At 64.2% G+C, this 56486-nt stretch carries 57 protein-coding genes (1 of these 57 cut by a window edge); 25 read left to right on the top strand and 32 right to left on the bottom strand.

The window, feature by feature from the left end; genetic code table 11:
* A protein-coding gene (locus tag KUL25_RS03935) for a dipeptide/oligopeptide/nickel ABC transporter permease/ATP-binding protein (protein ID WP_257891741.1) crosses the window boundary here: on the top strand, nt 1-123 show its 3' portion. Its footprint begins 1698 nt before the window's first position; the window shows 123 of its 1821 coding nt (coding positions 1699-1821); its start codon lies beyond the left edge, outside the window; it ends in the stop codon at nt 121-123.
* The gene (locus KUL25_RS03930) at nt 120-1076 is read left to right on the top strand and encodes an ABC transporter ATP-binding protein (RefSeq protein WP_257891740.1); all 957 of its coding nucleotides are present in this window, start codon (nt 120-122) and stop codon (nt 1074-1076) included. The genes KUL25_RS03935 and KUL25_RS03930 overlap by 4 nt, the downstream gene beginning before the upstream one ends.
* Before the next feature lie 21 nt (nt 1077-1097).
* Here the strand turns inward: KUL25_RS03930 and KUL25_RS03925 are convergent, their stop codons facing one another.
* Entirely contained in the window at nt 1098-1778 is a 681-nt protein-coding gene (locus KUL25_RS03925) for a DUF1045 domain-containing protein (protein ID WP_257891739.1), read from the bottom strand.
* A gap of 34 nt (nt 1779-1812) precedes the next feature.
* Here KUL25_RS03925 and KUL25_RS03920 point away from each other — a divergent pair, with 34 nt between their 5' ends.
* Both KUL25_RS03920 and KUL25_RS03915 read left to right on the top strand, forming a co-directional pair.
* On the top strand, nt 1813-2958 hold the full coding sequence (locus tag KUL25_RS03920; protein ID WP_257894814.1) for an alpha-D-ribose 1-methylphosphonate 5-triphosphate diphosphatase: 1146 nt from the start codon (nt 1813-1815) through the stop codon (nt 2956-2958).
* Nucleotides 2959-3082: 124 nt separating this feature from the next.
* Entirely contained in the window at nt 3083-3676 is a 594-nt protein-coding gene (locus tag KUL25_RS03915) for an SAM-dependent methyltransferase (protein ID WP_257891738.1), read from the top strand.
* Nucleotides 3677-3756: 80 nt separating this feature from the next.
* Here KUL25_RS03915 and hutC read toward each other — a convergent pair whose 3' ends face one another.
* Nucleotides 3757-4458, bottom strand: a complete 702-nt coding sequence (gene hutC, locus KUL25_RS03910; protein ID WP_257891737.1) for a histidine utilization transcriptional repressor HutC — start codon at nt 4456-4458, stop codon at nt 3757-3759.
* The gene (locus tag KUL25_RS03905; RefSeq protein ID WP_257891736.1) at nt 4455-5822 is read right to left on the bottom strand and encodes a formimidoylglutamate deiminase; all 1368 of its coding nucleotides are present in this window, start codon (nt 5820-5822) and stop codon (nt 4455-4457) included. Before KUL25_RS03905 ends, hutC begins: the two co-directional genes overlap by 4 nt.
* 113 nt (nt 5823-5935) lie before the next feature.
* On the opposite strand from KUL25_RS03905, the gene hutI reads away from it, so the two are divergent.
* From hutI to KUL25_RS03865, 8 genes are all read left to right on the top strand, one after another.
* A complete protein-coding gene (gene hutI, locus KUL25_RS03900; RefSeq protein WP_427854476.1) occupies nt 5936-7096 on the top strand; it encodes an imidazolonepropionase in 1161 nt (386 codons plus the stop codon).
* The gene (gene hutH / locus KUL25_RS03895) at nt 7093-8619 is read left to right on the top strand and encodes a histidine ammonia-lyase (RefSeq protein WP_257891734.1); all 1527 of its coding nucleotides are present in this window, start codon (nt 7093-7095) and stop codon (nt 8617-8619) included. Before hutI ends, hutH begins: the two co-directional genes overlap by 4 nt.
* A 2-nt stretch (nt 8620-8621) precedes the next feature.
* Nucleotides 8622-9404, top strand: a complete 783-nt coding sequence (gene hutG, locus KUL25_RS03890; RefSeq protein WP_257894813.1) for an N-formylglutamate deformylase — start codon at nt 8622-8624, stop codon at nt 9402-9404.
* Nucleotides 9401-11074, top strand: a complete 1674-nt coding sequence (hutU, locus tag KUL25_RS03885; RefSeq protein ID WP_257891733.1) for a urocanate hydratase — start codon at nt 9401-9403, stop codon at nt 11072-11074. Before hutG ends, hutU begins: the two co-directional genes overlap by 4 nt.
* A 1-nt stretch (nt 11075) precedes the next feature.
* Entirely contained in the window at nt 11076-11756 is a 681-nt protein-coding gene (locus KUL25_RS03880) for a flavin reductase family protein (protein WP_257891732.1), read from the top strand.
* Nucleotides 11757-11758: 2 nt separating this feature from the next.
* Nucleotides 11759-12844, top strand: a complete 1086-nt coding sequence (locus tag KUL25_RS03875; RefSeq protein ID WP_257891731.1) for a TRAP transporter substrate-binding protein — start codon at nt 11759-11761, stop codon at nt 12842-12844.
* A 63-nt stretch (nt 12845-12907) separates the two neighbouring features.
* Nucleotides 12908-13405 (top strand): TRAP transporter small permease subunit, encoded by a 498-nt coding sequence (locus KUL25_RS03870; RefSeq protein WP_257891730.1) that lies wholly within the window; start codon nt 12908-12910, stop codon nt 13403-13405.
* The gene (locus tag KUL25_RS03865; RefSeq protein WP_257891729.1) at nt 13402-14952 is read left to right on the top strand and encodes a TRAP transporter large permease; all 1551 of its coding nucleotides are present in this window, start codon (nt 13402-13404) and stop codon (nt 14950-14952) included. Before KUL25_RS03870 ends, KUL25_RS03865 begins: the two co-directional genes overlap by 4 nt.
* A 24-nt stretch (nt 14953-14976) precedes the next feature.
* On the opposite strand, the gene KUL25_RS03860 is transcribed toward KUL25_RS03865, so the two are convergent.
* Nucleotides 14977-15723, bottom strand: a complete 747-nt coding sequence (locus tag KUL25_RS03860; RefSeq protein WP_257891728.1) for an IclR family transcriptional regulator — start codon at nt 15721-15723, stop codon at nt 14977-14979.
* A gap of 112 nt (nt 15724-15835) precedes the next feature.
* On the opposite strand from KUL25_RS03860, the gene KUL25_RS03855 reads away from it, so the two are divergent.
* Genes KUL25_RS03855 through KUL25_RS03835 form a run of 5 tightly spaced genes read left to right on the top strand, consistent with a single transcriptional unit; the run spans nt 15836 to nt 19441 of the window.
* Nucleotides 15836-16792 carry a cupin domain-containing protein gene (locus KUL25_RS03855; protein ID WP_257891727.1) on the top strand — a complete coding sequence of 319 codons (957 nt, stop codon included), beginning with the start codon at nt 15836-15838 and terminating at the stop codon, nt 16790-16792.
* 5 nt (nt 16793-16797) lie between these two features.
* Complete coding sequence (locus KUL25_RS03850; protein ID WP_257891726.1) at nt 16798-17115, top strand: recombinase-like helix-turn-helix domain-containing protein; 318 nt, start codon at nt 16798-16800, stop codon at nt 17113-17115.
* Between the two features lie 12 nt (nt 17116-17127).
* Nucleotides 17128-18183 carry an aromatic ring-hydroxylating oxygenase subunit alpha gene (locus tag KUL25_RS03845; protein ID WP_257891725.1) on the top strand — a complete coding sequence of 352 codons (1056 nt, stop codon included), beginning with the start codon at nt 17128-17130 and terminating at the stop codon, nt 18181-18183.
* On the top strand, nt 18180-18920 hold the full coding sequence (locus KUL25_RS03840; protein WP_257891724.1) for an SDR family oxidoreductase: 741 nt from the start codon (nt 18180-18182) through the stop codon (nt 18918-18920). Before KUL25_RS03845 ends, KUL25_RS03840 begins: the two co-directional genes overlap by 4 nt.
* Nucleotides 18917-19441, top strand: a complete 525-nt coding sequence (locus KUL25_RS03835) for a pentapeptide repeat-containing protein (RefSeq protein WP_257891723.1) — start codon at nt 18917-18919, stop codon at nt 19439-19441. The genes KUL25_RS03840 and KUL25_RS03835 overlap by 4 nt, the downstream gene beginning before the upstream one ends.
* On the opposite strand, the gene KUL25_RS03830 is transcribed toward KUL25_RS03835, so the two are convergent.
* The 6 genes from KUL25_RS03830 to KUL25_RS03805 form a co-directional block, all read right to left on the bottom strand.
* Nucleotides 19435-20616, bottom strand: coding sequence for an FAD-dependent oxidoreductase (locus KUL25_RS03830; protein WP_257891722.1), 1182 nt, complete (start codon nt 20614-20616; stop codon nt 19435-19437). The two genes, KUL25_RS03835 and KUL25_RS03830, sit on opposite strands and share 7 nt — an antisense overlap.
* A gap of 1 nt (nt 20617) precedes the next feature.
* The gene (locus tag KUL25_RS03825; RefSeq protein ID WP_257891721.1) at nt 20618-22177 is read right to left on the bottom strand and encodes a sulfatase family protein; all 1560 of its coding nucleotides are present in this window, start codon (nt 22175-22177) and stop codon (nt 20618-20620) included.
* Nucleotides 22174-23490: a TRAP transporter large permease gene (locus KUL25_RS03820; protein WP_257891720.1), complete on the bottom strand. Its 1317-nt coding sequence runs from the start codon at nt 23488-23490 to the stop codon at nt 22174-22176. The genes KUL25_RS03825 and KUL25_RS03820 overlap by 4 nt, the downstream gene beginning before the upstream one ends.
* 3 nt (nt 23491-23493) lie before the next feature.
* Complete coding sequence (locus KUL25_RS03815; protein ID WP_257891719.1) at nt 23494-23994, bottom strand: TRAP transporter small permease; 501 nt, start codon at nt 23992-23994, stop codon at nt 23494-23496.
* A 75-nt stretch (nt 23995-24069) separates the two neighbouring features.
* A complete protein-coding gene (dctP, locus tag KUL25_RS03810) occupies nt 24070-25047 on the bottom strand; it encodes a TRAP transporter substrate-binding protein DctP (protein ID WP_068362069.1) in 978 nt (325 codons plus the stop codon).
* On the bottom strand, nt 25031-26194 hold the full coding sequence (locus KUL25_RS03805) for an FAD-dependent monooxygenase (protein WP_257891718.1): 1164 nt from the start codon (nt 26192-26194) through the stop codon (nt 25031-25033). The genes dctP and KUL25_RS03805 overlap by 17 nt, the downstream gene beginning before the upstream one ends.
* 147 nt (nt 26195-26341) lie before the next feature.
* Here KUL25_RS03805 and KUL25_RS03800 point away from each other — a divergent pair, with 147 nt between their 5' ends.
* Entirely contained in the window at nt 26342-27124 is a 783-nt protein-coding gene (locus tag KUL25_RS03800) for an IclR family transcriptional regulator (RefSeq protein WP_257891717.1), read from the top strand.
* On the opposite strand, the gene KUL25_RS03795 is transcribed toward KUL25_RS03800, so the two are convergent.
* From KUL25_RS03795 to KUL25_RS03765, 7 genes are all read right to left on the bottom strand, one after another.
* Nucleotides 27121-28599: an aldehyde dehydrogenase gene (locus KUL25_RS03795; protein WP_257891716.1), complete on the bottom strand. Its 1479-nt coding sequence runs from the start codon at nt 28597-28599 to the stop codon at nt 27121-27123. The genes KUL25_RS03800 and KUL25_RS03795 overlap by 4 nt on opposite strands.
* A gap of 8 nt (nt 28600-28607) precedes the next feature.
* On the bottom strand, nt 28608-29417 hold the full coding sequence (locus KUL25_RS03790; RefSeq protein ID WP_257891715.1) for an aspartate dehydrogenase: 810 nt from the start codon (nt 29415-29417) through the stop codon (nt 28608-28610).
* The gene (locus KUL25_RS03785) at nt 29414-31075 is read right to left on the bottom strand and encodes a thiamine pyrophosphate-binding protein (RefSeq protein WP_257891714.1); all 1662 of its coding nucleotides are present in this window, start codon (nt 31073-31075) and stop codon (nt 29414-29416) included. Before KUL25_RS03785 ends, KUL25_RS03790 begins: the two co-directional genes overlap by 4 nt.
* Before the next feature lie 36 nt (nt 31076-31111).
* Nucleotides 31112-31903, bottom strand: a complete 792-nt coding sequence (locus tag KUL25_RS03780; protein ID WP_257891713.1) for an SDR family oxidoreductase — start codon at nt 31901-31903, stop codon at nt 31112-31114.
* Nucleotides 31904-31906: 3 nt separating this feature from the next.
* The gene (locus KUL25_RS03775; RefSeq protein WP_257891712.1) at nt 31907-32815 is read right to left on the bottom strand and encodes a VOC family protein; all 909 of its coding nucleotides are present in this window, start codon (nt 32813-32815) and stop codon (nt 31907-31909) included.
* Between the two features lies 1 nt (nt 32816).
* The gene (locus tag KUL25_RS03770) at nt 32817-33656 is read right to left on the bottom strand and encodes an alpha/beta fold hydrolase (protein ID WP_257891711.1); all 840 of its coding nucleotides are present in this window, start codon (nt 33654-33656) and stop codon (nt 32817-32819) included.
* 126 nt (nt 33657-33782) lie between these two features.
* Nucleotides 33783-34994, bottom strand: coding sequence for a LysR family transcriptional regulator (locus KUL25_RS03765; protein ID WP_257891710.1), 1212 nt, complete (start codon nt 34992-34994; stop codon nt 33783-33785).
* 143 nt (nt 34995-35137) lie between these two features.
* Here KUL25_RS03765 and KUL25_RS03760 point away from each other — a divergent pair, with 143 nt between their 5' ends.
* The 6 genes from KUL25_RS03760 to KUL25_RS03735 are packed head-to-tail and all read left to right on the top strand — an operon-like array spanning nt 35138 to nt 39455.
* Complete coding sequence (locus tag KUL25_RS03760) at nt 35138-35869, top strand: PIG-L deacetylase family protein (protein WP_257891709.1); 732 nt, start codon at nt 35138-35140, stop codon at nt 35867-35869.
* Nucleotides 35866-36540, top strand: a complete 675-nt coding sequence (locus KUL25_RS03755; RefSeq protein ID WP_257891708.1) for a 4-carboxy-4-hydroxy-2-oxoadipate aldolase/oxaloacetate decarboxylase — start codon at nt 35866-35868, stop codon at nt 36538-36540. Before KUL25_RS03760 ends, KUL25_RS03755 begins: the two co-directional genes overlap by 4 nt.
* Nucleotides 36533-37576, top strand: coding sequence for a 4-oxalomesaconate tautomerase (locus KUL25_RS03750; protein WP_257891707.1), 1044 nt, complete (start codon nt 36533-36535; stop codon nt 37574-37576). Before KUL25_RS03755 ends, KUL25_RS03750 begins: the two co-directional genes overlap by 8 nt.
* 12 nt (nt 37577-37588) lie before the next feature.
* Nucleotides 37589-37870 carry a hypothetical protein gene (locus KUL25_RS03745; RefSeq protein WP_257891706.1) on the top strand — a complete coding sequence of 94 codons (282 nt, stop codon included), beginning with the start codon at nt 37589-37591 and terminating at the stop codon, nt 37868-37870.
* A gap of 59 nt (nt 37871-37929) precedes the next feature.
* Complete coding sequence (locus tag KUL25_RS03740) at nt 37930-38577, top strand: dienelactone hydrolase family protein (RefSeq protein WP_257891705.1); 648 nt, start codon at nt 37930-37932, stop codon at nt 38575-38577.
* Entirely contained in the window at nt 38571-39455 is an 885-nt protein-coding gene (locus KUL25_RS03735; protein ID WP_257891704.1) for an NAD(P)-dependent oxidoreductase, read from the top strand. The genes KUL25_RS03740 and KUL25_RS03735 overlap by 7 nt, the downstream gene beginning before the upstream one ends.
* A 40-nt stretch (nt 39456-39495) precedes the next feature.
* On the opposite strand, the gene cueR is transcribed toward KUL25_RS03735, so the two are convergent.
* The 9 genes from cueR to KUL25_RS03690 form a co-directional block, all read right to left on the bottom strand.
* Nucleotides 39496-39882, bottom strand: a complete 387-nt coding sequence (cueR, locus tag KUL25_RS03730; RefSeq protein WP_068362180.1) for a Cu(I)-responsive transcriptional regulator — start codon at nt 39880-39882, stop codon at nt 39496-39498.
* 16 nt (nt 39883-39898) lie between these two features.
* A complete protein-coding gene (locus KUL25_RS03725; protein ID WP_257891703.1) occupies nt 39899-42121 on the bottom strand; it encodes a heavy metal translocating P-type ATPase in 2223 nt (740 codons plus the stop codon).
* A 196-nt stretch (nt 42122-42317) separates the two neighbouring features.
* On the bottom strand, nt 42318-43493 hold the full coding sequence (kynU, locus tag KUL25_RS03720; RefSeq protein ID WP_257891702.1) for a kynureninase: 1176 nt from the start codon (nt 43491-43493) through the stop codon (nt 42318-42320).
* 8 nt (nt 43494-43501) lie between these two features.
* Nucleotides 43502-44323: a tryptophan 2,3-dioxygenase gene (locus tag KUL25_RS03715; protein ID WP_257891701.1), complete on the bottom strand. Its 822-nt coding sequence runs from the start codon at nt 44321-44323 to the stop codon at nt 43502-43504.
* Between the two features lie 53 nt (nt 44324-44376).
* Entirely contained in the window at nt 44377-45303 is a 927-nt protein-coding gene (locus KUL25_RS03710; protein ID WP_257891700.1) for a metal ABC transporter permease, read from the bottom strand.
* Between the two features lies 1 nt (nt 45304).
* Entirely contained in the window at nt 45305-46504 is a 1200-nt protein-coding gene (locus KUL25_RS03705) for a metal ABC transporter permease (RefSeq protein ID WP_257891699.1), read from the bottom strand.
* Entirely contained in the window at nt 46504-47316 is an 813-nt protein-coding gene (locus tag KUL25_RS03700) for a metal ABC transporter ATP-binding protein (RefSeq protein ID WP_257891698.1), read from the bottom strand. The genes KUL25_RS03705 and KUL25_RS03700 overlap by 1 nt, the downstream gene beginning before the upstream one ends.
* Nucleotides 47313-48251: a metal ABC transporter solute-binding protein, Zn/Mn family gene (locus KUL25_RS03695; protein WP_257891697.1), complete on the bottom strand. Its 939-nt coding sequence runs from the start codon at nt 48249-48251 to the stop codon at nt 47313-47315. The genes KUL25_RS03700 and KUL25_RS03695 overlap by 4 nt, the downstream gene beginning before the upstream one ends.
* A gap of 100 nt (nt 48252-48351) precedes the next feature.
* Nucleotides 48352-49689: a serine hydroxymethyltransferase gene (locus KUL25_RS03690; RefSeq protein ID WP_257891696.1), complete on the bottom strand. Its 1338-nt coding sequence runs from the start codon at nt 49687-49689 to the stop codon at nt 48352-48354.
* A 125-nt stretch (nt 49690-49814) separates the two neighbouring features.
* Here KUL25_RS03690 and KUL25_RS03685 point away from each other — a divergent pair, with 125 nt between their 5' ends.
* A complete protein-coding gene (locus tag KUL25_RS03685; protein ID WP_257891695.1) occupies nt 49815-50669 on the top strand; it encodes a LysR family transcriptional regulator in 855 nt (284 codons plus the stop codon).
* Here the strand turns inward: KUL25_RS03685 and ugpC are convergent.
* The 6 genes from ugpC to KUL25_RS03655 all read right to left on the bottom strand — a co-directional run bounded on the left by ugpC (nt 50666) and on the right by KUL25_RS03655 (nt 56460).
* Nucleotides 50666-51715, bottom strand: coding sequence for a sn-glycerol-3-phosphate ABC transporter ATP-binding protein UgpC (ugpC, locus tag KUL25_RS03680; RefSeq protein ID WP_257891694.1), 1050 nt, complete (start codon nt 51713-51715; stop codon nt 50666-50668). The genes KUL25_RS03685 and ugpC overlap by 4 nt on opposite strands.
* Nucleotides 51716-51732: 17 nt before the next feature.
* Nucleotides 51733-52638 (bottom strand): ABC transporter permease subunit, encoded by a 906-nt coding sequence (locus tag KUL25_RS03675; RefSeq protein ID WP_257891693.1) that lies wholly within the window; start codon nt 52636-52638, stop codon nt 51733-51735.
* Between the two features lie 12 nt (nt 52639-52650).
* Nucleotides 52651-53532, bottom strand: a complete 882-nt coding sequence (locus tag KUL25_RS03670; RefSeq protein WP_257891692.1) for an ABC transporter permease subunit — start codon at nt 53530-53532, stop codon at nt 52651-52653.
* 95 nt (nt 53533-53627) lie between these two features.
* Nucleotides 53628-54929, bottom strand: coding sequence for an extracellular solute-binding protein (locus KUL25_RS03665; protein WP_257891691.1), 1302 nt, complete (start codon nt 54927-54929; stop codon nt 53628-53630).
* Nucleotides 54930-55227: 298 nt separating this feature from the next.
* Nucleotides 55228-55599 carry a methylglyoxal synthase gene (locus tag KUL25_RS03660; protein WP_257891690.1) on the bottom strand — a complete coding sequence of 124 codons (372 nt, stop codon included), beginning with the start codon at nt 55597-55599 and terminating at the stop codon, nt 55228-55230.
* Between the two features lie 69 nt (nt 55600-55668).
* The gene (locus tag KUL25_RS03655) at nt 55669-56460 is read right to left on the bottom strand and encodes a DeoR/GlpR family DNA-binding transcription regulator (protein ID WP_257891689.1); all 792 of its coding nucleotides are present in this window, start codon (nt 56458-56460) and stop codon (nt 55669-55671) included.
* Nucleotides 56461-56486: the final 26 nt, after the last annotated feature.

Here is a 56486-nt window from a genome sequence, read left to right as displayed (position 1 = left end):
TTTGCCGACCGCTGTGACAGGGTGCAGTCCGATTGCCGCTTGGGCGCGCTACCCCTGCGCCCGACGGCTGACCGGGCCGTGCGATGCCTGCACCCCGTCGGCCAAACGGATGCCGCGCAATGACCCCTGCCCTGCGCCTGTCAGACCTGTCCAAGACCTTCCCCCTTGGTCGCACCCTCTTTGGCCCCGAGAGGCCCGGCGTGCGCGCCGTCCATCCCATCACGCTTGCGGTGCCGCAGGGCGAGACCCTTGGTATCGTCGGTGAGTCCGGGTGCGGGAAATCCACCCTCGCGCGGATGCTGGTGGGCCTGCTGGAGCCAACGACTGGCACCATCGAGATCGAGGGCACCGCGCTGGACAACGCCGATCCTGCCATCTTCGGAAAGCGCATTCAGTACGTGTTTCAGGACCCGATCAGCTCGCTCAACCCGCGCAAGACGATCCGCCAGATCATCGAAGCACCGCTGAAGCTGCTCCACGGCATGGACAAGGCGGCCCGCACCGCGCGCATCGCCGAGATCTTTGCCACGGTCAGCCTGCGCGAAGACTTCCTTGACCGCTACCCGCACGAGTTTTCCGGCGGACAGGCGCAGCGCATCGGCATCGCCCGCGCGCTGGCCGCCGAAGCGCGCATCCTGATTTTGGATGAGCCGGTGTCGGCGCTGGATGTGTCCGTTCAGGCGCAGGTGCTGAACCTTCTGGCGGACCTCAAGGGGCGGCTTGGGCTGACGTATCTGTTCATCAGTCACGATTTGGCAGTGGTGGAGGCCGTGTCCGACCGGGTCGCGGTGCTGTATTTCGGGTCATTGGTGGAACTGGGCCGGGCCGAGGATGTATTCCGCGCCCCGCGCCATCCCTACACCAAACTGCTGGCCGACAGCGCGCCCGTGGTGGGCCGGGTCCTTTCCGCGCCCGAGGGGCACGAAACGGAACTGCCCGATCCCCTGAACCCGCCCAAGGGCTGCGCCTTCCGCGCCCGGTGCCCGTTCGCCAGCAATATCTGCGCCACGGAAGTGCCAGAGCTGACCGACCGTGACGGCAAACATCCCGTCGCCTGCCACCACCCCACCGACTAAGCCGCCCGTGCCTGCGGCGCTCTATCCCGAAAGGCCGTAACGCTGGATAAGGTGAAAGCGGCCGTCCGCCGCTTCACCCATCAGGGCGAGCGTGTCGATGACGAAGGGGCGCGGCAGGACCGGCGCGAAATGCCTGGACAAGGCATCGCGCACCGCATCGGCATGCGGCGTGCGGCCTGTCAGGGTCATGTGGAAGCGGAATTCCTCCATCACGAAAGGATAGCCCCAGCGCTGCAACAGCGCCTCTTGCCGATCGCTCAACCCTGCTTTTCTGCGCCGCGTCAGCTCTGCCTCCGAGGCGCGCGCGCGGAAAGGATCCAGCACGCTGACCACCTGTGCGGCCAGATCAGCCAGCGCAGCCGCACGCACCGCAGGCGTGAAAGCCACGAACCCGCCAAGCCGGTGAACCTGCATTTCCGGCACCGTGACGGGCGCGCGCGCGGCGCAGAACGCGCCAACGGCCCGGCCCAGATCGGCGGCCTTGCGTCCCTCCGCCAGACGGAAAGGCGCCTTGAGGGTGCCGTGGAAGCCATATTTGCGCGGTGTAGCTGTCAGCGCCTCAATCGGCGCGGGGATGTCTTCGATCACTGGATGCGGCACGCAACGGCCCGCGACGCTGTCCCATCCAAGCCACGCGGACGCCAAATCGAAGAATGCGCCTTCCGGCACCACGAAAATCCCGTATCGTCTGAAGTCATCCATGCGTGAGGGTCCAATGCCTGAAAATAACACTGTCATGTCGGACCCGCTGGTCCTTGCCAATGCCCGCCTGATCTTTCCCGACGGTGAGGCGCGCGGGCGTGTGACGGTCATCGACGGGAAGATCGTCGAAATTGCACAGGATGCCAACGTACCCCCCGGCGCGGTGGATTGCGAAGGCGATGTCCTTGCGCCCGGATTGATCGAATTGCACACCGACAACCTAGAGCGGCACATCCGCCCGCGCCCCGCCGTGCACTGGCCCCATGATGCGGCCATCGTTGGCCATGATGCCGAGCTGGCGTCCTGCGGCATCACCTCGGTTTTCGACGCGATCCGGGTAGGCTCCATCGAGGGGACAGGCGGCACGGGCTGGTCGCGCTATGCGCGCGATCTGGCGGACGAATTGCTGGCCCTTCGCGCCAGCGGCGCCTTGAAGATCAGCCACCACCTTCACCTGCGGGCCGAGGTCTGTTCGCATTCGCTATTGGATGAACTGGCCGAGTTCGGGCCAAGGGATCGCGTTGGGATCGTCAGCTTGATGGATCACACGCCGGGCCAGCGGCAGTTCGCGGACATCGGCCAGTACGAGACCTACATGAAAGGCAAACACGGCCTGTCCCATGACAGCTTCGAAGCCCATGTCGCCACGCGGCAGGCGTTGGGCGAGAAAGTCCGTGATACCCACGAGGCCGCCGCCGTTGCCGCCGCCGGGCGGCTTGGCGCCGTGCTGGCCAGCCATGATGACACATTGGTCGACCACGTCGAACGGTCGGCAGGCTATGGCATTGCCTTGGCGGAATTTCCCACGACGAAGGCAGCCGCGCAGGCCTGCCGCGCGAACGGGATCGCGGTGATGATGGGCGCGCCCAACCTTGTACGTGGCGGGTCGCACTCGGGCAATGTGGCCGCTACCGACCTGGCAGAGGCCGGTCTGCTGGACATTCTGTCGTCCGATTACGTGCCCTCGGCGCTGCTTTATTCCGCCGTACTGTTGGGGCAACTTTGGGCCGACCTGCCGCGTGCGATGGCCACTGTCACCGCCATGCCCGCGCGGGCGGCGGGACTGACGGACCGGGGCGAGATCGCGCTGGGGCACCGTGCCGATCTGATCCGCTTCCGCACTCAAGGCAACGTGCCCGTCCTCCATGGCGTTTGGTCTGCTGGCCACCGAGTGGCTTGAGGGGTCTGCACCGGCTGGCGGTTGATCGCGACAGCAGCTAGGGTCCGTTCCGGGACGTGCGTGACCCGGGCCGACCGGCTTTGCCGCGCCCTCCCTAAACCCTTGCTACATCGAGGCGAAGACCATGTGGGACAAACGTTACGAAGCACAGGACTATGTCTTCGGTACTGAACCGAGCCAATTTCTGAAGCAACACGCAGCCCTGCTTGAGGCGGGAAGCACGGGTTTGGCGGTCGCCGATGGCGAGGGGCGCAATTCGGTTTTCATGGCCGAATGCGGCCTTGAGGTCACGGCGATGGACAGCTCGGCCGTGGGTCAGGACAAGGCCCGGCGGCTTGCCGAGGCGCGGGGCGTCAGCGTGGATTTCCAGTTGGCCGATCTGGCCACATGGGACTGGTCGCCGGCGCAGTACGATGTCGTGGCCGCCATCTTCATCCAGTTCGCAGACCCTGCGTTTCGCGACGCGATCTTTGACGGGATCGAAAGGACCTTGAAGCCGGGGGGACTGCTGTTGTTGCATGGTTACAGCCCGCGTCAACTGGCCCATGGAACCGGGGGGCCGGGGGTTGCGGAGAACCTTTATGAGCCTGACATGCTGGCCGCCCGCTTCTCGGACTGGGAGGTGCTGAGGCTTGCCGAATACGAGGAGACGCTGGACGAGGGCACCGGGCATTCCGGCAAGTCCGCCCTTGTCGATCTGATCGCCCGGCGTCCCTAGGCGTAGCGGGCCGACGTCGTCCCTGTGCCGATCAAGGGCGTCATTGTATCGCCCGACGCGCAGCAGGGCGATCGCCCGCGTCAGTTCTGGGCAGTAAGCTGATACCCGGGAGCTGCCGCCGATTGAACGGTGGTGATCGGGTCGGGTCCGTTCCAGGTCGTGCGTTCGATCACCAGCAGCGCGCTGCCGGGGTTGGTGGCCAAATGCTCGGCACTCTCGCCCTCTGCATTGACGGCATAGAAGCGCACATCCACGCGGCTGTAGGGCTTGTTGCGGACCAGCCACTCGTTGGCGCTTTGGGCCGTGAGATCGACGGCCAGAATCTCCGGGTTGGAGGTTGTGTCCACCCAACGATCCTCGAAGATATAGGGCCGGTTGTCGGCAAGGTGCAGGGCCTTGACGTGCAGCATCGTGACCGCGTGCCGCAGCCCGAAGCGCGCCATGATCGGCGGCGGCGTGGCGTCGATTTCGCGGCTGATCAGTTGGTAGTCGTACTTGGCGCCGCGCGCTTCGACCTCAAGCCGGGTGATCGGAATATCGAAGGTGGCGCGGGTGACCGGATTTGCCCTGACCTGCGTGCCGCCCTTGCGTTTGCGCTCCACCAGCCCGACCTGTGACAGCTCTTGCATGGCACGGTGCACCGTCGCGCGCGCGCAGCCAAGTTCCGCGGCGATATCCTCGTCGCGCGGCAGCTTGTCGCCCGGCGCATAGGTACGGTCGAGGATGCGCGCGCGCATCTTGTCCCGCACATCGGTCCACGAAAGGCGCGTTTGTCCGTTCAAATGTTGGTCTCCAATTGCTGCATCGTGGCCTTGAAGGTGCCAATGATGGCGTCACGCCGAATATGACGCCCCTCCCTTACCACATGGCGTCCGGCGCTCCAGACGTCCCGGATGCACGCCTGTCCCCCGCCCCCGAAAACGAGGCTGTCGAGGGTCGCATCGCCGCTGCGGTTGCAAAGCCACTGGTTGTCGTCGTCCAGACCGATCAGATCCGCCCAGGCTCCCGCCTCGATCCGCCCGCCGTCGCGCCCGCCCGCTTGCGCGCCGCCCCGGGTGACGGCGTCAAACAGTACCCGCCCGGTCGAGCGGTCTTGCGTGGCCAAAGCCGCCCGCGACAGATCGCGCAGGCGTTGCGAATACTCCAGCGTCTTGAGCTCTTCGAACAGGGAAATATGCACGTTGGAGTCTGAGCCAAAGCCAATCGTCCCACCATGGCCGAGATAGTCAGTACCGTTGAAAATGCCATCGCCCAGGTTCGATTCCGTCAGCGGGCACAGCCCTGCGACAGCGCCTGTTGCGGCAAGCGCCTGGGTTTCGGCCTGCGTCATCTGGGTGCAATGGATCAGGCACCAACGCGCGTCCACGGCGTGGTTGGCCAAGAGCCATTCTGTGGGCCGCGCGCCCAGGTGGCTTTGCACCTCTTCGACCTCTGCCACCTGTTCGGCCAGATGCATGTGGATCGGCCCCAACGTCGCCTGTGCTAAGACCGCGTCCAGCCCCGCCGGGTTCACCGCCCGCAACGAATGCGGCGCAAGGCCCGTGGCGTAGTCAGCCGCGCCAGCGGCCATGCCAGCGGCAACATCGCTATGCAGGCGCAGGAATTGGTCAGGATCGTTGCCGAAGCGCTGTTGTCCGCCGTTCAGCGGGCGCAGGTCACAGCCGCCGAATTGGTAGTGGACTGGCAGAAGCGTCAACCCGATGCCCGCCTGCCCCGCCGCCGCGATGATCCTCTCTGACATCTCGGCAAGGGTGCCGTAGGGCGCGCCGTTCACATCATGGTGCAGGTAATGGAACTCGGCCACGGCGCCGTAGCCCGCCTCCAGCATCTCCATGAACACCAGCGCGGCAATCGCCTCCACGTGGTCGGGCGTCAGTTGGTCGAGGAACTTGTACATCAGCCGCCGCCAACTCCAGAAGCTGTCGCGCGGATCGGGGCCACGCGCTTCCGTCAACCCCGCCATGGCGCGCTGAAACGCATGACTGTGCAGGTTCAATGGCGCAGGCAACAGGAGCGGCACAACATGGTTCGGCGTCTGGTGTTGCGGCCCAACGCCAACGATTCGACCTGACGCGTCAATCGCAACCTCCAGATCGCTTTGCCACCCCGTTGGGGTAAGCGCCTGTTTAGCATGAATGATCTGCACCAGAACAACTCCGTTGACTTTAATAAGTATCTACATATTAATTTTATGTAGGCTTTTTGCAAGGAACCTCGATGTCGCTGCCCCAACTCTTAACCGACGTCCACGTTGCGACGATGGCCGGGGGTCCTGATGCCTACGGGCTGACGCCCGATGCGGCGATTGCCATCGCGGATGGCCTGATCGAATGGGTTGGCCCGGCGTCCGATCTGCCGGCGCAATACGGTGGATGTGACCGCCAACCCTACGGCGGCCGCCTCGTCACCCCGGCCCTGATCGATTGCCACACCCACATTGTCCACGGCGGCAACCGCGCCCGCGAGTTCGAGATGCGCCTGAACGGCGCCAGCTACGAGGAAGTCGCCCGCGCAGGCGGCGGGATCGTCTCGACCGTGGCCGCCACACGCGCAGCCAGCGAGGCCGAGTTACTGGCCAGCGCCCTGCCCCGCGTCGATGCCCTGATCGCGCAAGGGGTGGGGGTGATCGAGGTGAAATCGGGCTACGGGTTGGATCTTGAGACGGAACTCAAGATGCTGCGCACCGCCCGTGCTCTTGGCCGCGCGCGCCCGGTGCACATCGTCACGAGTTTCCTCGGCGCCCATGCGGTGCCAAACGGGATGGACGCCGACAGCTATATTGACACGATCTGCCTGCCGACGTTGGAGGCCGCCCATGCCGAGGGGCTCGTCGATGCGGTCGACGGGTTCTGCGAAGGGATCGCCTTCGACACGGCGCAGATCGCCCGCGTCTTCGACCGGGCCCACGCACTTGGGCTGCCGGTCAAACTCCATGCGGAACAGTTGAGCCACATCGGTGGCACCGCGTTGGCGGCACGCTACGGCGCACTTTCGGCGGATCACGTGGAATACGCGACCGAGGCTGACGCCGCAGCCCTTGCGGCTGCTGGCACCGTCGCGGTGCTTCTGCCCGGCGCGTTCTACACGATCCATGAGACCCAAGCCCCGCCCGTGCAGGCCTTCCGCGACCACGGCGTGCCGATGGCGGTTGGCACCGACTGGAACCCGGGCTCTTCCCCCTTGGGCTCGCTTCTGCTGGCGATGAACATGGCTTGCACACTGTTCCGCCTGACCCCGGCAGAGGCGCTTGCGGGCACCACACGCAACGCTGCGCGCGCCCTTGGGCTGACCGATTGCGGCGTGATTGCCCCGGGCATGCGCGCCGATATGGCGATCTGGAACGTGAGCGACCCGGCCGAGCTGTCCTATGGCATCGCCGTCAACCCGTTGCATTCCCGTATCCTCAAAGGAACCCCATGACCCAGACCCTGCGCCCCGGCACCACCACGCTGGCCGAGTTGGAAACCCTCTGGCGCACGGACGGTCCCGTGCGACTCGACCCTGCGGCACGGGGGGGCGTCGACGCTTCGGCCGCGCATATCACCAAGGCGTCGCAGGGCGCGGACCCCGTTTACGGCGTGAACACCGGCTTCGGCAAACTCGCCTCTGTCCGCATCGCGCCGCAGGACACCGAGACGCTTCAGCGCAACCTGATCCTGTCCCATTGCTGCGGCGTGGGTGAACCACTGGAGCCCGCCACGGTACGTCTGATGATGGTGCTGAAGCTGCTGTCATTGGGGCGCGGCGCGTCCGGCGTGCGCTGGGAGATTTGCGCACTGATTGAGGCGATGGTGACGCGCGAGGTGCTTCCGGTGATCCCGGTGCAGGGCTCTGTCGGGGCGTCGGGCGATCTGGCGCCCCTGGCCCATATGGCCGCCGTGATGATCGGCGAAGGGGAAGCCACCGTTGACGGCGCGCTCATGTCGGGCGGCACGGCGCTGGAACAGGCGGGCCTCACGCCCGTCGTGCTTGGCCCCAAGGAAGGCCTTGCCCTGATCAACGGCACGCAATTTTCCACCGCCTGCGCGTTGGAGGGGTTGTTCGAGGGCTGGCGCGCCGCACGCGCGGCTGTCGTCACCTCTGCCCTGTCTACCGACGCGATAATGGGCTCAACCGCGCCGCTGAACCCCGCCATCCACGCCTTGCGCGGGCACCGGGGCCAGATCGAGGTCGCCTCACAAATGTCGCGTCTGCTGGCAGGCAGCGTGATCCGCGAAAGCCACCGTGACGGCGACACCCGCGTGCAGGACCCCTACTGCATCCGCTGTCAGCCCCAGGTCACAGGTGCCGCCGTGGATCTTCTGCGCTATGCCGGAACGACGCTGGAGATCGAGGCCAACGCCGTCACCGACAACCCGCTGGTCATCCCCGAGACGGGGGAAATCCTGTCGGGCGGCAATTTCCATGCCGAACCCGTCGCCTTCGCCGCCGACCAGATCGCGCTGGCCCTCGCCGAGATCGGGGCCATTGCGCAACGCCGCGTGGCGCTGATGGTAGATCCCACACTGTCCTTTGATCTGCCGCCCTTCCTGACGCCGGATCCGGGCCTGAACTCGGGGCTCATGATCGCAGAAGTAACCACCGCTGCGCTGATGAGTGAAAACAAGCATCTGGCCAATCCCTGTTCGACCGACAGCACGCCGACCTCGGCCAATCAAGAGGATCACGTCTCCATGGCCGCCCACGGCGCGCGGCGTCTGCGACGGATGACAGCGAACCTGTCGGTCATCTTGGGGGTAGAGGCGATGTGCGCCGCCCAGGGCATCGAACAGCGCGCGCCGCTGGTCACCTCTGCCCCCCTCCAAGCCGCTATGGCCGACCTGCGCAAAGTCGTGGCTACCTTGCAGCAGGACCGTAGCCTCGCGCCCGACATCCGGGCAGCGGCAGCCTGCGTTACCAACGACAGCCTGGCCCTAAGCGCGGGACTGGAGATGACCCTATGAGTATTATCGAGGTCACCCATGGCGACAGCCCATTGGTCTTGGGCTTGCCCCATACCGGCACGGAAATCCCTGACAATTGCCGCGCGCGCCTGAACGAGACCGGCCGCGCCATGGCAGACACCGATTGGCACATTCACGACCTTTACTTAGGCCTTGTCGAAGACGTCAGCACCGTGCGCACCACCGTTCATCGCTACGTGATCGACGTCAATCGCGCGCCCTCGGGCGAAAGCCTCTATCCCGGCCAGAATACCACCGGGCTGTGCCCCCTGACGGATTTCGACGGGCGGGCCATCTACCGCAACGGCCAGGAGCCGGATGCCACCGAGGTCGCGCGCCGCAGTGCCACCTACCATGCGCCGTATCACGCGGCGCTGGCGGCGGAGCTTGCCCGTGTCAAAGCCCGCCATGGCTTTGCGATCCTGTATGATTGCCACTCGATCCGGGGGCACATTCCCTATCTCTTCGACGGCATTCTGCCGGACTTCAACATCGGCACCAACTCTGGCGCCTCCTGCGCGCCCGAGATCACGGAGGCTGTTCAAGCAATCTGCGAAAGCGCAGACGGCTACACAAGCGTGCTCAACGGGCGCTTCAAGGGCGGCTGGACCACCCGCCACTATGGCCAGCCCGTCCAAGGCATCCACGCCATCCAGATGGAGTTGGCCCAATCCACCTACATGATCGAGCGTGCGCCCTGGACCTATGTCAGCGAGATCGCTGAGCGGACCCGCGGGCCTCTTGCATCCATCCTCGACACCCTGTCCGCCTGGAGGCCCCAATGACCGACCCCCGCAAGAACACGCGCGACATCTATCCGCCGACCGGAACGGAGCGGACGGCCAAGAGCTGGCAGACCGAAGCGGCGATGCGGATGTTGATGAACAACCTGCACCCCGACGTGGCCGAGAACCCGCACGAATTGGTTGTCTATGGCGGCATCGGGCGCGCGGCGCGCACTTGGGCCGATTTCGACAGCATTGTCGCCAGCCTCAAGGATCTGGAGGACGACGAGACGCTGGTCGTGCAATCCGGCAAGCCCATCGCCATCGTGCGCACCCACGCGGACGCGCCGCGCGTGCTGATCGCGAATTCCAATCTGGTGCCCCATTGGGCGACCTGGGATCATTTCAACGAATTGGATAAGAAGGGCCTCGCGATGTACGGCCAGATGACCGCCGGGTCGTGGATCTACATCGGCACCCAGGGCATCGTGCAGGGCACGTTCGAGACCTTCGCCGAAGCGGGCCGCCAGCACTATGGCGGCGATCTGACGGGCAAGTGGATCCTGACGGGCGGGCTTGGCGGCATGGGCGGCGCGCAGCCGCTGGCCGCCGTCATGGCAGGGGCGTGTTGCCTGGCAGTCGAGTGCAACCCCGACAGCATCGATTTCCGCCTGCGTACCCGTTACCTGGACGAACGCGCCGAGACGCTGGACGAAGCGTTGGAGATGATCGACCGCTGGACCAAGGCCGGAGAGGCCAAATCCGTGGGACTTCTGGGCAATGCGGCGGATGTGTTCCCCGAACTCTACAAACGCGGCATCCGACCCGACATGGTCACTGATCAGACCAGCGCCCATGATCCGCTGCACGGCTATCTGCCCCAGGGCTGGACCCTCGCGGAGTGGAAAGACAAGCAGGAGAGCAACCCGAAAGCGGTCGAAAGGGCGGCGCGCGCGTCGATGAAGGTTCATGTGGCGGCCATGGTCGACTTCTGGAACGCGGGCGTGCCGACGCTGGATTACGGCAACAACATCAGACAGGTAGCACTGGAGGAAGGTTTGGAGAACGCCTTCGCCTTCCCCGGTTTCGTGCCTGCCTATATCCGTCCGTTGTTCTGCCGGGGCGTAGGCCCGTTCCGCTGGGTCGCTCTATCCGGCGACCCGGAGGATATCTACAAGACCGACGCCAAGATGAAGGAGTTGTTTCCCGACAACACGCATCTGCACACCTGGCTCGACATGGCGCGCGACCGGATCGCGTTCCAGGGCCTGCCGGCGCGGATCTGCTGGATCGGATTGGGCGATCGTCACCGCGCGGGACTTGCGTTCAACGAGATGGTGGCCAGCGGTGAGTTGAAAGCCCCTGTGGTGATCGGGCGCGACCATCTGGATTCAGGCTCCGTCGCCTCGCCCAACCGCGAGACGGAGGCGATGAAGGACGGCTCGGACGCGGTATCCGACTGGCCGCTGCTGAACGCGCTGGTCAACACCGCCAGCGGGGCCACCTGGGTCAGCCTCCACCACGGCGGCGGCGTCGGCATGGGCTTCAGCCAGCATGCGGGCGTGGTGATCTGCGCCGATGGCACGCCCGAGGCCGCCCGGCGGCTGGAGCGGGTGCTGTGGAACGACCCCGCAAGCGGCGTCTGGCGCCACGCCGACGCGGGCTACGAGGACGCCGTCGCCTGCGCGCGCGAAAACGGCCTGCGCCTGCCGCGCATCCTGGGGAACTGAGGTGCACTACGATCCCAATTCCGAGGCCTGCCCCCTCCCGTTCTCGCCGTTCAAGAGCTGCACGGTGCCGCGCCCGATCGGCTGGCTGTCCACCATCAGTGCTGACGGCGTGCACAACCTCGCGCCTTACAGCCAATGGCAGAACCTGACCTTCGACCCGCCCATGGTGATGTTCGCCGCCAACCAACTGGCGGACGGGCGACGCAAGGACACGGTCATCAACGCCGAGCAGACGGGCTGGTTCGTCTGGAACATGGCCACCTATGACCTGCGCGAGGCGGTCAATACCTCGGCCATGGAACTGCCGCCCGGCGAGGATGAGTTCGAGCGCGCGGGCGTCACCAAAGCCGCTTGCGTCGACGCCCCCGGCGCGCGGGTGGCGGAAAGCCCCTGCCATTTCGAATGCAAGTACCTGTCCACCCACCGCCTGCCCGGCAACAGCCCCGTTGGCAGCATCGATGTGGTCTACGGACAGGTCATGCGCATCCATGTGGCGGATGACGTCCTGCTGCCCAGCGGCAAGATCGATATCGCGAAGATCCAGCCTATCGCCCGCATGGGCTACTACGATTACGCCCGCATCAGCGAGGTGTTCGAAATGCGCATCCCAAGCGCAAGCGGGGCCGCGGAAGACGGCCTTGAAGGCAAACCAACCCTCCCCAAGACCAACAAGGAGAAGTAGACATGGACAGACGGAAATTCATCGCCGCAGGCGGCGTCGGCGTTGCGGCGACCGCGCTTGCGGCACCCGCAATTGCGCAAGATGTGCGCAATTGGAAACTGGTCTCGGCGTGGCCGCGCAACCTGCCCGGGCCCGGTGTCGCCGCCCAAACGCTGGCCGACCGGATCACCACGCTGTCGGGTGGGCGGATCAATGTCACGCTCTATCCCGCCGGTGAAATCGTGCCCGGAAATGGCGTGTTTGACGCCGTCTCCGAGGGCACGGCGGAACTCTACCACGCGGTTCCCGCCTACTGGGGCTCGAAATCCCGCGGCATTCTGCTGTTCGGCTCGCAACCCTTCGGCCTGCGCGCGGATGAACAATACGGCTGGATGTATCACGGTGGCGGACAGGCGCTTTACGATGAGATGTACGGCCGTTTCGGCATCAAGCCGTTCCTGTGCGGCAACTCCGGCCCGCAATGGGCAGGCTGGTTCAAGAACGAGATCAACTCGGTCGAAGACCTGCGCGGATTGCGCTTCCGCACCACTGGCATCGCCTCGCAAATGGCGGCGCGCCTTGGCATGGCCGCCGAGGCGATGAGCGGCCCCGCGATGTTCCAGGCCCTGCAAACCGGCGCGCTGGATGCGGGCGAGTTCATTGGGCCGTGGACCGACTCTGCGCTTGGCTACTATCAGGTCGCGCCCTACTACTACTGGCCCGGCGTGGGCGAGCCGTCCTCGGCCGAGGAATGCGGCATCAATGCCGAGGTCTACGCAGAGCTGCCCGATGACCTCAAAGAAGTTGTCACCCAAGCCTGCCAAGGCCTCTATAACCCGGTGTGGACGGAATACATGACCAACCATGCGCGGTCGCTGCAAACGCTGGTGTCCGAGCATGACGTGCAGGTCCGTCGCCTGCCCGACGACGTGATCGCCGCCATGGGCGTTGCGGCGCAAGAGGTCATGGAAGACTACCTTGCAGATGATGACGAGTTGGTCGTGCGCATCACCGAAAGCTTCATCGCCTACCGCGATCTGGTGGGGGGCTACATGTCCTATGCTGACAACGGCCAGATGAACGCCCGCGCGGGTGTCTTCGGGTACTGAGACCACAGCGGTGCGCGGCACAGATCGCCGCGCACCGCGCCTTTCTTGGGATTGGGGACGGGGATGCTTGCACTCGCCAACGGGATCGACCGGATCAACCGCGCCATAGCTGCTGGGGTCAAATGGCTCGCGCTGATCATGGTAATGGTGCAGTTCTGCATCGTCATCGGGCGCTACGTCTTTGGCTACAATTCCATCGCGGCGCAGGAAAGCGTGCTTTACATGCATGCGACCCTGTTCATGCTGGGGGCGGGCTACACGCTGCTGGTCGACAAGCACGTGCGGGTGGATGTGTTCTATGCCAGGGCCAGCCCGGCCGTGCGCCGCCGGATCGATATCTTCGGCCACCTTTTCCTGCTGTTTCCCTCGATGATCGCCCTGCTCTACTGGTCCTGGCCGTCGGTCAGAAACTCTTGGCGGATCCTGGAGGGTGCGATTTCCGTCGGCGGGATCGAGGCGGTTTTCCTGCTGAAAAGCCTGATCCCCGCCTTCTGCGTCCTGATCCTTCTGCAATCGGCGGCGCTTCTGGTGCGCCTGTTGCACGCAAAGAGCGCGCCATGACGCAATATCTTGACCTGATCATGTTCGCCGCCCTGATGATCGCGGTCCTCTCGGGCTTTCCGGTTTCCTTTTCCATCGCCGGTGTGGCGGTGGCCTTCGCCTATCTGGGCTGGACGCTGGGGGTGATGGATGTCTCGCTACTTGGGGCGCTGGGGCAACGGGCCTACGGGTTGATCGGCAACCAGGTCCTGATCGCCATCCCCGTTTTCGTGCTGATGGGCGCGATCCTGGAAAAGAGCAAGATCGCTGAAGAGCTGCTGGATACCATGGGCCGCAGCTTTGGCCAATTGCGCGGCGGCTTGGGTATTTCGGTGGTGCTGGTGGGCGCGCTTCTGGCGGCCTCGACCGGGATTGTCGGGGCGACGGTCGTGGCGATGGGGATGATCGCACTGCCCACGATGTTGCGCGCGGGTTACAACCCCTCGGTCGCGTCCGGCATCGTGTGCACCTCGGGCACGCTGGGGCAGATCATCCCGCCCTCCACCTTGCTGATCATCCTGGCAGACGTGATGTCCAATGCCTTCCAGCAGGCCCAGTACGAACAGGGCCGCTTCTCGGTCGAAGCGCTGTCGGTGGGCCAGTTCTTCGCCGCCGCGATGGTCCCCGGCCTGCTGCTGGTGACGCTATACCTCTTGTATATCCTGATCCGGGGCACCTTGCGGCCCGGCGACATGCCCCCCGCCCAGATCGGGCTTGCGCGGCCCGACACCCGCGAGGTCATGGCCGCCATCTTGCCGCCGGTCCTGCTGATCTTCGCCGTTCTCGGCGCGATCCTTGGCGGCGTTGCCACCCCGACAGAGGCGGCTTCCGTGGGTGCCATCGGCGCGCTCTTGATGGCCGGGCGCCGGATCGGGATCAATCCCAAGCTGATCGTGCTGGGGGCCGCCGCGCTGATCTTGCTTGGTATCCTGGCGGGCAGCTACCCCGTGCGGCTGCAACGCAACGACATCGGGCCATTCGAATGGAGCGTCGGTGCGTTCTACGGCTTGTTGGCGCTTGTCGGCCTTGGCGCGGTCTTTCTGGCCCTGCGCGCGACGATCCGCGAGCGGATCATCCATGACGCGCTGACCTCCACCCTGACCATGACGGCGATGATCTTCGCCACCATCCTTGCGGCGGGCTTCTTCTCACTCGTGTTCATCGGCCTTGGCGGGGAAGAGCGTGTCGCCCGCCTGCTGGAAAGCATGCCGGGCGGGCCCACCGGCGCGTTGGTCTTCGTGATGCTGATCGTCTTCGTCCTTGGCTTCTTCCTCGATTTCATCGAGATCTCGGTGATCGTCCTGCCGCTTGTGGCCCCGACCCTGATCATCATGGGCCACGATCCGATCTGGTTGGGCGTGCTTCTGGCAATCAACCTGCAAACCAGCTTTTTGACCCCGCCGTTCGGCTTTTCGCTGTTCTACCTGCGCGCCGCCGCGCCGCCAGAGATCACGACGGGGCATATCTACCAAGGCGTCGTGCCCTTCATCGGTTTGCAAGCGGTGGGCATCTTCCTGATCTGGGCCTTGCCCTTCCTTGCCACCTGGCTGCCCGGCGTGCTTTTCTGAGGCGCACGGCGGTGACGGGGCACGCTAGGCCTCCGGGGCCTTCCAGCCCATCGCCCGGCTGATCATCTGCGCCGTCGCCAAGACCTCTCGTTCGACGGCGGCAGGGACATAGTCGGTCTGTTTCGTGGCACTGATCGCGGCCACGATATCGCCGGACATGTCGAAGATCGGGGCGGCGACACTGCACAATCCACTCTCGAAGCTGCCGTTGTGAATGACCGTGGGGCGGACGCGGTCCTCTTGCCATGCCGCCAGCGCCTTCTCGATCGCCGATTTGGGCTGGCCCGCCAGCAAGCGGCGGATCTCGGGCTCGGTCTTCTGGGTCAGTAGCACCCGACCCATGGCCGTAAGCGTGGCCGGCAAGCGGCTGCCCACATGCACAAGCGAGGATAGCCCGTCGGACGCCGGCAGACGAATCAAATAGAGGATATGCCGACCGTCCAAAACACCCAGATGGCCAGACCAATCCTGCCCGTCGCGCAACGCCTCAAGCGGTTTCTGCGCCACTTCCAGCAACTCGCGGCTGGCCAGGTAGCCGTAGCTGACGCGCAGAACTGCCGGGCCGAGGCGAAAGTGATTGCCGTCGCGCACCGGCAACAGAAACCCCTCCTCTACCAGAGTATGCACTGTGCGAAACACGGCAGAGCGCGTGATTCCAAGGGTTTGCGCCAGTTGCGCCATCGTCTGCTCGGGCCGCTGCGGGGTGAAGGCCTGCAACAGCGTCAACCCGCGCACCAGCGCGGGGACGGAATAGGGGTCTTTGTCGCTCATGGTGCCTCCGGGTGCGTTTCACGGGTAAAACGCAATCTTCCCAACGAAACCCCTTGCCCTAGTCTGGGGTCAAGCAAAAACCTTCACGCAAATCGATACCGGGAGCCTCGCCATGAACATCGCCGCCAATCCTCAAGCCAGCCTTGCAGACCAGATGAAGGCCCACACCGGGCGCTTCGTCGACAAGACCTTCGATTGGAAAGCGTTTCCATCCAACGTGGGCTTCGAGGAACTTTCCCGCGCTCAGATGCGCTATATCGGTGCCGGCGGCTCACCCAAGGTGGGTGATCCCTCGACCCTGAAGGCCGACAACTTCACCCTCAGCCTGATCTACAAGGAACCGGGCCATTACGCCGCCTGCCACAGCCACGAGATCGAAGAGAGTTTCCTGATCATCTCGGGCGCGCTGATCGTCGGCTGGGAAAAGCACGGTGAGGTGGTGGAGGTGAACCTTGGCCCAAAGGACATGATCCTGAACGCCCGCGAAATCGGCCACGGCTTCCGCGTCGACGGGGTCGAGCCGGTGATAATGTCGATCTCGGTCGATGTGGGCAAACCGTTGCCCCCCGTCTACCACTACCACCCCAAGGAGCATCCGGCCGAACTCGCCCGTACCTTCGGAGCGGAGCCCGGCAACACCATGCCGTTTGATCGCAATGGCGAGCATGAAATCCAGAAGCTGATGGCCGATTACGTCGTGCGCAACACCGAGTTGCCGACGATCTGGGAAGACGCAGGCTTCACACGCAAGGTCTACGTCGGCGACGCGCCGGGCGCGGTGAAACACGACAGCACCCGCAAGGAGATGTGGGGCCTGCCCATGGGCGCGAAATTGGCGCCGTTCACCCGCACGGTCGAGGATGCGTATCTGTGCCTAGAAGGCAGCATCGAGGTCGTCTGGGTCGCCGAGGATGGCACGGAATCCAGCGTGGAACTTGGCCCCCGTGATCTGATCAAGACGCCCGCCGGTCAGGCCCACTACCTGCGCAACCCCGGCGTCGGCCCCGCGACCGTCTGGACCGTCATTGGCACCTCCGGCGACGACGGCGCCGTTTACAAGAAAGGGTGATCGTGATGAGCAACGCCACACGCCCCGATGCGTTCAAGGAAATGATGGCCGCCGCCCGCGCGGCGGGCCGTCCGGAACTGGCCCATCAGGGCCGGGGTCGTCCGCTGAGCCCGGCAGAGGATGCCTTTGCCGACGCGCTGATGGAGATATACGGTGAGGGAACTGTCGGAGAGGCGGCCTTGGCCGACGCTTTGGCCGCACGGGGCATCATCCGGCCGTCCAGCGGCACAGTCGACTGGACGGCTGACACGCTGGCCGCAGAGCTACAGGCGATCAACGCCGATCTGGACGCGGCCTATCTTGAAAACGGCTTCGGGGCCTGAGGGGAGGACACCATGGCAATATCAGCAGAAATGAGGGCCCGGATCGAGGCCCGCGTGAACGAGGGCGTCCGGGATCAGTGGTATCCCGTCGCCAAATCGGTCGAAGTCCGCAACGACCGCCCCTTCGGCGTCGTGGCGCTTGGCCAGAAGCTGGTCATGTGGCGCACGTCCGACGGTAGCATCAAGTGTATCGAGGATTTTTGTCCCCACCGTGGCGCGCCGCTTAGCTACGGCGAGATCCATGGCGAGAATATCGGCTGTCGCTACCACGGCGTTGTCGTGGACGGCACCGGCACCGTGCAACAGGTCCCCGCCATGCCCGATTGCCCAATGGAAGGCCGAAAGGCCCTGCGCTCGTATCACGTTGCCGAGCACAGCGATGCGGTCTTCGTCTTCATGTCCTCTGACGAGGCGACAGAGCCGCCGGAACTACCCCTCTCGCCCGAATTGACGGACCCCGACTGGGCCGGGTTCCTGTGCACCGCCGTGTGGGACGTGAACTACCGCTACGCGCTCGATAACCTCGCCGATCCGATGCATGGCTGCTACCTGCACGCCGAAAGCTTCACGCTGGCCTTCGGATCGAAACAAGACCTGCTGGAGTTGGACAACCGCGACGATGGCTTCCGCGTGGCCCGCGTGGGCCAGACGGGCGAAAACTTCGACTGGGTGGAATTTGAAACACCCGAAGGCGGCATGTATTGCCACCTCGACATCCCCTACCCTGCTTCTGCCGGACCCGGCGGCAATATGCGGATCGTGGGCTACGTGCTGCCCATGGGCCCGCAACGCTGCAAGGTGTTTTTCTGGCGGATGCGCAAGGTGCAGGGGTTCGAGCGCGACAGTTGGCGGTTCCTGTTCCGCGCCCGGCTGGAGGAACGGCACTGGAACGTGCTGGAGCAGGACCGTGTCATGCTGGAAGGCATGGATGACGATGCCCGAAAGCGCGAGATGCTCTATCAGCATGACATCGGTTTGGCGCATTTGCGCCGGGCACTGAACCGCATGGCCCGCGCGCAAATCGAGGCCGAAGACGCGGCGTCAGCCGACGGCGTGGCCGCTCAATGAGCTCTGCCAACGGGCTTGAGGGGCGTCACCTCCTGCTGACCGGGGCCGCGCGCGGCCTCGGCGCGGTCATCGCGCGGCATCTGGCAGAAGCGGGCGCGCAGCTGACTCTTGCGGATATTCTGGAGGAGGAAGGCCGCGCGGTAGCCGCTGATCTGGGTGCGGCCTTTCACGCCCTCGACCTGCGCGACCCCGACAGCGTCGCCGCCCTTGGGACGGCGCTGGACGGCCCCCTGCACGGGCTCTTCAACAACGGCGCGATTGCCACGGGCATTGGTGGCATCGGCTTTGAAGACGTCGATATCGAGACCTGGGACCGGGTGATCGAAGTCAACGTGCGCGGCACCTGGCTGATGACCCGAGCTTGTGCCCCAGCCCTGCGCGCGTCCGGCTCGGGGCGGATCGTCAACGTGGCCTCCGACACCGCCCTTTGGGGCGCCCCCAATTTGATGAGTTACGTGGCCTCGAAGGGCGCCGTGATGTCGATGACGCGGTCATTGGCCCGCGAATTGGGGCCGGACGGCATCGGCGTGACCGCCATCGCGCCGGGCATCCTGACGACTGAAAGCACGGAATACGTCCCACAAGCGCGCCACGACCAATATGGCACGGGCCGTGCCGTGCCCGGCCCGCAGCCGCCCGAGGATGTGGCCGGAACCGTGGCCTTCCTGCTCAGCGAGCCCGCGTTGACGCTGACGGGTCAGGTCCTGCCGGTCAACCGGGGCTTCGTGTTCACGTGACCGACGCGGAACTTCTCACCGAGCTACAGCGCCCCTGGCGGCATGGAGAGCACATTGACGCGCGGGGGATCGTATTGAACGATCCGCTGGTGCTTGACGGGTTGGAGGTGCGCGGGTTCGATCTGTCAGGCGCTGTGCTGAACGGCGGGTTAAGCGCACGCGGCACGCGGTTTCGCGGGCTGGCGTGGCTGCGACAGGCAACGGTCCGCGGCGCGTGTGACTTCAGCGGCGCGCGTTTCCGCACGGACCTGCGCGCTGACGGGTTGGTCGCGGGCGATGTCCTTCTGGACGGATGCGAGTTGCAGGGCGTTTTGTCCCTTGCAGAGGCAAAGCTTGGATCCTTGTCACTGAGGCATGCCTTGATGATGGCGAACGTAACGCTGGAGGGCGCAAGGATCGACGGGCGGGTCGATGTGTCGGATACCGAATTCCTGGGCGGGTTCTGGACCGCCGGTGCCAGGATCGGGGCACTGAACCACCTGGAGGCCGAGATATCGGGGCGCCTGCGCCTGCCTCACTGACGGAAATGCGCCGCCTCTGACAAGGCCTTGAGCCTGCCATAGAACCCGTCGACCTTCTCTTGCGCGGTCGCGCGCATCTCGGCGTGGCGCGCCGACGCATCGCCGGTCGCCTCTTGCGCCCCGGCCTCGCCAACGGCACGGGAGACATCCTGCACGAAGGCGCAGACGGGCAAGCGCGCCTGCCCGAAGGATGTCAGCGCTTCTTCCAGCGTCTCATGGGCTGCCAAGGCCTCAGCCAGAACCACCGCGTCCTGCATCGCCATCGCGCCGCCCTGTCCCATGAACGGGGTGGAGGCATGGGCCGCGTCGCCGATCAACTGCACCCGCCCCCGGTGCCATGGCAACGGCAGGACGACCTCTTCCACCGCCGTGTAGAGCACTTCGGTTTGCGCACTCAATTCCGCCAAAAACGGCGCGGCAGGGCCCGCAAATTCCGCGAAGCGTCCGGCCATGATCCGGGGCCAATCGGCGGGGGCGTAGTAGCTGTCCTTGGGCTCGGCCACGGTGCCGAACGTATAGAGGAGATCGTCACTGATCGGCATGATCCCGAAACGCTTGGCGGGACCCATCATCATGATCTTGTCGCGCAACGCGTCAGGTCGCCGATGCACCGCTCGCCACACGCCGACCCCGGTGTAGCGCGGCGCCACGTCAATGCCGATCATCGCGCGGGTGGCGGACCGCAGGCCGTCGGCGGCCACCACCAGATCGGCCTGCACCGTCGTTCCATCCGACAATGTTACAGTGATACCGTCCGCCGTTTCGTCCAGCGCCGCGACCGTCGTCCCCAACTGCACGGGCACCCCAAGCGCAGTGACGCGCGCCGCCATCACGCGGTGCATCTCGGCCCGCTTGATCCCGAGGATCGCGGGGATGCGGCCTTCATCGGCAGTGGGATAGATCGTCTCGACAATCGGCTGGCCCGTGTGGTCGTAGTAGGCGTTGCGGCCCTCGGGCACGGCGAATCCCGCCGCAAGCATATCTTCCAGAATCCCAAGTTTCTTGAGGCTTTCCAACCCATTGGCGTAAACAAAAATGCCTGAGCTTTGGAACCGCCACGCGTCCTGCTTCTCGACCACCCGAACCCGGTGGCCCTTCTGCGTCAACGCAATTGCGGCGCAGCAGCCTGCGATACCAGCACCGATGATCAGGATATCCAAAGAGTTTTGCATCATGTCAGGCCTGATGTGTGGAAAGGAGAGAGGTATCGCGCAGGGCGATCATCCGCAGGGCGAGGTGCTGCATCATGTAGGCCTTGCGCGGGGCCGCAGTGGGATCGGCCCAGAGGTTCGTCACCTCGTGCGGATCGGCTTCCAAGTCGTACAACTCGCCCAGGTCGGAGCCTTCGAAAACGCTCAACCGCCAGCGCTCATGCACCAGCGTACGGCTGGCAGTGCAACCGTCGTCACTGGCGAAGGCCAGGCCCGCGTCCTCGATCAAAACGGGCAGATCGGCGGCATCTTCGGCCAGCAGATCGCGGCCTTGCATGCCAATGGGACACTTGATCCCCGCCGCTTGCAGCAGCGTCGGCGCGAAGTCGATGGCGCTGCCTTGCAGCCCGGACACCCCAGCCGTGCGCCGGGGATCGGACCAGATCAGCGGTACGCGGATCAGCCCATGCGTGTGCAGCCCGTGTTTCAGGATCGTGCCATGGTCGCCCATGTAGTCGCCGTGATCGGACATGAAGACGACGATGGTGTTGCCCGCCTTCCCGGTTTCCTCCAGCGCGGCCAATATTCGCCCGACCCAATCATCAACCATGGTGATCGCGCCGTAATTCAGCGCGATCATCTGGCGCGTGGCCTCGGCGTCGCTGTGGAACGGCCAATAGGCGTCGGGCTTTTCTCCGCCGATCTCATAGACACGCTGGATGTGGCGCGGCAGGTCTTTGCGCGCCGACGTCGGCTGATCAAAGCTTTCAGGCAGCGGGATATCCGCCGGGTCATACATGTCGAAGTAGCGCCCGGGCGGCGTGAACGGGTGATGCGGGTCAGGAAAAGAGGCCACCAGCAGGAACGGGTCATCGCTGGGGTCTTGCAGAAAGGCGCAGGCCTCCTGGCCGACGTAGGTCGTCGGGTAGAGGTCTTCGGGCACCGCGGTGCGCCAGATTTGTGGGGCATCCAGATCATTGCCAAGGGACGCGGCGCGGCCCCGCGGATCGGGGGCACCGTCCAAACGGTCCCGCAACCACGCCGAATAATGCCCCTCCACCTGATCGCCATGGCCGATGCAGAGGCGCAAGTGATCGAACCCGTAGTAGGGGCGTGGGACGGCGTGATCGGGGTCTTCGATCCAGTTCTTGCGGATCTCATGGGCGTAGTCGGGCCCACGCCGTTGGCTTCTGCGCGACAGATCGAAGGGGGCCGGCGGTTTCGCGCCCTGCCCCGTTGCCTCTGGTTGCCGCGCGGGCACCGGAGAGACGTTTTGAAAATGCGCCTTGCCCGTCAACCCGGTGCGATAGCCTGACGCGCGCAGCACATCGGCATAGGTCGTGCAATCCAATCCAAGGGGAATACCGTTCTGACGGCACCCGTTGACCGAGGTCACCTGCCCCGTCGCCAGCGCGGCGCGGTTGGGTTGGCAGATGGGGTTGGCGACGTAAAACCTGTCGAACCGCGTGCCGCGTGCGGCCAGCCCATCGATATGGGGCGTTCGAACGATCCCGTTGCCATAGCACCCCAAATGATCGGCGCGTTGCTGATCGGTCATGATGACAAGGAAGTTCGGGCGGGTCATCGGAACATCAGATCGACGGGGAAAGTTACCAGTTCGGGAATGAAGAAGATGAGCAAAATGGCGACGAGATCGAGGATAATGAACGGGATGGCGGATCGGTAGATATCGCCCATCGTCGTGCCTCGGGGCGCCACCGCCTTCATCACGAACAGCGCCGCCCCGAACGGTGGCGAGGTCGCCCCGGTTTCGATCGCGACAAGAAACAGCGCGGCGAACCAGATCAGGTCCATGTTGAACTGCTGCACCACCGGCACGAAGATCGGCAGGGTGATCAGCATGATCGGCAGCGGCCCCATGAACATCCCCATGAACGCCACCAGCATGATCATCATGAAGACAATCGCCTCGTTCGAGATATCGAGGTCAAGGACCGCATCGACCATCCCGTAGGTAGCCCCCGTATAGGCCAACAACTGCGAGAACGTGACCGCACCGGACACGATCAGCAGCACCATGACCGAGATGTTGGCGCTGGAAAACATCGTGTCGCCAAAGACCTTTGGCGTCAGGCGGCGACGCACGGCGGCAAGTGCCAGTGTGGCGAAAGCGCCTGTCGCGGCGGCCTCGCTGGGGGTAGCGATGCCCAGGAAGATCACGCCCACCACCGAAAAGACGATGACCGACAGCGGCACGATGTTCAGGCCCGTGGCCCGCAGTTTTTCTCCCATGCTTACCTTGGGCACATCAAAGGACGGGGCCAGGTGCGGTTGCAGGTGGCAGCGGCCAAGGATGTAGACGACGTAAAGAAGCGCCATCAACAGGCCCGGCACGATGATCCCGATCAGGATGCGCCCGATGGAGATGTCGCCGATCACCCCCAGAACCACCGCCAGCGACGAGGGTGGGATCATGATCGCCAGCCCCGAAGACCCCAGGATCGGCCCCAGCGACATGGATTTGGCGTAGCCGCGCTTCTCCATCTCGGGCGTGAGGCTTGATCCCAGAAGCGCGATCGACCCCATGGAATTGCCTGTCAACGTGGAGAACAACACGCCCCCGCCCACGGCCATCAGGGCCAGCCGCCCGCGCAGTTTCCCGAACCATTTGTCCAACGTGTCCATCAGATCGATTGCGATGCCGGATCGGAACATCGCCTCGCCCATGATCATGAAAAGCGCGATGGGGATCAGGGTAAAACTGGTGATCGAACCCACGGTGTTGAGGACCAGTTGCTCGATCCCGGAAAAGCCGCCCATCAGGATATAGGCACCCACCAGATTGACCGTCAGGAACGAAAACGCGACCGGCAGGCCCATCATCATCAGGATGAACAACGGGACCAGGATGATGGTGAGTGTATAATACCATTCCATCGCTCAGAGCCTCTCGCCACGAAAGGATCGAACGATCTGGTCGAAGAACTGCACAGCCATCAGGCCCATGCCAAGGGGTAAGGCCGCCGTGATCCACCAGCTTTGCGGACGCATCACCGTCACCTGCCGCACGCCAAGTTCGAATTGTTCAATCACCACACTGACGCCCACAACGGCCAGCACAGCGCAAAGCGCGAAACCGATACTTGCGTTCAAGATTTGAAGCAATAGGCGCGGGCCGCCCGTCAACTTGTCGTAGATCAGGTCCAGCACCACGTGCATGTTCTTTTCAAGCAGGTAAGGCGCGCCAAGGAAGGTGATGAACAAAAGCGAATATTCGCTGACCTCGATCACCCAAAGTTGCGACGCAAAGCCAAAGGCACGCAGGGTCACCTCTAGACAGATGATCACCGCGATCATGAACAAAAGCGCAGCACCGATGATGGCAAGCATCAGGTTCAAGCCGCTGATGACACGCCTTATCTGGGTTAGGATCTGATCCACCTGCTGCCTTCCGCTCTTGCCCGGGGGCGAAGCCGGGACACGCCCGCCTTCGCCGATTTTTCTTTTGCCTTCAGGTTACTGACGGTCGAGCATTTCGCGCAGCTCAGCGGCGACTTCTTCGCCCGCGTTCTCGGCCGTCATGGCCCAAGCGGCGTCCATGGCCATCGTCTCGTAGCGCGCGGCCTCTTCCTCGGGCAGCACAAGGAAGCCGAAACCGGCGGCCTCCTGCGCGGCGCGCTCGGTGGCGATGTCTTCTTCCCAGATGTTGTCCATCCGCGGTGCAAAATCTTCGCGCAGGAAGGTCACGAACCGCTCTTGCAGGTCGGGCGACATCTCGTTGAACAGATCCATGTTCATCAGCACCGGGAAGCCGGCACGGTAGACGCCGGGCTGAATGACGGTGGAGACCAGCCCCTCGAATTGAGCCGCCTGCCCCAGCGGACCTTGCATGAACCCATCGATGGTGCCGCGCTCCAGCGCGGTGTAGATCTCTTGCATCGGCAGCACGATCGGCTCTGCGCCGAGGGCCTGGACCAGCGGCAGAAGCGTCGGGAACACGCGGATGCGCTGGCCTTCAAGGTCAGCCAGGCTGGTGACTTCTTCGCCCATGTAGATCTGGAAGTTTAGCTGCGTGGCGGGAATTTCACCAATGAATGCAAGGTCTTGCTCGGCGTGTAGTTCGGTCATCCGCTCGTGATAATCGGTCGCGGCGATGTCTTCGTAGTTCATGAACGACAGGTTCATGGTGCCGGACGTCGGCACAAGGCCCTGATAGTAGCTGGGGCTGGTGTAGGTCATCCCCATGGCACCGTTGCGCACGCCTTCGGCCTGACCAAAGGGCGGCATGACCTCGGGGCCCCCGCGCCAGGTAATCTCGATCTCGCCCTCGAACATCTCGTTCACTTCCTCGACGAACTGGGCGAAGGGCTGGGTGATGTAGACGGCGCGCGGCGCCAGCGTCACGGCGTTGATCTCGACCGGATCGGCGAGTGCTGGGGCAGCGGCGGCGGCAACGCCGGCCGCAAGCAAGGCGGTGCTAAACACGTGTTTCATGGGAACTCCCGTTAGGTGTGATGTCATGGAGCGGCGTGGTCCAGGCGTTATAGCCATAGACCCAATCCGCATTGCCGGCCTTCTTGAGCCAGTCGTTGGCAAGCGAGCTTTCCTGGACCCGCGCAGTGCGGGGCTTGCGTTCCATCTCATACCGCTGGAGAGCGGTGGTGATGTCGTTGGGGCCTTCTGACAGGGACCGTGCCAGAACGACCCCGTCCTCAATGGCCATGCAGGCGCCTTGGGCCATGAAAGGCACCATGGGATGGGCGGCATCGCCCAGAAGCGTGGCGCGGCCCTTGGCCCATTGCGGCATAGGATCACGCACATGCAGGGCGGACCGCGTGACCTCGTCCAGCGCGTCCAGCAACTTGCGGGCATCGCCGTGGAAGTTGGCATAGGCGTCGCGCAGGTCATCGACGTTGCCGGGCAACGTCCAGCCTTCCTCGGACCAATCGTCCTGCGGCAGGGTCGCAAAGACGAAAATCTCTTTGCCCTGCGTCAACGGGAAGGTCACGATCTGTTTCTCGGACACCTCGCCCCACCATTTGGTGAAGGCGTCCGTATCGGGGATCCCGGCGGCCTTCTCGCGCGCGAACGTGCCGCGATAGGACACCATGCCCGTGTAGCGCGGATGATCCTCGCCCCAAAGCGCTTCTCGCACGACGGAATGGATGCCGTCGGCGCCGACCACCAGGTCGAAGGTTGAACTTGTGCCATCCGCAAAGCCCAAGGTCGCCTGCCCCTCACCCGCTTCAAGCGATGTTGCCGCCATGCCAAGGCGCAACGTGCCTTCGGACACTTGCGCGCGCAGCGCGTCCAACAGATCGGCCCGGTGAATGGTCAGTTGCGGGGCGCCGTACTTCTCTTCCGCCGCAGTGCTCATCGGCAAGCGGGACGTCTCTTCACCGCTGATCCCGTCGCGGCTGATGCGGAATGTCGGGCGGGCGGCACTTTGACGGAGGTAGTCGCCAACGCCCAATTGATCGAGGGCGAAGACGGCGTTCGGCGTCAGGTTAATGTCCGCGCCGACCCGGTTGATCGAGCGCGCCTTTTCGAAAACCTGAACCCTGTGACCCGCACGTTGCAGTGCAATGGCCGCACAAAGCCCGCCGATCCCGCCGCCGCATATGCCGATTGAAAATGCCACTGATAACCTCTCCGGGCTTGCCAAGTGTTCTATTTTGAACTACTTGTTCAAAGATAGGTGAAGACCGCCGGTTCGGTCAATAGTTTTCCGCCACATCAGCCGGGCGCGACTCGATGGACGCCCCCCGGAACGACAGGACTGATCCCAATGGTCGACACGCCATCCCAAGCCAGCTATTCCGTCCCCCCGGTCGAGCGCGCGCTGAAGCTTTTGCACTATATTGGCGAGGGCGAGAGGGCGCGGAACCTGTCCATCGTGGCGCGCGATCTGGGGATCAACCGCACCACCCTGATCCGACTGATCCACACCCTTCTGGACCACCGCATGATCGAAGAATTGCCGGACGGCGCCGGGTATCGCCTGGGGGCCGGGCTGGTCAGCCTTGGGGCATTGGCGATTCAGGGTCGCGATATCGTGCAGCTGTGCCAGCCAATTCTGCGTGAATTGTGTCTTCAAACCGGGATGTCCGCGCATCTGGGCGTCCTGGACGGGCGCGAGATCATTTACCTGGGGCGCGAGGCGCCGAACTCCCATCTGGTCAGCAACGTGCGCACCGGATCGCGCCTGTTGGCCCATGCCTCCTCCATCGGACGCGCGATCCTTGCGGAATACTCCGAGACGCAGTTGCGCCAGATCTTTGAAGGCGATCGGCCCGCACAGGCCACCGACAAGACCCCCCAAACGATCGACGCGATCCTTGCTCAGGCGCGCCACGACAAGGCCGAAGGGTTCGCCTGGAGCCAGGGGAATTTCGAGGCGGGCATCGGATCGTGTGCCGCGGCGGTCTTTGACCACACGGGTCACGTGGTGGGCGGCATCAACGTCTCGGGCCCCGAGGCGCGGTTCTCGGGCCGTGATCCGGCCCTGATCGAGGCGGTCACCTCTGCGGCGCAAGAAGCCTCTGCCGCGCTGGGGTATTCGGCGCGCTAAGGCCATCTGGCCCAGGGGTGCGGATTGCCCGACATGTCTTCGTAGATCGACTTTTGCCGCTGATAGGCGCGCAGTCCCGCGCGCCCTTTCTCTCGGCCCATGCCACTGTCGCCGTCGCCACCGAAGGGCGTCGAGATAGAGAATTGCTTGTAGGTGTTGATCCAGACCGTGCCCGCCTGAATGGCCCGCGCGATACGCTGGCAGCGGCGATGGTCCGTCGACCAAATGCCACAGGCCAGGCCATAATCGTTGTCATTGCCCTGGGCGATGACATCGGCCTCGTCCTCGAAAGGGATCACGACCAGAACGGGGCCAAAAATCTCTTCACGGCAGGTCTGTGCCGTGTTGGCGAGGCCTGCGATGATGGTCGGCATGTAATAGGCGCCCGCTTGCAGGGCCGGGTCTTTGGGCCGTGTCCCGCCGCACAAGATCGTTCCGCCCTCGTCGCGCGCCGTCGCAACGTAGCTCTCCACGCTGTCGCGGTGATCGAGATGAACCAACGAAGAGACCTGCGTCGTGGCCTCGAACGGATGGCCGACGCTCAGTGCCTCCGTGGCCGTCACCAGCCGCTCAACAAAGGCGTCGTAGATGCTGCGCTGCACGAACAGTCGCGAGCCCGCGATGCAGCTTTGGCCGGACGACGAGAAGATGCCGAACAAGATCCCCGCAATCGCCAGATCCACATCGCAATCGTCGAACACGATGGTAGGAGATTTGCCGCCCAACTCCAGCGAGACCGGCATCAGCTTTTCCGCCGCCGCATGGGCCAGCTTGCGGCCCGTCGACGTGCCGCCGGTGAAAGAGACCTTGGCGATATCGCGGTGCTCGACCAGCAGATTGCCAACCTCACGCCCGGAGCCGGGCAGGACCGATAACAGGCCCTGCGGCAGCCCCGCCTCTTCCGCGATGCGCGCCAACTCAAGGCTGACCAGTGGCGACCAACTGGCCGGCTTCAACAAGACCGCATTGCCCGCCGCCAGCGCCGGCGCGACCTTTTGGGCGTCCGAGGCGATGGGCGAATTCCACGGCGTGATCGCCGCGACCAGCCCCAACGGCTCGTGGATTGACGCCGTGGTGTAATCGCCGCGCGGCACTGTCAGCAGGTCGTCCGACGTCTCGGCCACAGCGGCGAAATAGCGGAAGGTGGCCGCAGCGGATGTCGCCAAGGCCCGCGTCTCCGCCAGTGACTTGGAGGTATCGCGGCTTTGCACCCAGCCAATACGCTCGATATTGGAGGCGAGGCCCTCCGAGATGCGGTAAAGGACCGTCGCGCGCTCGTGTGGCTTCAGCGCGCCCCAGGCAGGTTGCGCGTCCCGTGCCCGGGCGATGGCCTGCTCGACGTCGTCCGCTGACGCACCGGAAATCGTGGTGTTCACGCTGCCGTCAGCAGCGAAATGGGACGTGATCGGCGCGCCACGGCCCTTCTGCCAAATACCGCCCACAAAGATCTGATCGTCGCGAAATGTCTGCTCCATGGGGGTCCTCAGATGGCAATTGCGGCGCGGCGGTTCAGGACGGCGCGCGCGATGCTGTATACGGTGGATCGGGAGGTCTTGGGGTTGAGCGGTGACGGCTTTCCAACCAACCTCATAGAAAAATCAAGCGCTTGCGAGGTGACGTTAAAGCTGTGAACATTCTCGGTCGCGCCCGGATCGGCCACGAGGTGGACTGTCGTGGCATCCATCCCAAGCCCCGCCAGCGCCAGCGTCGCAGCGACATTGGCATTCTTGGGATAGCGTTGCGCGGCCTCCCGCGCGGTGCCCTCGAAAAACGTGAACGGAGTGGTCAGCCCGGACAGGTCACAGGCCTCTTCGGCTGGCGTGCCAGCCCACGCGCCGGGCGGCTTTGTTCCGGTATAGCGCACATCGATCAGCCCCGAGAGGCGCGCCGCCCCCAGCGCATCGATCCCGCCAATAGCGCCCGAGGGGACCACGCATTGCGCGCCCGAGCGCCGCGCGGCTTCCTCCAATGAGGCCGCCAAATCAGCATCCGCCAGCGCCCCCACAGAGGCCACGATCAGATCCGTGCCGCTGGCCAAAACACTGGCCCCGAAGGACGCCACCGCGCCATGCCCGGCACATTCGACCACCACGTCGGGGCGCGTCGTCAACAAGGCCGCGATCTCGGATGTCACGCAAGCACGTGTCCCCAAGTCCGACTGCACCTCCACCTCGCGGCCCGGACGCACCAGAACGGTGATCTGTTCGGGCGCGGTGTCTTGCGCACGCAGGATATCGATCAGATCGCGCGCAATCGCGCCGAACCCGATGATCGCCACATGGCCCAGGCTCATGTCTTGCCACCCGCTGCCCCTGCGGGCGGTCCTGCAAAGGATTCCGCGAAGGGGCCGATGGCGACCATGTCGACCTCCACGACGACCGGGCCACTTTGGCCGAGGGTCGCGTCCACGGCCTGCGGAAACTCCTCGATCTGGCTGACACGAACGTGGGGCATGTCGATGGATTGGCACAAAAGCGCAAAATCCGGCGTCTTCAGTTTGGAGTAGTGCCGCCGCCCGTCGTATTGGGCGTCCTGGATGTTTTCGATCACGCCGTAGGCCGCGTCGTTCATCAGCACGAAGGTGATCGGCAGCGCCGCGTCCACTGCCGTAATCAGTTCGGCAATACCAAGCTGCGCGCCGCCGTCGCCCACCAGCGCGATGGTCCGCGCCTCGCATCCCGCCGCAGCACCAACGGCCATTGCAATCCCCTGCCCGATCCCGCCGCCAAGGGCATGGACGCCCAGATGCGGCGCGGCGACTTGCACATAGCGGTTCCCGAATGTGGAATTGGAGATCGTCACGTCGCGCACCCAAGGGTGCTCGCCCTGCGGCACGACAGACAGTAGATGATCCGCGACCACCTGATAGGGCCCGAGCCGGCTACGCAGCGCGCCCTCGGACTTCGCGCGGGCCACGGCGATGTCGTAGTGCAGTTGCGGGTCGGTCGAAAGCGTCTCGGGCAAACGGTCCAGCAACGCCCGCAACGTTCCTGCGGCATCGCCGTGGATGAAGCCATCGACCGGGTAGTTCCGCCCGCCTTGGGTGGGCTCCATGTCGATCTGAAACAGGGGGCGCGGCAGCGGCATCTTGTTGTTGCGCGTCTCATTGCCCCGCAGGCGAGAGCCGACGACGATCATCAGATCGCAGCTTTGATAGATCGCTTCTGCCTCGGGCGTCATGTTGAAGGCCCCCAGCGTGCCCTTGTGGCTTTCGGGAACCACCGCACGCCCTTGGGTGGAACTGACCGCGCCGAAACCGCGTTCGACCAGTTCCAGAGCCTCGATCCCGGCCCCGCGGGCACCACCCCCAAGCCAGATCATCGGCCGTTTCGCGGCTTTCACCCGTTCGGCCAAGGCATCCAGCGCAGCCAATTCCACCGGAGGCAAGGCGGGCTTTGGCGGCGTCAAGGGCAGGCCTGGCACCGCCGGAATACGCTGAACATCAACGGGGATCTCAAGGCTGACCGGTCCCGTGGGCGGGGTCATCGCCGCGCGGATCGCGGCGGACAGTGTGCCCAGAACGCCCATCTCGTCCCAGATGCGGAACACGGCCTTGGAGACGCCGCGCAACATCTCGGGTTGTTTGGGGACGTCATGGATGGCGGCTCGGTCCCGGTCCATGTAGGGGCGGTCGATCTGCGTGGTCAGGTGCAACACCCGACTGCCCGCCGTCAGCGCCTCGGCCTGGGCGCCCGCCGCATTGCCCGCAGCGGTTCCGGTAGACGTCAGCGCCACGCCCAACTGGCCAGACACGCGGCTGAACGCGTCCGCCATATTCATCGCCCCGGCCTCTCCGCGCGCCGGGATGAAGCGAATGCGCCCCTGTTCAGCCACCGCATCGAGGATTGGCATGTTGTGGATCGAGATCACGCCGAACATGGTGGTGACGCCCGCATCTGCAAGCGCTTCGGCAATCTGGTGGCCAACAGTCTGAGGGGCGGTTTGGGACATGATTTGGTCTTTCGTCAGTGTGTACGGAAGCGGGGGTCACGCAAAGCGCGACACGCCGCCCGAGATTTCAAGCTTGGCGCCGGTGATGTAGCTGGCGGCGGGAGAGGCGAGGAAAGCGATGGCGCGGGCGGGTTCTTGCGGCTTGCCAAGGCGGCCCATGGGGATCTTCTTGGTCTTGGCGAGGGCTTTGAACCAATCTTCGCGCGATTGACCCTGATCCTCGCGCGCCTCAAAGCGGCGCTGCCATTGGGCGCTGTCCACAAGGCCCAGAAGGATGGAGTTGACGCGGATGTCGGGGGCCAGTTCGGTGGCCAGCGACTTCAGCAGGTTCTGCACGCCCGCCCGTGCGGCGGAGGTGCAGACCATATGCGGCTCGGGCTGGAGGGCGAGCAGGGAATTCACGGCCACGATGGCGCCTTGGTCACTGTCGCGCAGCATCGCCTCGAACGCGCGGATCGGGTGCAGCTGGCTGAAGAACTTCAATTCCAACTCGTCGCGCCAATCGCTGTCGCTGGTGTCGGCGAAGGTGGAAACACGTCCCTGCCCCGCGTTGGTCACAAGCGCGTCGCAGCCGCCGAAGCTCTGCGCGACCTCTGCCGCAAATGCCGCGACCGCCCCCGCGTCCAGCACCGAGAACGCCCGGCCAAGCAATCGATCCGCCCCGAATTCAGCAGACAGCTCAGCGACCACAGCGTCCAATCGCTCTGCCCCACGGGCGCAAAACGCCACCTTTGCGCCGTCCTCCAGGAAGATGCGCACGGCCGCCAACCCGATTCCCGACGTGCCGCCGGTCACCACGACCACGCGGTCTTGCAGCTCAAGATCCATGTCCTAGCCCTCCTTGGGAAAACCGGGATCAGGCCGCCCGGCCATGACCGCGCGCTGCGCAGGCGTCGGCGGGCCCGCCGTCATCCATTGGTCCATCGCCTCGGGGTCAGAGCGGGACCAGACCTTCGGCTCATGGGTTGCCTCGTCAATCTGCTGCACCTCAGACGTGAACTCGATCACGAAACCGGACGGTGAGACAAAATAGGCGAATGGATTGTTCCCCGGCCCATGCCGCCCCGGCCCCCAGCTAGGCACCTGCCCCTTCTGCTTCATCCGGCCAATGCCGCGCATGAAACTGTCGATGCCGGGCATCTCGAACGCCACATGGTTGATGGAGGGATATTGCGCGCGCACCAACGCAATCGCGTGGTGATCGCTGCCGATGCGCAGGAAAACCATCTGGTCGGCAGAGTAATCGCTGGTGCGAAACCCCAACATTTCCTCGTACCACGTCTTCATGCCGTCCATATCCGGCGTGTTCAGCACCACGTGGCTGATCTTGCGCGGATAGGCGTGGACGTCATCGGCTTTGCGCAGCGCCACGTCAGCGGTGATGCGCAGGCGGCGTGCGTCGGGGTCGACGACCTCGAATCCATAGCCGCCGAACGGGCCGTCGAATTCAGCCGGCGCACCGCGCAGATCCGCCCCCTTGGCTTCAAGCTGCCGGTACAGCGTATCGACGCCCGCCCTGTCGGGCATCCCGAAATGGATATACTCAATGCCATAGGTGGCGTCGTCCTTGAGACCATAGATGAAAGGCTGGTCGCCCGTCCCACGCAGATAGGTGATCCCCTCGTCTTCCTGGGCCACGTGCAGCCCCCATTGGTCGGTATAGAACGGCGTCGTCGCGGTAATGCCTGGCGCGCGCATCACGATACCGCGCAAGTGGTTCAATCGAAGGTCTTCGGTCATTTCAAACTCCCTCAGAGGTGCGGGCGTTGGCCGCTGCCATATGTGTCAGAAGGGCGGTACAGAACGCGCCCGGCTGTTGCAGGTAGACGGCGTGGCCCGCCTGGTCGATTTCGGTAATGGTCGGCTTTTCGGTGTGGACGGTTTCCCAGGCCTCGGCGGCGGCAAGGGTCTGCGCCATGGGTGTTACCCGGTCCTGCGCGCCGATGATGAAGCCCGGGCGCAGGGACACGTGGGACAAATCGCCGGGCAGATCGCCCGAGGCAAGCATCCGCACGGCCTGGGTATAACCCTTCGGGTTCACCTGCCCCATCGCGGCCTCTACCTGCGCGACGAGGTCGGGATGCGCCTCTGGGTCATGGATCAGATTGGCCGCGCGGGCCGTTGCGAAAGCCGCAGGGCCCAGACGGGTCAGATCGTCCAGCCGCGCACCCACTTTTTCGGGAAGAATCCCGCCGCGCGGCACACGATAGCCGGTTGCAGACGCCGCCAGCGTGAGGCTGTGCAGCCGATCCGGGAAGCGGCGCGCGAAGGCGCTCGCAATCAAGGTGCCAAGGGAATGACCCACAAGATGCACCGTCCCATGCCCCATCGCGTCCAGAACCGCCGCCAGTTTGGTGGCGTAATCCTCGGGCAGCGGCCAATCCTCGACCAAGGACGCGGACGCGCCATAGCCGGGCGCGTTCCACGCCAGAAAGTTCAGATCAGCGGGCAAAATGTCGAAGAGCGGTACGAAAGAGGCGGCATGGGACCCGATGCCATGCAAGAACACCACGACGGGCCCCGGCCCGGGGCGCGAAATATAGGAGATACCTTCCGCCGATCCGAGCATCGGCTCAGTCATCGCGGCAGGACCCTGTTTGCAGAGAAGAAGACTGGCCCATTGAGAATGCCTCTATCCGTGAGATCAAGACTATAGTTCATTATTGAACGCCTTGTTCAAAAAGAGTGCCGCCTATACGCCCGCATGTCAAGGCTCAGACCTGAGGCTCTGGCCTTGGTCTTGGCCCAAAGCGCGGGCATTTGCGCGGATCATCTCAAGCATCAGGCTTTGCGCCCTCGTCGGGACCCATTCCACCCGGTACGTCAGCCCGATCTTTCGCCCGGTCCACGAGACATCCGTTTCAAGCCGCACCAAGGCCCCGTTGGAAACCTCGGCCTCTGCTTGAAGGCCCGAGATACAGCCCAACATATCGCTTCGGTTCAAAAGCTCTCGCATCAGCAGGATCGAGCCGCATTCCAGAATGCTATCCGGCGGCGAAAGATCGGCCCCTGCGAAAATTGCATCGAACTGATCACGCGACGGGGTGCCACGCCGCGGCACGACCCACGACGCATCCGTCAAATCTTCCAGCGACGCCACGCCTTTGCCCGCCAGACCATGCCCCGGACGACAAACCACAGACAGATGATCCAGAAAAAGTGGCTCTTGCTGGACGTCGGGGAACGGCTGCGGGTCCCGCAGAGCGCCGATCATGAAGTCCATGTCCCCACGCCGCACGGCGCCGAGGGTTTCGTCATAGGGGCCATCATAGACCGAAACCCCCTGCCGGGGCCGGAGCTTGCGAAACTGCGCCAAGGCCTCCGGCAGCAGGACCGAGCGCGACAGCGGCAAGGTGCCGATGCTGATGGTCCCGGTCTCGCGCCCATCGAATTCGGCCAGATCCGCTTCGACTTGTCGAAGTTCTGCGAACGCCAGGTGCGCGGCCTGCGCCAGATCGCGGCACGGGATGCTGGCAATCAAGCCAAAGGACGTACGCTCGAACAAAGGCTTGCTTGCCTCCTGCTCGACCTGCGACACGGCACGGTGAATGGTGGGCTGCGACACCCCAAGGGCACGCGCGGCGCTTGAAAAGCTCTGGGTTTCCGTGGCCGCGATCACGGCTTGCAGTTGCGCCGCCGTCGCCCGGTGGATCAATCGCGATGAGATGTTCGAAAGGCTTTTGTCCAGGCGCCCCATCGCGCGCCTTATGCGGGTATCAAGGAGTTTGCCCCGCTCCGTCACCTCGAACCCCTGCGGCTTTCGGGTGAACAAGGCACCCCCGGCCTCTCCCTCCAGCTTATGCACGACTTGGGTCACGGCGGGCTGCGATACGTTGCAATACCGTGCCGCCCGCGTGGGGGAGCCCAAATCCACAACAGCCAGAAAGACCCGAAAGTGTCGAAGGTTACGAGAGATCATGGTGCGAGGTAATTCCCAAGAGGCGGGCACAAAATACAACTACTCCTATAGCACAAACTTATCCATTTCGACAGTCTTCCGATTTCCCAAGCCCCCCTGCTTCCAGCAAGCTCTTCCAGTCGACCCCAAACAAGAGGCACCCGATGACAAAGGCAAAATCCGCCCTGATCCTGTCAGCCCATGCGGCTGATTTCGTCTGGCGCTGCGGCGGCGCCATCGCGCTGCACGCAGAGCTTGGATATGACGTGACCATCGCCTGCATGTCCTTCGGCGAGCGCGGCGAAAGCGCCAAGCTGTGGAAGGAGGGCAAGGGTCTGAAAGAGGTCAAGGCGATCCGCCGGGCCGAGGCCGAAGCCGCCGCCGAGGCCCTTGGCGCCGCGCATCTGGAGTGCTTCGACCTGGGCGACTACCCGTTGGAACTGGCGCGCGACGACAAGGACAAACTCGTCGATCTGATCCGGCGCGTGCAACCTTCTTTCATGATGAGCCACAGCCAGTATGACCCCTACAACACCGACCACATGTACATGACGCAGGTAGCGCTGGAGGTGCGGATGATCGCGCAGGCCTGGGGGCATAATCCCGGTGAGAAGGTCCTTGGCGCGCCGCAACTCTACCTCTTCGAGCCGCACCAGACCGAGCAGATGGGCTGGAAACCGGACACCTTCCTCGACATCACGCCGGTTTGGGACAAGAAGCGTGCCGCGATGGAATGCATGAACGGCCAAGTGCATTTGTGGGACTATTACACTCGTGTCGCTCAGCAGCGCGCCAACCACTTCAAGCGCAACTCCGGCGGGCAATCGGGCGGGCGCGACTGCAAATATGCCGAAGGCTTCCAGTCGATCTTCCCCCGCACGGTGGATGAGCTATGAGCGGGATCGTAAGGCAAAAAATCGACCGCACGGACGCCGACGTCATCGAAAGGCTTGGCCGCGCAGGCGTGGCGACGGTTCATGAAGCGCAGGGGCGCACCGGCTGTTTCGCGCCGTATATGCGCCCGATCTGGCGCGGCGCGCAGATTGCGGGGTCTGCCGTCACCATCAGCGCCCCACCCGGTGATAATTGGATGCTGCATGTGGCGATCGAGCAAGTGCAGCCGGGCGATATCCTTGTCCTTGCCCCCACCTCGCCGTGCACAGACGGCTATTTCGGCGATCTTCTGGCCACCTCGGCCATGGCGCGGGGCTGCCGCGGGCTGGTGATCGACGCGGGCGTGCGGGATGTGCGCGACCTTGAGCAAATGGGGTTTCCGGTCTGGTCCAGGGCGATCTCGGCCCAGGGCACGGTGAAAGAGACATTGGGCTCGGTCAACGTGCCGGTGGTCTGCGCCGGGCAAGCGGTCGACGCAGGGGACGTGATCGTCGCCGATGACGACGGTGTGGTCGTGGTGAAACGCGCTGACGCGGGCAGCGTGGTAATCGCCGCCGAAGAGCGCCTTGCCAACGAAGAGGCCAAGCGTCAGCGCCTGGCGGGCGGGGAGTTGGGCCTCGACATGTACGACATGCGCGGACGGCTGGCCGAGAAAGGGATACGCTATGTCTGACGGCGTGCGCTGCATGTGGATGCGCGGCGGCACCTCGAAAGGCGGGTACTTTCTGGCCGATGACCTACCCCACGATCGCGACGCCTTCCTGATGCGTGTCATGGGCAGCCCCGACCCACGCCAGATCGACGGGATGGGCGGGGCCGATCCGCTGACTTCGAAGGTCGCCGTGGTCAAGCGATCCACGCGGGCCGGGGTCGATGTGGACTACCTGTTCTTGCAGGTGGGCGTGGATGAACCACGCGTCTCGGACGGTCAGAACTGCGGAAATATCCTGGCGGGCGTCGCCCCCTTCGCCATCGAGCGGAGGGTGGTCGCGGCCCAAGACGGCCAGACCCGCGTGGCGATCTATATGGAGAACACCGGCCAGACGGCGATTGCCACGGTGCAGACGCCCGGCGGCGTGCCCTGCTACGCCGGTGATGCCGCGATTGATGGCGTGCCGGGGACGGCCGCACCCGTCCCGTTGGAATTCGTGGGCACGGCGGGATCCACCTGCGGGGCCCTGCTGCCGACGGGCAACGCCGTGGACGTGATCGAGGGCGCTGAGGTCACGATGATCGACAACGGCATGCCCGTAGTCGTTCTGCGTGCCACTGACATGGGGATCACCGGAGAGGAGCCGCGCGACGCGCTGGACGCTGATATCTTCCTGAAGGCCCGTCTGGAGGCGATACGGCTGGCCTGCGGCCCGCTCATGAAGCTTGGGGATGTGACCCACAAGACGGTGCCGAAAATGACCATGGTCAGCCGCCCGCGCCACGGCGGCGCGATTTCGACCCGCTCGTTTATCCCGCATCGCTGCCACGCCAGCATCGGCGTGTTGGGGGCGGTCAGTGTGGCGACGGCTTGTCTGTTGCCCGGATCCCCTGCGGCAGCTCTGGCAGACGTGCCGGACGGGGCGTCCAAGACCCTGCCTATCGAGCACCCCATAGGCGAAACGACGATTGTCGCGCAGCTGGACAACGGCGACGTTACCTCTGCCGCGATCCTGCGCACTGCGCGCAAGCTGATGGACGGCTACGTATTTACTTGAGGAGAGCCCACCATGGACGACGATCTGCCTTTCCACACCTCTCCCAACGGGCCGTTTCTCACGCCGCCCGCAGGTGTGGGCGATGCCTCCGAAGAACAGCCCATTGCCCTGCGCGATCATCTGGAACTCTGGCAAAGCTTCGTCGGGGCGAACTTTCGGGGCAGCCGCCTGACCGAAAGCGTCGACGCCTTAGCCCTTGCGACTGCGGCCACCATAGCCCCGGTCATTCAGGTCCCCTATCGTTCCCGCATCATGCGTTGCGTTGAAGCGGCCGGCATTCCGGTCAATCAATAGGGCCGACGCGCTGGCCGGGGCGATCTTGGCGGCGCATTACACCAAAGGAAAGGGTGGCGATGTTCACGGAATTGAAAGCGGCAGACGGCCACGTTCTGGAGTGCTGGATGCACCCGGCCCAAGGCTTACGCAAAGGCGGCATCGTGATCTTGCAAGAGATCTTCGGCGTCACCGACCAATTGAAAGGCGTTGCGACACGCTACGCCGCGCTTGGGTACGAGGTCGCCATCCCGGCGCTGTTCGATCGGCAGGAAAGAGGCATGCTGGTGCCGTTCGATCAGGCGATCAAGGGGCGGGACATGATGCTGGCCTCGGACCTGTCGCAGACGATGATGGATGCGGACGCTGCCGTGCAGGCCTTGGGCGGCAAAGTCGCGGTGATCGGTTTTTGCTGGGGCGGCGGCCTTGCGATCCACGCCGCGCAAGTGCTGGATATTGTGGGTGCCGTGTCCTTCTATGGCACACGCTTGCCGCAATACATGGACCAGCCCCTGCGCGCCCCGGTCCTTGGCCACTTCGGCACTCAGGACCACCACACACCCCCCGAGTTGATCTCGGAAGCGCGCACCGCCTGGCCGCAGATGGAAGTGCATATGTACCCCGCCGGTCACGCCTTCGCCAATGACGCGCGCCCCTCATACGTCGCGGATGCCACCGCCACCGCCCACGCCCGGACCGAGGCCTTTCTGGCGCAACGCCTATGCTGAAACAGATCGCATTCATCGGGATGGGCGAGGCAGGCTCGGCCCTCGTGCAGGGCTGGGGCGCGGCGCGCGCCGGTCAGATCCGTGCCTATGACATCAAGTCCGACGATCCGGCCACGGCAGCCGAGATTGAAACGCGCTGCGCGGAACTGGGTATCCACACCTGTGCTTCGGCTGCCGAGGCCGTGGCGGAGGCCGACATGGTCATTTGCACCGTCACCGCGGACCAGGCCGGGATCGCCGCGCAAACAGGCGCAAAGGCCATCACGGCGGGCACGTATTGGCTGGACCTGAATTCCTGCGCGCCCTCATCGAAGCGCACTTCGGCCAAGGTGATCGAGGCGGCAGGCGGGCGCTACGTGGACGTCGCCGTCATGGCGCCTGTGCACCCAAAAATGAACCTCGTGCCCTGCCTGATCGCGGGCCCCCACGACGTCACGGACATGCTGCGGGACCTGCCGATGAACGTGCGCCGGGTCGAGGGGCCGGTGGGCGCGGCGTCCGCCATCAAGATGATCCGCTCGATCATGGTGAAGGGGCTGGAGGCGTTGACGGCGGAATGCACGCTGGCCGCCGTGGCCGCAGGGGTCGAGGACGAGGTCTTCGGGTCGCTGTTGAAAAGCCACCCCGGCACCGATTGGCCCCGCGCCGCCGCCTACAATTTCGAACGCGCCATCCAGCACGGAGAACGCCGCGCAGCAGAGATGACGGAGGTCGCAAAGACGCTTGCGGATCTGGGCTTGCCTGCGGACGTCAGCGAAGCCACGATCCAGTGGCAACAGCGGCTGGCCCGTGCAGGCGTACCCGTGCCGGAAGCCCCGCCGGAAGAAGGCCCACTCGACGTGGCCCGAGCCCTGCTGGAGGCGTTGCATCGCCCCTAACACATAAGAGCAGCCCTTCGCCTGTTGACCGTTAACGTCGTTAACCGTCGGCCAGCGAGGCGAGGATCGGGCAATCGGGCCGGGCATCGCCCGCGCAGGTCTCGACCAGATGAGACAGCGTTGCGCGCATGTCTGTCAGCGCCTCGATCTTGGCGTCGATTTCGGCCAGATGTGTCTCTGCCACTGCCTTTACCTCCGCCGAAGACCGCCCCGCATCCTCATACAGCGCCAGAAGAACGCGGCAATCGGCGATGGAAAAACCCAGCGCCCGCGCCCGCCCCAGAAACGCAAGTTTGTGAAGGTCCTGCGCGCTGAAATCCCGGTACCCATTGGCACCGCGACCCGGACGGATCAGGCCGATGTCTTCATAGTAGCGAATGGTCTTGGCAGACAGCCCGGCGGCCTCTGCGACGTCCTTGATATTCATCACACCCTCGCTTTCTTCATTCACCCATCTTCTTGAGCCGCAACGCATTGCCCAGGACCGAGACGCTCGACAACGCCATCGCCCCCGCCGCGAAAGCGGGCGACAGCAAAAGGCCCGTCGCCGGATAGAGCGCGCCCGCCGCCAAAGGGATCAGCGCCGTGTTATAGGCAAACGCCCACCCAAGGTTCTGGCGGATATTGGCCATCGTGGCGCGCGACGCCTCGATGGCCGTGGCCACCCCGCTCAGGTCGCCAGACATCAGCACCACATCCGCGCTTTCAATGGCCACGTCCGTTCCAGTCCCGATCGCGATGCCCACGTCAGCCTGCGCAAGGGCGGGCGCATCATTGATCCCGTCGCCCACAAAGGCAACCGGCCCATGCGCGCATAACTCCTTTATGGCGTTAACCTTTCCGTCAGGCAAAACCTCCGCCACCACCTCGTCGATGCCGACTTGCGCCGCAATCGCCATTGCCGTGGCACGTTTGTCGCCCGTGATCATCGCCACCCGCAAACCTTGGGCCCGCAACGCCTTGATCGCCGCCGCACTTGACGGCTTGACCTTGTCCGCCACCGCGATCATCGCAGCCAAGGCACCGTCGATAGCGACAAATACCACCGTCTCACCGCGCGCGGTATGTTCGACCTCGGCCTGTGCGAGGGGCGTCGTATCGATCCCCTCCTCTGCCAGGAACCTGTCAGAGCCGACCGTCACCTTGGCTGTACCGACTTGCGCCCGCAGCCCCTTGCCGGGCAGGACCTCAACCTCGCTGGCGGCGAACACCCCCTTGGCCGCCCGCACGATGGCGCTGGCAATCGGATGCTCGGACGCGGCTTCGGCGGCGGCGGTCAACGCAAGGACGGTCTCTCGGGTGACGCCGTCCACCAGCAGCACATCCACCACTTCGGGCCGCCCTTCCGTTACCGTACCGGTCTTGTCCAAGGCAACCAGTTGAACTTTGCTAAGGCCCTGCAATGCCGCGCCTTTTCGGAACAGAACACCCAGTTCAGCCGCCCGCCCCGTACCCACCATGATCGAGGTCGGCGTTGCCAGCCCCATGGCGCAGGGACACGCGATGATCAAAACACTGACCCCGGCGATCAGCGCGTAGGTCAGCACCGGATCGGGGCCGAAGATCAGCCAGGTCGCCACCGTCAGCGCAGCCACGACCATGACGGCGGGCACGAAATACATCGTGACCCGGTCCACCAGTGCCTGGATCGGAAGCTTCGCGCCCTGGGCCTCTTGCACCATGCGGATGATCTGCGACAGCGTGGTATCCGCGCCCACGCGGGTTACCCGGACTTGAAGCGCGCCGGCCCCGTTCACCGTGCCCCCCGTGACCAGGCTCCTCTCTGATTTCTCGACCGGAACCGGCTCTCCGGTAATCATCGCCTCGTCCACGAACGAGGTGCCTTCAACGACTTCGCCGTCCACTGGCACCCGTTCTCCGGGGCGCAAAACGACGATGTCGCCCACGACAATCGCGTCGATCTCGATATCCTGGGTCACCCCATCGCGCAGCACCCGAGCCTCGCGCACCTGCAAGCCAATGAGCGCGCGGATCGCGGCGCCGGTCCGGCCCTTGGCGCGGGCCTCCAAGGCGCGGCCCAAAAGGATCAGCGTGACGATGACGGCGGCGGCCTCGAAATAGACGGCGCGCGAGGCGGCTGGCAGCATTGCGGGTGCAAATGTAGCCAGCGTCGAATAGCCAAACGCCGCCCCCGTCCCCAACGCTACAAGGCTGTTCATGTCCGGGGCCGCCTTCAGCAGCGCGGGCACGCCCAGGCGATAGAACACCCGGCCCGGCCCCACGAGCACCAGCGCCGTCAAGGCAAACTGAATGAACCAAGAGCCCTGCTGTCCGATTGTTGCCGCGATCGCGTGGTGGATTGCTGGCACCATATGCGCGCCCATCTCCAACACGAAGACCGGCAGTGTCAGGGCCAGCGCGATCCACATGCGGGTGAAGGCATGCTGTGTTTCATCGGTCTTGTCGGGGGCCTGCGCAGAGGTGCTGACGATCACCTGCGCCGGGTAGCCCGCATCGGTGGCGGCGCGCGCCAACACCTCTGCGGTGACATCCTGGTCGTTGTAGGTGATCTGTGCCGTCTCTGACGCAAGGTTGACGGCGACCTCGCCCACGCCCGGTACGGCTGCCAAGGCACGCTCCACCCGGCCCACGCAAGACGCGCAGTTGAGGCCTTGGACCGACAGGCTGACGGAAGTGGACGACATGGCAGATTCCCCAATGGTGTATCCATCATATAGGCCTTCCAGTAACTGGAAGCTCAACCCCTCCTCGATTCAGATGTCGAAAGACATGTCAGCGCTGTTCAGGCGCGATTTCCGGCCGCATGACCCATCGATCCCTCAACGTGGTCATCGCCGCCCCCACGTTCCGCAGCGGGTGTAAAGTGAAGCAAGGTGGGCCTTACGTGACCCGCTGCCGCGTCGTGTATTCCGGCGCATCCCAAAGCCTGTCACGCAGAATTTCCGACATGATATCGACAGCTTGAGAGATATCATCCGAATCCAGATAGAGTGGCGTGAAGCCAAAGCGCATGATATCCGGCGCGCGAAAATCGCCGATCACCCCGCGCGCGATGAGCGCCTGCATGGCGGCGTAGCCCTGCTCGAAATGGAACGAAACCTGACTGCCGCGCGCGCTGGCATCGCGGGGGCTGGCAAGGGTCAGTTCCGGACAGGCGACCTCGACCTCTGCGATGAACTGCTCGGACAGCGCGATGGAGGCCGCGCGGATATCGCCCATGTCGACACCATCCCAGACCTGCAAGGCACGCTCCAGTGCGGTCAGTTGGATCACCGGTGGGGTGCCCACGCGCATCCTCTCGATGCCTGCGCCGGGGCGGTAGTCGAGGTCGAAGGCGAACGGCGCCTCATGGCCAAGCCAGCCCGCCAACGCGGGGTCAACGTCATGAACGATGTCGGGGCGGACGTAGATAAAGGCAGGCGCGCCGGGGCCACCGTTAAGATACTTGTAGGTACACCCCACGGCGAACTCGGCGCCCGATCCTGCCATATCCACCGGAAGGGCGCCCGCAGAATGGGCCAGATCCCAGATCATTACCGCCCCAGCCGCCTGCGCTTTCGCGGTGATCGCGTCCATGTCATGGACGCGGCCCGTGCGGTAATCGACTTGGGTGATCATCACGGCAGCGACGCTATCGTCAATCGCGTCCGACACTTCCTGCGGGGCCACGACGCGCAGCTCATGGCCCGCGTCCAACTGCCGGATCAAGCCCTCTGCCATATAAAGATCGGTGGGGAAATTGCCGCTATCCGACAGAACCACCTTGCGTTCGGGCCGCATCTGCAACGCCGCAGACAGCGCTTGGTAGACCTTCAGCGACAGCGTGTCGCCCATCACGACCGAGCCCGGCTCCGCCCCGATCAGACGCCCGACCATATCACCCACGCGCGCGGGCTGCGCCATCCAGCCATCGACGTTCCACCCCTTGATCAGATGCGCGCCCCATTGGTCGCGCATCATCCGGGACACCACCTCTTCCACGCCCACGGGCAGCGGCCCGAGGGAGTTTCCGTCAAGGTAGATCATCCCCTCCGGCAGGACGAATTTCTCTTTCATCGGCAAACTCATAGCTGCCCCCTCACGTTCCAAAGTTCCGGAAACAGTTCCACTTCCAGCATCCGGCGCAGATATGCCACGCCCGAGGTGCCACCAGTACCACGCTTGAAGCCGATCACGCGCTCGACGGTGGTGACGTGGTTGAAGCGCCAGCGGCGAAAGTAATCCTCCAGATCAACCAGCTTCTCGGCCAATTCGTATAGTGTCCACTGGGCTTCCGGGTCGCGATAGACCTGCGCCCAGGCGTCCTCGATTGCCGGTTGCGCGACGTGGGGCGTATCCAGCGCCCCGCTTGGAAGATCGCGCCCCAACGCCTCGCCCAACCGCGCAACGGCGACGTCGTAAAGCGAAGGTTGTGTCAGCTCTTGCGTCAGCATTCGGTGCAGATCCACGCGGTGTTCATGCACCCGCATCATTGCCGTGTTCCGGTTGCCCAGGATGTATTCGATCAGCCGATACTGGTGCGATTGGAAGCCGCTGGATTGGCCCAGGTCCTCGCGAAACTCGGTATAATCCGACGGCGTCATGGTGCGCAGCACGTCCCAGGCATTGTTGAGCTGCTCAAAAATCCGCGCGACACGGGTCAGCATCTTGAAAACGGGCGGGAAATCACCGCGCGTCAAGGCGGTGCGGGCGGCGTCCAACTCATGCAGCGCCAGGCGCATCCACAACTCCGAGGTCTGATGCTGGATGATGAACAGCATCTCGTCATGGGCGGTAGAAAGAGGTTTGGACGCGCCAAGGATCGGATCCAGCGACAGGTAATCACCGTAGCTCATCGCGTCCTTGAAGGACATGCGCGCGCCGTCGTCTTCGGGATTTTCGGCCATGGGCTCCTCCGATTGCCCCCCGTTCCTATCCGTCGCGCAGCAAGCCGTCCAGTTCAGCCGCCCACAGCCACGCCGATACGGTCCCGGGCGGGACCAAAGAGGCAAGCGGCAGCCAGGATCAGACCCGAGACCACCGCCACCATCCCCGCCGCCGAGACCGAGCTTTCCGCCCCGATCCAGAGCGGTCCATACCCTGCCAGCACGTAGCCGAAGATCGCCGAAAGGGTGGCGAACGCAAGGCTCCACGCGACCTGCACACCCAGGCGATTGGTCATCAATCGGGCCGCGGCGGGGGGACAGATGAACATGGCGATCACGATGATCGAGCCCACCGCATCAAACGCCGCTACGGCGGCGGCGGCGGCGGAGGCCACAAGCCCCAGCCCGATCAACGTGACCGGCAGGCCCAGGGCCCGCGCAAAACCCTCATCAAAGCTCGACAGCTTGAGCGGCCGCCAGAAGACGGCCGTCAACGCCGCGATGATCGCGAAAACGATCACCATACGCGTCAGTTCGGGCGGCAGATACGAGAGCGCGACAAGATCCAGCAGCGACCCCCAGCCGTCGGCGCGAAGCCAGATCAATTGCTCCAGATTGCCCATCAACGCGTGTTCCACGTCCAGATGCACCGAGGACGTGTCCGATTGCTCCAGCAACAACACGCCACCCGCGAAGAGTGAGGTGAAGATGACGCCCATCGCCGCCCCCGGTTCGATCTTGCCCAATCGGCGCACCGCCTCGATCAGGATCACCGCGACAAGCGCCGCACCTGCCGCCCCCAACAGCATCGGCCACGTCCGCACGGTTCCGGTGATCAGGAACGCCACCACGATGCCCGGCAGCACCACGTGGCTGATCGCGTCCCCGATCAACGCTTGGCGGCGCAGGATCAGGAAATTGCCCGGCAGCGCGCAGGCCATGGCCGCGAAAATGCCGATGAGGATGGGGGTTAGGGAAAACTGGACGAACTCTGATCCCATGTCACACACGCCTCGGCAGGGCCGCATCGAAATGGGCGATTTCATCGGCAGTGAAGACGTCTTCGATTGGCGTGAGGCCATCATAGCGGCCCGTCAGCGCGGTATCGTAGTGTTGTTTTCGGGCAATCGACCAGCGTCGCTCGTCGCGCGAGATTTTCGCACCCGCCGCGTGGCCTGCGTCCGTGGCGACCCCGTCAGCCCGCATAAGCCCCTCCCGGTGAAGAATTTTCACGGTGAGCGGATCATGGATCGGCTCGGCCCGGCTCAGCGCCAAAAGGCCCTGCCTGCGGTGCACGCGCGTCTGGAAGGCGCGGCGCGACAGAACCGAGGCCAGCACGCCCCGGGCCGGCGCGAACAGCAGTGACAGCGCAAACAGCGCCGCCGAGATCAGCACGATGATCGGCCCCGTGGGCAGCGCGGGCGCCGACGCCGAAAGCGCCGCGCCGACGTAGCCCGACACCGCCCCGATAACACCCGCCGTCCAGACCACCGTCTCTGCGCGCTCGGACCAGAAGCGCGCCGTGACGGGCGGGATGATCAACAAGGCCACGATCAGAATAAGGCCCACCAACTTCAAGCCGATCACCGTGACGGCCAGGACAAGGCCCATCATGGCAAGATCCACGCGGCGCACATCCACACCGCGCGCGGCGGCGAACCCCGGATCAAAGGCGACCATCGTCATCGGCCGCCGCAGTAGCCAGATCAGCGCCACCACCACCGCGCCGCCGCCCGCGATCAGTATCGCGTCTTGGAACAACATCCCGGCGGTGGACCCCAGAAGAAAGCCCTCAAGCCCTGCCTGTCGTCCCTGGCTCATGGATTGGATGACCGTCAGCAACACGATGCCCAAGCCAAAGAAAACCGACAGGACCGCGCCAATCGCCGCGTCCTCGGACAGGCGGGTGCGCTGAACCAACCAGCCGACGGCAAGAAGTCCCAGCCACGCGGAAAGGGCAGACCCGATCAACAAGCCCGGCAGGCTGCGCCCATCCCCGCCCAAGGCGACCATCACGATGAAGGCAAGACCCACGCCCGGAAGCGTCGCGTGCGCCACGGCGTCGGAGACAAGGGCCCGTTTGCGCAGGAACAGGAAGCTGCCCCCTGCCCCGGCCGCAAAGCCCAGAAGCGCCGCCCCCACGGCGACAAGCGCCGCGTTATAGCCCGCTTGCAGGAACAGGGCTTGCAGGAAACCGGACATCAGACCCCCGACTTTTTTGGGGCCGCTGTCAGCGCGAGACTGTCGATCTGGACCGCCCCAAGGCGCCCGCCGTAGGTCTCCGACAACGTGTCGGCGGTGAAGGCCGTGGCCACTGGCCCCTCGGCGATGCGGCGCAGGTTCACCAGCAGGACATGGTCGAAATAGGCGGTCACCGTCGACAGGTCATGGTGCACGGCAATCACGCTGCGCCCCTCGGCGCGCAGGGATTTCAACACGTCGATGATCGCCGCTTCCGTGGCCGCATCGACACCCGCGAAGGGCTCGTCCAGCAGGAAAAGATCAGCGTCCTGCGCCAAGGCACGGGCGAGGAAGACGCGCTGCTGCTGCCCGCCGGAAAGCTGGCCGATCTGACGATCCGCGAAATCCGCCATGCCGACGCGGTCCAGACAGGCCCGCGCGCGGGCCTTGTGGGCGCCGCTGATCCGACGCCATAGGCCAAGCTGCCCGTATAGGCCCATCAGCACCACATCGATGGCGGTTGTCGGAAAATCCCAGTCCACCGACGCGCGCTGCGGCACGTAGGCGATACGGTCGCGGGCACGCGTGACCTCGCGGCCGAAGACAGTGACCTCGCCGGAAACTCTGGGGATCAGGCCCAACGACGCCTTGAGAAACGTGGATTTGCCCGCCCCGTTTGGCCCCACGATGGCCGACATGGCGCCCGCAGGGAACGTCGCATCCAGCGAGAACAGCGCCGGTTTTTCGCCGTAGGACACCGTCAAACCCCGCACCGCAAGCGGGCTGGCGGGGTCAAGGGTCGCGGGCGATTGCAGCACTTTCAGATCTGTCATTCCAGTAATCCTTGCATGCCGCCTTCGGGCGCATCGCCACCCAGTGCACGGGCGATGGTGGTGACATTGTGGTCAATCATACCGATCCAGGTGCCTTCATAGGTGCCCTCTTCGCCCATGGCGTCGCTGAAAAGCTCTCCGCCGATCACAACCTCATGGCCGCGTGCGGCGGCCCCCTCGATCAAGGCGCGGATGTTACGATCCGAAACCGAGGATTCCACGAAGACCGCGCCGACGTCGCGGCTAACCAGAAGATCCACCAACTCTCCGATCCGTTGCAAGCCTGCCTCGGATTCCGTGGAAATCCCTTGAATGCCAATGACTTCATAGCCGTAGGCCGCACCGAAATACCTGAACGCATCGTGCGCCGTCAGCAACACCCTGGAGGCCTCCGGGACAGAAGCGAGGGCCGTGTTGCTATAGGCGATCAGCGCTTCGATCTCGGCCCCGTGGGCACTTGCATTCGCGGCGAAGGTTTCGGCGGCTTCGGGCAGTGCGTCGCTCAGCGCCCCCTCCACGACTTGCACGACATCCGCCCAAAGCGTGGGGTCCATCCAGACGTGGGGGTCAAAGCGATCCTCGTAACCCTCGGACGTCAGCAAAACGTCGCGCGGAAGCGCCTCGGCCACGGGAATGACGGTGTTGGTTTCGGCCAGTTCCAGCAGGAATTCCTCCATCTGCGCCTCCAGGTAGAGGCCATGCCAAAGGACCATGTCAGCGCGCGCCGTCGCGACAATATCCGAGCGCGTCTGACGGTAGGCGTGCGGATCCACCCCTGCCCCCATAAGTGACTGAACTTCCACGAGATCTCCACCCACCTGCCGCGCAGCGTCGGCGATCATGCCGGTGGTGGCAACGATGGTGAGCGGCTCCTGCGCATGGGCGGGCACCACGAGCGTTACGGTAGCAGCAAGAACGGAAAGCGTGCGGATCATATCTGTGAGACTCCTGAAGGGGATGCCGTCACAGGTGTATATGCGACTTACTCGCATTTCAGTCAAGAAACTTGCGAGTGACTTGCAAAAACAAGATCGCTCAACTGACGTAATGCAAATCCCTGAACTTTGCGCGGAACACTGCCGTCTCCGGCGCCAGATCCTCGGGCGTTTTGCTGCGCAGGGCGCGCGCGATCAGGCTGGCGAGGGTCGCGAGATCATCGCGTCCCTGCCCCACGCCAAAGCGCGTCGTCTCAGGCGTGCCAAAGCGTATCGCGTTCATATCATTGCGGATTTCAGGTGCCGGAATGCCAATACCACAGGCAATGATGCCCGCACGATAGAGGTGTTTGGACGCCACCTGCCCGCCCCCGAAGTCATGGGCAGGCACGGCAAAAGCATGGGACCGGGTGGGGCCGTCGCGCGTCTCGAACACCGGCATTCCGTTGTCCTGCAAGGCCTTGGCAAGGCCCTGAGCGGTCCGCACCATCTCGGCGGCATAGGCCGCGCCGTGGTCCCGCCAATCCAGCAGCGTACGCGCAAGCGCGGCGGATTTGGAGGCATCGAAATTTGCCGTCATGCCGGGAAAAGCAATGGAATCCAGCCGCTTGGCAATGTCCGCGTCGTTGGTGACGATCAATCCCCCGGCAGGCCCGCCAAGGCTTTTGTAGGTGCTCATTGTCATCAGATGCGCACCCGCCCTTCCATCTTCGGGGGCCAGCGGATCAGGCCACGCGCCTCCCGCGAAAAGCCCGCATTGGTGCGCGGCATCCATCAAAACCTTCGCGCCCACGTCATCGGCAATCGCCCGCACCGCCGCCACTGGATGCGGCACCAGGTTCAACGACCCGCCCAAGGTGATCAACGCGGGCCGCTCGCGCGCGGCCAGATCGGCGAGACTGGGTATATCAATGGTATAACAATTCGCATCGATCGGTGCCTCGATGATTCGCAACCCGAAGAGCCCGGCGCAGCCCGCCGTGTGATGGGTGACGTGACCGCCGATGGCGGCAGGCGGCACGATGATCGTGTCACCGGGTGTGCACGTCGCCATGAAGGCGTAGAGGTTGGCCATGGCGCCGGAGGCCACTCGGATCTCGGCGAACTTGGCATTGAAGACCTCGGCGGCAAGCTCGGCTGCGATCACCTCGGCTTCTTCAACGGCCTCCAGGCCCATCTCGTATTTGTCGCCGGGGTAGCCGAGCGAGGGGCGCGTGCCCATGCCATTGGCCAAAAGCGCCTCGGCGGCCGGGTTCATCACGTTGGTGGCCGGGTTGAGGTTGAAACATGCCTGTTCATGGATACGACGGTTTTCGACGCCCAAGGCATCCAGGCGCGCGGCGATCTCGGCGCTGGGGGCGGCGGCCGTTTGTCCGGCAAAACGCTGGACGAGGGTCTCGGATGCAGCGGGCACCCAAGGGCGAAGAGCGAGGGTCATGGGCAAGGCCTTTCTGTCGAACTGGCACCATCATGGCGACTGGACGACGGGCGCGCAAACGAGATAACCTGAAAATCTCAGTCAGAAAACCTAAGCCTATGCCCGTTGCCCCCCATCGTCCCCAAATGCCCCCCCTCAATGCGCTTCGCGCATTCGAGGCCGCCGCGCGTTGCGGCGGGTTTCGGGCCGCCGCGCAAGAGTTGAGCGTCACGCCCGCCGCCGTGTCGCAGCATATCCGCGCGTTGGAAGAGTGGGCCGGGGTGCCGCTGTTCGTACGGCAAAGCAGCGGTGTGCGATTGTCTGAAGAAGGCGCGCGCGTGCAAAGTGCGTTCCGCGACGCCTTCGACGCGCTGGGACTTGCGGTGGCCGAGCTGCGCCGAAGCGCCCCCGCAGGCCCCGTGACCATCGCCACCCTGCCCGCCATTGCGCAGCTTTGGTTGACCCCGCGACTCAAGGCCATCCGCACCGCACTCGGGGCCCGGCAGGTCTCGGTCCATGCGCTGGAAACGGCGCCCAACATGTTGCGTGACCTCTACGATATCTCATTGTTTCTGGGGCCCGCAGAAGGCGGGTCGGCAAAGCTTGGGGTCGTGGCGGCACACGACGTGATCTTCCCGGTATGCGCCCCTGAGATTGCGCATCAGATCACCGCGCCCGAAGATCTTGCCGGGCAGACGCTGCTGCACGACGCCAGTTGGATGCGGGATTGGCGGGATTGGGCGACGGCCTGCGGCGTCCGCCTGCCCAATGCGGAAGACGGGCCCCGCTATTCCCTATATTCGCTGACCCTGGCCGAGGCGAGATCCGGCGCAGGCGTTGCGATGGGCCATGGCTTCCTGGTGCAAGACGCCCTGGCCGACGGCAGCCTTGTACGCCCCTTGCCACAGGACGCGCGGACCGGGCGCGCCCTGATCCTGAGCCTTGGGCCTGCGTTCAGCGCAGCCGACGCGGCGGCGGTAACGGCAGTGTTGACGGCCTAGAGGCGGCGACCCCTGTCGGCATCGAACAGATGCACCGCGCCGGGTTTGACCGACAGCTGCATATTGCCGGTGCCGGCCTCCTTGTCTTTGGGCACCGCGACCGAGAACGCCTGCCCCGACACGTGACCGTGAAGCAGACGCTGCGCGCCCAACTCTTCGATGATATCCACATCGAAGGCGAGGTCTCCGGCCGGATCGGGCCAGGTATCTTCCGGGCGGATACCGACCTGGATCGGGCCGTCATGGCCATCGGCGCGGGCGTGGGGGACGTCTTGGCCGCCTTTCAGCGTGACCGCGCCGCCTTTGGCATCGCCACGCAAAAGGTTCATTGGCGGGGCGCCCATGAAGGAGGCCACGAAGGTGGAGGCGGGGTGTTCATAAATCTCGTTCGGGGTGCCGATCTGCTCAATTGTCCCTGCGTTCAGCACGATGATCCGGTCGGCCATGGTCATCGCTTCGACCTGATCGTGGGTCACATACATCGCCGTGGTGCCAAGCCTACGCTGAAGCGCCCGGATCTCGATCCGCATCTGGTTGCGCAGCTTGGCGTCGAGGTTGGACAGCGGCTCGTCAAACAGGAACAGGTCCGGGTCGCGCACGATGGCGCGGCCCATGGCGACGCGCTGACGCTGCCCGCCCGAGAGTTGCGAGGGCCTGCGGTCGAGGAATTCGTCGAGGTGCAGCATCTCGGAGGCTTCACGGACCTTCGCCGCGATCTGCGCCTTGTCCATGCCCCGGTTCTTCAACCCGTAGCCCATGTTCTGGGCCACGGACATGTGCGGATAAAGGGCGTAGTTCTGGAACACCATCGCGATGTTGCGGTTGGCGGGATCGATGTCGTTGACGATACGGTCGCCGATGGACAGCTCACCTTCGGTGATCTCTTCCAGCCCCGCGACCATGCGCAAAAGGGTGGACTTGCCGCAGCCCGAGGGGCCGACAAGGACCGTCAATTCGCCATCGGGGATGGTGAAGGTCGAGGGCTCCAGCGCCTCGGCGCCGTTGGGGTAGATCTTGCGAACCTGGTTCAGGGTAACTTGTGCCATTTGATATGGTTCTCTCTTTATTTATCGGATTCCGTGAGGCCCTTGACGAACCAGTTCTGGAAGAAGACCACGATCAGCACCGGGGGCGTCATGGCGATGATCGCCAGCGCCGCCGCCTGACCGTAGTCCGGCGTCTCGGACCCGTCTGCATAGGATTGGATGATCTGCCGGATGCCGCGCACCAGGGTGAACAGGCTTTCGTCCGTGGTGATCAGCGTCGGCCAGAGGTACTGGTTCCAGCCAAAGACGAACATGATGATGAACATCGCCGCGATCATGGTTTTCGACAGCGGCACGAGGATGTCGATGAAGAACTTGACCGGCCCTGCCCCGTCGATGCGCGCGGCCTCGATCAGTTCTTCCGGGACGGATCGGAAATATTGTCGAAAGAAGAAGGTCGCCGTGGCGCTGGCGATCAGCGGCACGATCAGGCCGGTGTAGGTGTTGCCAAGGTTCATCGCGGTGATGACCTCGTAGGATGGCAAAATGCGCACCTCCAGCGGCAACAGAAGCGTGGTGAAGATCATCCAGAAGGCCAGCGTGGCAAACCGGAGGCGGAAGTAGACGATGGCATAGGCGGCCATCATGCCGACGATGATCTTGCCGATGGCAAAGCCCAGACCCAGGATCATCGAGTTGGCCAGCATGGTGACGCCATTCACGCTGTCGGTGAAGCCGCCGTATTCGAACAGGGCGGCGTTGTAGTTCACGCCCATGTCTTCGCCGAAGCCGAACTGCATGCCCTCACGGTGGATCGTGATGGCGTCCCAGCTTGAGGTCGCGAAGACCATGTAGACCGGCACCAGCATCAAAAGTGCGCCCGCAATCAGGACCGCATGGTCGCCGATCGTATCCCAACGGATGCGCTTGACAGGGCGTGTTGGCGCCGTCGCGGCGACTTGGGTTTCAGAGATTTCAGCCATATCTCAAGCCCCCTATGTGTAGTGTATTCGGCGTTCCAGAAAGCGGAACTGCACGATTGTGAGGATCAGGACGAGCACCATGAGGACCACGGATTGCGCCGATGAACCGCCCAGATCCTGCCCGCGGAAGCCGTCCACGAACACGCGGTAGACCAGGGTCATCGGGTTGTTGCCGGGCTGGCCCTTCACGATGGTGTCCACGATGCCGAAGGTATCAAACAGCGAATACGTGATGTTGATGATCAGCAGGAAGAAGCCTGTGGGGGCGAGCAGCGGGAACGTGATGTCCCAGAACCGGCGCGTGCCGGACCGATTGTCGATCATCGCGGCCTCCCGCACCGATTGCGGGATCGCTTGCAGGCCCGACAGGAAGAAGATGAAGTTCACGGGGATCTGTTTCCAGATCGAGACGGTGATCATCGCGGACGCGGTATCCCAGTAGTTCACGCCCAAGCGGTACTCGATGCCCATCATGCCCAGAAGTTGCGTGATGTTGCCGCGCGATTGGTCAAACAACATGACGCCGATCAGGCCCGCGACGGGGGGCGCGATGGCATAGACCCACATCAACAGCGTGCGGTAGGTGCGCGCGCCTCGGATCACCTTGTCAGCCTTGACGGCGAGCAACAGAGCGATGGCAAGCGCGAAGAACGTCACGAGCGAGGTGAAAATCAGCGTGAACCAGGCGGCGTCCATATAGGACGATGAGCTGGCAAGGCGGGTGTAATTGTCCATGCCCACGAAGGTGGAGCCGAAGCCAAACGGGTCTTCCAGATAGAAAGAGGATTGCAAGGCGTACCCGGCGGGCCAATAGAAGAAGATCGCGATGATCACGAGCTGCGGCAAAAGCAGCAAGATCGGAAAGCTGATATGCCCGAATGCGGCGCGTTTCACTGTCGTCTATCCCCCTGAGGCTCGTTTGGTCGTGTTTTGGTTGGCAACTGGCCGGGCGTGGGACCCGGCCAGTGCAGTCTTAACGGTTAACGGCGTTAACCCTGGGTCTGAGCGAAGCGCGCCAGAAGCTCGTTGGCTTCCGCTTCGATGGTCTCGAACGCGTCTTCCACGGATGTCTCACCGGTCAGGATGCGGCCGTACTCCCGATTCATCACGTCGCGGATCTGGACGTAAAAGCCCATGCGGTAGCCGCGTGTGAACTCACCCGCCGGCAGCTGCAACTGCTGAACACCAACTTCCGCAGCAGGGAATTCCTCGTAGTGGCCCTGCTCGGCTGCGGCCTCGTAGGCGGCCGTGGTAATCGGAACGTAACCCGTTGCGACGTGCCAGAAGACCTGGTTGTCGGTGGAGGCGAGGTAGTCGAAGAAAGCGGCCGTGGCCTCGTTCTCGGCTGCGTCGAAGCCGGACATTGCGAACAGCGCCGCGCCGCCGATGAAGGTCTGCGTGGGCTCTGTCGTCACGGCTTCCCAGTAGGGTAGCATGGCGGCGGAGAAGTTGAAGTCCACGCGGTCGGCAATGCCGCCGAACGAGCCGGAAGACCCAAGCCACATAGCGACTTCGCCCGCCTCAAACGGATCCTGGTTGTCGCCCCAGCCGGTGCCGTACCACTCGAAGTAGCCCGCTTCCTGCCATTCGGTCAGCGCGTTGAAATGCGCGCGGATGGCGGGGTGGTTCACCATGATCTCGGTGTCGACGCCGGTGTAGCCGTTGTCGTTGGAGGCGAACTGCAGGTTGTGGCGAGAGAAGAAGTTCTCGGTGAAGATCCACGGCAGGTGGCTTTGCGCGAGCGGGATGTAGCCTGCTTCCAGCAGCGCAGGCGCTGTGGTTTCGGCGAACTCTTCCCAAGTGGCGGGCGCGGTCACGCCAGCGGCCTCAAGGGCGTCGGCGTTGTAATACATGATCGGCGTGGAGGAGTTGAACGGCATGCCGATCATCTGGCCATCGGCGTCGGCATAGAAGTTCCGCACGCCCGAGATGTAGTCTTCACGGTCAAACGCCACGCCGTTGTCAGACAGAAGCTGCTCGACAGGAACGGTCGCGCCCTGGGCACCGATCACGGTGGCAGCGCCCGCGTCGAAGACCTGCACGATGTTGGGCTGCTCGCCCGCGCGGAAGGCGGCGATGGCGGAGGTCAGCGTTTCCTCGTAGGTGCCCTTGAAAACCGGCGTGATGACGTAGTCACCCTGGCTGGCGTTGAAGTTTGCGGCCATCTGATCGACGGTCTCGCCCAACTGGCCGCCCATGGCGTGCCAGAACTCGATTTCGGTCTGTGCCTGGGCCGCTCCGGCCATCAGGCCGAACGCAAGGCCGAGGCCAACGGTTTTCTTGAGGTTCATTTTCTTTCTCCCATAGTGACGCGGCCATCATTGGACCGCAGGATGCGGGTTATCCCGCCCCAGTCGGACTGAGGCGGCTTGATCTCATTGCCGGGTCACAAAGTACGCGTCCCCCCGGATCATCACGCAGGGGAAGACTACACACACAACGGAAGAGTGCAAACGATTACGAAGCTTTAAGATGCCCCGCTGCCCCCTGCCCTCCGGCACGGTCCAGCTACGCACTACGGGTGACGTGCGTGTGACGCTTTGCACGCTGGCCCGTCACAAGGGTGTCACATGGCTTTCACAAGGGGATTTAGGTCGCAGGTAGCGACGCGATCACGGCCGCGGCGGTTTCTTCGTTCACCGCCAGAAGCGTGTCGTAGAGGATTGCCAGCCGAATCAAGGACTTCACATCCACGTCATGGGGCATCGCGGACAGCGGATCGATGAAGAAGATCAGCACCGGCAGCTTGCCCTCTGCGATCATCGCGCCAAGCTGCGCGTCCCCGCCAAGGGGCCCTGATTTCAGCGCCGTGATGGTCAGGTTCGTCTCGGCCTGCAAGCGCCCGCCCGTGGTGCCCGTCGCGTAAAGCGTATGTCGCTGAAGCGCGGCCTCATGGGTCTTGGCCCAGGCAACAAGTGCGTCTTTCTTCTGATCGTGGGCCACGAGGGCGATGGTGGTCATGGGGGCTGTCTCCGCTTTGGCTATCAGAGCCATAGCGCAGGCCATGGGCGGCGTCACCCTTGGGCGTCGTCACCCTTGAGCGGCGTCCGGTGCCTCATGCGGACCGCTGACGTGAACGTCCACGCCCCATTGGGCGCACTTCTCGGCCAGATCCGGTGCCAGAGGGCTGTCAGTAAAGAACCCGTCGATCTGCGCCAGCGAGCAGATCCGCGCGGGCGCGCTGCGTTCGAACTTGGAATGATCCGCCACGAGGAAGGTCTTGCGGGACCGCGCGACAATGGCCTGGCTGACGCCCACCTCCTGCACGTCGAAATCCAGCACCTCGCCGTCCAGATCCAGCGCCGAGCAGCCGATGACGGCATAGTCGAACTTGAACTTGTTGATCGTATCGATGGCCAGGGACCCGATCAGGCCATTGTCCGCCCGACGCAGCGTGCCGCCGGTCACGAAGATCTCTACCCCCGGACTTTGCGACAGGATATGCGCCACATTGAGGTTGTTGGTCACGACCAGCAGGTTTTCGTGCTGGCTCAGGCGCTCGGCCACGGCCTCGGTGCTGGTGCCGATGTTGAGGAAGATGGAACAGGCATCGGGAATGGCGGCGGCGCAGGCGCGCGCGATCTGGTCCTTGGCCTCGGTCTGCAACGCGCGGCGGTCTTCATAGGCAAAATTGCGGCTGCCCGAGGCGGGCATCGCCCCGCCGTGAACGCGCTTGAGCAGACCCGCCTGATCCAACTCGGACAGGTCACGGCGGATGGTTTGCAACGTGACCGAGAAATGCTCGGCCAGACCATCGACGGTGACCTTGCCATCGCGTGCGGCGATGTCCAGAATCTCGGCTTGCCTGAACCCCTGTGGCACGGATCGTTCGCCCCTTTCAGCCCGCG

This window comes from Gymnodinialimonas phycosphaerae, from assembly GCF_019195455.1.
Classification (GTDB): domain Bacteria; phylum Pseudomonadota; class Alphaproteobacteria; order Rhodobacterales; family Rhodobacteraceae; genus Gymnodinialimonas; species Gymnodinialimonas phycosphaerae.
Note: the sequence above shows the minus strand (reverse complement) of the source record. Positions and strands in the feature narration are given on the sequence as shown.

Bases quoted from the DNA above. Each gene is read 5' to 3' on its own strand.
- KUL25_RS03930 (WP_257891740.1), top strand. From the start codon at position 120: ATGACCCCTGCCCTGCGCCTGTCAGACCTGTCCAAGACCTTCCCCCTT.
- KUL25_RS03925 (WP_257891739.1), bottom strand. From the start codon at position 1,778: ATGGATGACTTCAGACGATACGGGATTTTCGTGGTGCCGGAAGGCGCA.
- KUL25_RS03920 (WP_257894814.1), top strand. From the start codon at position 1,813: ATGTCGGACCCGCTGGTCCTTGCCAATGCCCGCCTGATCTTTCCCGAC.
- KUL25_RS03915 (WP_257891738.1), top strand. From the start codon at position 3,083: ATGTGGGACAAACGTTACGAAGCACAGGACTATGTCTTCGGTACTGAA.
- hutI (WP_427854476.1), top strand. From the start codon at position 5,936: ATGGCCGGGGGTCCTGATGCCTACGGGCTGACGCCCGATGCGGCGATT.
- hutH (WP_257891734.1), top strand. From the start codon at position 7,093: ATGACCCAGACCCTGCGCCCCGGCACCACCACGCTGGCCGAGTTGGAA.
- hutU (WP_257891733.1), top strand. From the start codon at position 9,401: ATGACCGACCCCCGCAAGAACACGCGCGACATCTATCCGCCGACCGGA.
- KUL25_RS03875 (WP_257891731.1), top strand. From the start codon at position 11,759: ATGGACAGACGGAAATTCATCGCCGCAGGCGGCGTCGGCGTTGCGGCG.
- KUL25_RS03870 (WP_257891730.1), top strand. From the start codon at position 12,908: ATGCTTGCACTCGCCAACGGGATCGACCGGATCAACCGCGCCATAGCT.
- KUL25_RS03865 (WP_257891729.1), top strand. From the start codon at position 13,402: ATGACGCAATATCTTGACCTGATCATGTTCGCCGCCCTGATGATCGCG.
- KUL25_RS03860 (WP_257891728.1), bottom strand. From the start codon at position 15,723: ATGAGCGACAAAGACCCCTATTCCGTCCCCGCGCTGGTGCGCGGGTTG.
- KUL25_RS03855 (WP_257891727.1), top strand. From the start codon at position 15,836: ATGAACATCGCCGCCAATCCTCAAGCCAGCCTTGCAGACCAGATGAAG.
- KUL25_RS03850 (WP_257891726.1), top strand. From the start codon at position 16,798: ATGAGCAACGCCACACGCCCCGATGCGTTCAAGGAAATGATGGCCGCC.
- KUL25_RS03845 (WP_257891725.1), top strand. From the start codon at position 17,128: ATGGCAATATCAGCAGAAATGAGGGCCCGGATCGAGGCCCGCGTGAAC.
- KUL25_RS03840 (WP_257891724.1), top strand. From the start codon at position 18,180: ATGAGCTCTGCCAACGGGCTTGAGGGGCGTCACCTCCTGCTGACCGGG.
- KUL25_RS03830 (WP_257891722.1), bottom strand. From the start codon at position 20,616: ATGATGCAAAACTCTTTGGATATCCTGATCATCGGTGCTGGTATCGCA.
- KUL25_RS03825 (WP_257891721.1), bottom strand. From the start codon at position 22,177: ATGACCCGCCCGAACTTCCTTGTCATCATGACCGATCAGCAACGCGCC.
- KUL25_RS03820 (WP_257891720.1), bottom strand. From the start codon at position 23,490: ATGGAATGGTATTATACACTCACCATCATCCTGGTCCCGTTGTTCATC.
- dctP (WP_068362069.1), bottom strand. From the start codon at position 25,047: ATGAAACACGTGTTTAGCACCGCCTTGCTTGCGGCCGGCGTTGCCGCC.
- KUL25_RS03800 (WP_257891717.1), top strand. From the start codon at position 26,342: ATGGTCGACACGCCATCCCAAGCCAGCTATTCCGTCCCCCCGGTCGAG.
- KUL25_RS03795 (WP_257891716.1), bottom strand. From the start codon at position 28,599: ATGGAGCAGACATTTCGCGACGATCAGATCTTTGTGGGCGGTATTTGG.
- KUL25_RS03790 (WP_257891715.1), bottom strand. From the start codon at position 29,417: ATGAGCCTGGGCCATGTGGCGATCATCGGGTTCGGCGCGATTGCGCGC.
- KUL25_RS03785 (WP_257891714.1), bottom strand. From the start codon at position 31,075: ATGTCCCAAACCGCCCCTCAGACTGTTGGCCACCAGATTGCCGAAGCG.
- KUL25_RS03780 (WP_257891713.1), bottom strand. From the start codon at position 31,903: ATGGATCTTGAGCTGCAAGACCGCGTGGTCGTGGTGACCGGCGGCACG.
- KUL25_RS03775 (WP_257891712.1), bottom strand. From the start codon at position 32,815: ATGACCGAAGACCTTCGATTGAACCACTTGCGCGGTATCGTGATGCGC.
- KUL25_RS03770 (WP_257891711.1), bottom strand. From the start codon at position 33,656: ATGACTGAGCCGATGCTCGGATCGGCGGAAGGTATCTCCTATATTTCG.
- KUL25_RS03765 (WP_257891710.1), bottom strand. From the start codon at position 34,994: ATGATCTCTCGTAACCTTCGACACTTTCGGGTCTTTCTGGCTGTTGTG.
- KUL25_RS03760 (WP_257891709.1), top strand. From the start codon at position 35,138: ATGACAAAGGCAAAATCCGCCCTGATCCTGTCAGCCCATGCGGCTGAT.
- KUL25_RS03755 (WP_257891708.1), top strand. From the start codon at position 35,866: ATGAGCGGGATCGTAAGGCAAAAAATCGACCGCACGGACGCCGACGTC.
- KUL25_RS03750 (WP_257891707.1), top strand. From the start codon at position 36,533: ATGTCTGACGGCGTGCGCTGCATGTGGATGCGCGGCGGCACCTCGAAA.
- KUL25_RS03745 (WP_257891706.1), top strand. From the start codon at position 37,589: ATGGACGACGATCTGCCTTTCCACACCTCTCCCAACGGGCCGTTTCTC.
- KUL25_RS03740 (WP_257891705.1), top strand. From the start codon at position 37,930: ATGTTCACGGAATTGAAAGCGGCAGACGGCCACGTTCTGGAGTGCTGG.
- KUL25_RS03735 (WP_257891704.1), top strand. From the start codon at position 38,571: ATGCTGAAACAGATCGCATTCATCGGGATGGGCGAGGCAGGCTCGGCC.
- cueR (WP_068362180.1), bottom strand. From the start codon at position 39,882: ATGAATATCAAGGACGTCGCAGAGGCCGCCGGGCTGTCTGCCAAGACC.
- KUL25_RS03725 (WP_257891703.1), bottom strand. From the start codon at position 42,121: ATGTCGTCCACTTCCGTCAGCCTGTCGGTCCAAGGCCTCAACTGCGCG.
- kynU (WP_257891702.1), bottom strand. From the start codon at position 43,493: ATGAAAGAGAAATTCGTCCTGCCGGAGGGGATGATCTACCTTGACGGA.
- KUL25_RS03715 (WP_257891701.1), bottom strand. From the start codon at position 44,323: ATGGCCGAAAATCCCGAAGACGACGGCGCGCGCATGTCCTTCAAGGAC.
- KUL25_RS03710 (WP_257891700.1), bottom strand. From the start codon at position 45,303: ATGGGATCAGAGTTCGTCCAGTTTTCCCTAACCCCCATCCTCATCGGC.
- KUL25_RS03705 (WP_257891699.1), bottom strand. From the start codon at position 46,504: ATGTCCGGTTTCCTGCAAGCCCTGTTCCTGCAAGCGGGCTATAACGCG.
- KUL25_RS03700 (WP_257891698.1), bottom strand. From the start codon at position 47,316: ATGACAGATCTGAAAGTGCTGCAATCGCCCGCGACCCTTGACCCCGCC.
- KUL25_RS03695 (WP_257891697.1), bottom strand. From the start codon at position 48,251: ATGATCCGCACGCTTTCCGTTCTTGCTGCTACCGTAACGCTCGTGGTG.
- KUL25_RS03690 (WP_257891696.1), bottom strand. From the start codon at position 49,689: ATGACCCTCGCTCTTCGCCCTTGGGTGCCCGCTGCATCCGAGACCCTC.
- KUL25_RS03685 (WP_257891695.1), top strand. From the start codon at position 49,815: ATGCCCCCCCTCAATGCGCTTCGCGCATTCGAGGCCGCCGCGCGTTGC.
- ugpC (WP_257891694.1), bottom strand. From the start codon at position 51,715: ATGGCACAAGTTACCCTGAACCAGGTTCGCAAGATCTACCCCAACGGC.
- KUL25_RS03675 (WP_257891693.1), bottom strand. From the start codon at position 52,638: ATGGCTGAAATCTCTGAAACCCAAGTCGCCGCGACGGCGCCAACACGC.
- KUL25_RS03665 (WP_257891691.1), bottom strand. From the start codon at position 54,929: ATGAACCTCAAGAAAACCGTTGGCCTCGGCCTTGCGTTCGGCCTGATG.
- KUL25_RS03660 (WP_257891690.1), bottom strand. From the start codon at position 55,599: ATGACCACCATCGCCCTCGTGGCCCACGATCAGAAGAAAGACGCACTT.